Origin of the sequence: Mesorhizobium muleiense (assembly GCF_900099905.1) — a bacterium.
GTDB classification, from domain to species: domain Bacteria; phylum Pseudomonadota; class Alphaproteobacteria; order Rhizobiales; family Rhizobiaceae; genus Mesorhizobium; species Mesorhizobium muleiense.
The window spans coordinates 113,224-155,499 of record NZ_FNEE01000008.1; the positions used below are offsets into that span (position 1 = coordinate 113,224).

Below are 42,276 nucleotides of genomic sequence, written 5' to 3' on the forward strand. Positions count from 1 at the left end.
GGCAGCGACGAAGACCCGTTCACGGATGATCGTGTCCTCCGCCCAATTGAACATGAAGATCGGCACGCCTTCCGGAATGTTGGAGAAGCGCTTGTTGATGATGAGCGCACCCGGATATTCTGTCAGGCCGATCGTATCGAGATTCGTCGTCGAGACCTTCTGGAACTGCTTCATCAGATCAGCCCGCTCGTCATTGTCGTTGCTGGAGATGAACTTGTTGACGACGTCCACGAGTTCCTGTTCGAACGGCATCAGATCGACCGTGCCGTCCGTTCCTGCCCTGTGATGCCAACTCGTGCGCGGACCGGTCGGGGCAAGCTGGGTCGTGTTCTGCACAACTGAGGTCTGTTCCTGCTCGTTGCGGCGAACAAGCCAGTCGAAGCGCCCGGCATACTGGGTTGCGTCGCGCTTCGCGCCATCGATTGTGTTGAGCACGACCTTGAGGCCAAGCTGTTCCATCTGGCCGACCAGACCTTCCGCGAGATTGCGATCGGTGCTGTAGTCGGAATTCACCAGAAGCACGATCTGTACGTCCGAGCCGCCAGCTGTACCGGCCGGAAAGTTGACGGCGCCGTTGCCGTCCGTGTCCTTCAACCCGACCTTCTCCAGCAGCGCCTTGGCGCCTTCCAGATCGAACGGGTAGTACACCGTCGAGGCGCGGTCGTAAAAGCTCGTGCCAGAGGAAATGCCGCCGGGATAGATCGCGGTGAAGGGTCCTTTGACGAGGGATTCGCCGAGTTTCTTGCGATCGATGGCCATGGTCACGGCCTTACGGAAATCGACGTTGCGATTGAGCTCGCGTACGGCCTGCGCCCGCTCGTCCGGCTCGCCCCAGCCATTGGCTGAAAAGTTCATGCGTAGATTGTAGCCGATCAGCCGGGCGCCAAAGGCCAGCCGCGCGGGAGCCGTTTCCTGTGCGGCGCGCTTCAGCGATTCCACGAAATTTTCAGGTTGCTCCAGGTTCGAGATATCGCCAGACCCGGCGATCGCCTGCACGTCGCGATCGGCCCAAGTCGAAAGCTTGTAGTGCAGTTCGTTGAGATAGGGCAGCTGATTTCCCTCTTCGTCCACCTTCCAATAGTAAGGATTGCGGCGAAGCACGATGACGTCGTCAGAACGGTATTCGATAGGCACCCAGGCGCCCATGACGGGCATATTCAAGTATTCCGGCGGAAAGCCGTTCTTGTACTCGTCGTAGGTGGTGCCTGAATATTTCGGATGCTTGGTCTTCAAAATGTGCGAAGGGCCAGGGCAGAAGGTTCCATAGGCCATCGCATAGAGATGCTGGCGCGGGAACGCGTCCTTAAAAGTCCATTCGATCGTATATTTGTCTACTGCCTTCAGGGTGGTGCCTTCTCCGAACGTTTCCGGTGTTGCACCGTTCAGCGGCGAGACGTTCGGATCGACGACATTGTCGTCCCAATAGAACATCACGTCATCGGCGTCGAAGGGATCTCCGTCGGACCACTTTGCGCCTTCGATCAACTTCATCGTCAGTGTGTGGCCGTCTTCCGACCACTCCCAGCTCCGGGCAAGATTGGGCAGCGGCTCGACGTCTTTGGCATCGACCTGGAAGAGCGGCGCGGTGCGCGTCAGGCATTCGAACATCGCAATGTCAATGCCGCCCCAGCCTTGCGTCTGCCCGGCACTGTAGTTCCAGCCTTCCGGCCGGCCGCCGATGACGTGGCGCATCGTGTCGCCATAGACGCCTATCCCGTCGGGCATGTTGCCTGACTTGAAGACCATCGGCTCCTTCGGCAGCCGCTCGGCCAACGGAGGCAGTTTCCCGGTCTTGACGAATTTTTCGGTGACCCACTCCGGCTCGCGATATTCGGATAGCGCCTTGAATTCCAGAATTGAATCGCGCGGCACGTAATTGATCTCGCCTTGCGCCGGAAACGGCGGCTGTTCCGGCACGATCGTCGGCTCGGAGGCCACGGCCTGGATCACGAACGCCGACACACCAAACAGGAGCGCGGCGGCGGTTTTCATGCGGCCAAAAATGTTCATTGTCCTGATTTCTCCCTTATGCTTCGGGCCTGCCGCGATGGCATGGCTCTCCTCCTACAAGCATCGAACAAAGCGGTATTCCGCTTTCTCAGAAGCGGTATTCCACTTTCTCAGAAGCGGTATTCCGCTTCTGAGATGACAGGGCCGTGCTGCCCGAGCGCATTCGCCGAGGCACGATCCTGTCCGCCCGGTTTTCCGGAACTTTGGCTTATCGCAACCAATGTCTCAGCCGGCCGCGCGCAATTTCATGGCTTCCTTTTCGGCCCTGATCTCTTCTATCGAGCGAACCTCACGGCGGGCGACGCCCTTCCATTCCCGCGTTTTTACCGTCGCGCGGCTCAGCCGCTCCTTGGCGCTGTCGATCGCATGGGCGAATTGCGGCAGCCATTGCGCTTGCGCCACAACCATCTCGTCGACCATCTGCCAGACTTCTTCCGGCGTGCAGATGGCGCCAACCAGCGGATCGTGCAGCACGGCCAGTTTCAGGAGGTCGATGTCGCCGGAGATTGCCGCGTGGACGGACATGCGCTGGACATTAATCGACGAAATGCAGGTCGCGGCGCAGGCTTCCGGAAGCGTGATGCCGGCCACCATGTTGATGCCGAAGCGATCGACGAAACCAGGCGATTCGATGATTGCATCGGACGGAAGATTGGTGATGACGCCTTCGTTCTTGACGTTGAAGTGCCCGCGATAGACCCGGCCGGTCTCGAGCGCCTCCAGTATGTGGCTGGCGTGCTCGTTCGAGCGGCGCCCGGAATCGAAGGGCTTTCCCGCATCTTCGAGGAATTGCGGGAACTCGGTCTCGAACCAGTTCCGGGTTTCGGTCGAATAGCGCAGATAACCGCCGGTTTCGCCGTGGATCCAGTCCGACATGTCGATCCACTTGGCGGTCTCCTCAGGCCGTTTGCGGTACCAGGGCAGATATTCCGACAGGTGGCCGTTACTTTCGGTCGAATAGACGCCGAAGCGCTTCAACACGTCGATCCTGAGTTTCTCCTGCCGCGAGAAGACCGGATGCGCCTCGAAGGCGGCGACAAGCTCATCCTTGCCGATCTTGCGGCCCTTGACGCGAACGTCGACGAACCAGGTCTGGTGGTTGATGCCGGAGCAGACATAGTCGAGCTCGCCTTCCCCGGCGCCGAGGATCTCGGCAATCTGCTCGGCCCCATGCTGGACCCCATGGCAGAGACCGACCGTTTCGACCTTGCCGAATTCGATCGCCGCCCAGGTGTTCATCGCCATCGGGTTGGCATAGTTCAGGAATTTCGCGCCTGGCTCGGCCAGTTCGCGAATGTCCTTGCAGAAATCCAGAATGACCGGGATGTTGCGCTGGCCGTAGAGAATGCCACCGGCGCAGATCGTATCGCCGACGCACTGGTCGACGCCATATTTCAAGGGGATGCGGATATCGTCGGCATAGGCGGCGAGACCTCCGACGCGCACACAGCTAATGATGTAGCGCGCGCCCTCGATCGCCTTGCGGCGGTCCGTCGTCGCGGTCACCCGTGCAGGAAGCTGGCTCGACTTGACGATCCGCAGGAGAATTGACTCGATCATCTTGAGATTGTGCTCGCTGATGTCGGTCAGTGCGAACTCGATGTCGCGCAGCTCCGGCACACACAAAATGTCCGTGAACAGCTTCTTGGTGAAACCGACGCTGCCCGCGCCAATGATTGCGATCTTAAATCTGCTCATTCGAACCTTCTCCGCAAGCGGATTGGACCGATAGGTAAAATCGGTTCGTGGAAATCCAGTCCAGGCGTGTTATTCGGAAGACACGCAACCAGGCGGCGTGCAACCGGGGTTTCATCCTCATCTCTTTTGTTTTTTGGTCAATATGCGTAAGATCACGCCCCTCCGGTAGGGCGTAGATGTGCTTTGTAGGGTAATTTTGTGCTGCAAAAACTCATCGACCTTGGACCGGTGATGAAGATGATTTCCCTGCCGCGCGCTCGGCAGCGATTGCACACCATGCCGACGAGCACCGGCTACGACGTGAGAACGGATGCCGGCTACAGCTGGGATGGCCGCAGGCGCGGGCAGACGCCGTTCACAGTGATGCAGCACACCATCAGCGGCACCGGAAACCTGCGTTACGGAACCAGGTCCTACCGCATCGCTCCGGGCGAGACGATGCTGTTGGTTGTTCCGCATTCGCACCGCTACTGGGTCGAAAAAGGCGGGCGCTGGGAGTTTTTCTGGATATCGATGCATGGGGCGGAAGCGTTGCGCATCCATAGAGAAGTCCTGGCAACGAAAGGACCGGTGTTCAGGCTTCGGGCAGCGACCGTCGATAATCTGGCCGACTGCGCCTACCGGCTGGTCAAAGGCGACGGCTCAACGCCGGCACGCGCCTCGGCAATTTCCTATGAGGCGGCCATGGCACTCTATGACGACGTGTTCGAACTGCACGGAAATGACGTGGCGGAGAATTCGGTAGTGCGTCAGGTGACTGACTATATCGGTGCGCATCTGCATCTGCCGTTGCCGGTCGATGAACTGGCGCGGCTTTCCGGTCTCAGTCGCGCGCATTTCTCGCGTGTGTTCGCGGCGCATGAAGGTATTCCTCCGGCTGAGTTCGTCCTCAACCGACGCCTCGACCGCGCCGCAAAGCTACTGACCATGTCCGCCGACCTTCCGGTGAAGGATATTTCCGGCATGTGCGGCTTCGAAGATCCCAACTACTTCGCCAAGGTATTCCGACGTGGCTTCGGCGTCAGTCCGACAGAATTCAGAACCACTGGCATGTATGCAAGCGCCGGTTATCAGCAGGGGCAGATTTTGGACAGATGACAAATAGCGCTGACCTGTCATCCTTTGATGGCTGCTTTTAGCGCGAGAGAGACCGTCAACCTGGTCACTCGGACATCGGCTTTCAGGAGGCGGCAAAGCTGGCCTTGTAAGCAAAAGGCGTCCCGAAAGGCGCCTCTCAATAGCTTGATTCCCTTGAGAGAACTTGGAGCGGATGAAGCGATTCGAAAGCTCGACCCCAACCTTGGAAACGTCTATTTCTGCCAACGCCGCCTTATCCGAATCTTCGCTGCCAATCCGAGATGATCAAGACCAGAAAATGACGCAGGTTCTCTGGACCAGCGTGACAGCTGAGCAGACGCAGCTTCCTGGCTTCTGCATATGGACCCTCTTGGGTAATTGATAATTGCGCCGTCATGTTCCAAAACAGGTCGGCAGACCCGCGAGGATGTTTTCGTGCGGGGTCGTCCACGGTCCTCAGGCGAGAATTCCAAAAGACGTTCAACAATGACCCAGCACGTACAAAATGCTCGAATTCTCATGTACAGCCACGACACGTTCGGGCTCGGCCACTTGCAGCGCTGCCGGACGATCGCGCATTCGCTGGTCGAGGATTTCCGCGGACTTCAGGTGCTTATCATTTCGGGTGCGACTATCGCTGGCGCCTTCGACTACCGCGCCCGTGTCGACTTCGTGAAGATCCCCAGCGTCATCAAGTTGCGCAACGGCGAATACACCTCGCTGGAAAAGGATATCGATCTGCATGAGACGCTAAGGATGCGCCAGTCGATCATCCGCCACACAGCCGAGACCTTCCGGCCGGATATCTTCATCGTCGACAAGGAACCGCTCGGCCTGCGCGGTGAGATCGAGGACACGCTGTCCTACCTCAAGACGCGGGGCACCACGCTCGTGCTTGGCCTGCGCGAGGTGATGGACGCGCCGCATCTGCTCGAAGCAGAGTGGGCACACAGGGATGTGATGCGCAAGATAGGCCTGTTCTACGACAAGGTCTGGGTCTATGGTCCGCCGGATTTCTACGATCCGCTGATCGGTTTGGACGTGCCGCCGGCTGTCAGGGCAAAGATGAAGTTCGTCGGTTTCCTGCAACGGAGCCTGCAGAAGAACGAGTTGCCCGGCCACCGGCCCGAGGGCGATTATATCCTTGTTACCACCGGTGGCGGCGGTGACGGCGGCGACCTGATCCACAGTGTCATCGATGCATATCAGCAGGATCCGCAATTGCAGCATAGGGCGCTGATCGTGCTTGGGCCTTACATGCCGGCGCGCAAGCGCAACAAGCTGCTCAAGAAGGGGGCCAAGATCCCCTATATCAAGATCATCGAGTTCGACAACCGCATGGAAGATCTCATTGCCGGCGCCAAGGCGGTCGTGGCGATGGGCGGTTACAACACCTATTGCGAGATACTGTCTTTCGACAAGCCGGCGCTGATCGTGCCGCGCGTCAAGCCCCGCGAGGAACAACTGATCCGAGCACGGCGCGCAGCCGAACTCGGCCTCATTGAGATGCTTTTGCCGGAAGAGGCCGAGGATTCCCAGCGGTTTGCCAATGCGCTGGAGGTGCTGCCGGCCCGGCCCGGCCCATCGCAGAGCCATCCGCATCTGACGCTGGAAGGGCTGCCTCACATTTCTGAAATCGTCGCGGAACTGCTCGACCGGCGGGGCGGCCATCACCTTTCGGTCATTGAAGGCATGATCTGAGTTGCAACATCGCAAGATCGTCGTGGTTCTGAAGGGCTATCCGCGGCTGTCGGAAACCTTCATCGCGCAGGAACTGCTCGGTCTGGAGCGTGCGGGGTTCGACCTGATACTCTTCGCGCTCAGGCGGCCGACCGACGCAAAACGCCACCCCGTGCATGACGAGATCAAAGCGCCCGTCCATTATCTGCCGGAATATCTGCATGAAGAGCCGCTGCGCGTGGTTCGCTCGCTGTTTGCTTATCTGCTTCGGCCGGGCTTCTGGCGCGCGCTCGGATCGCTGGCTATCGACCTCGGCCGCGACTTTACGCGCAATCGCGCGCGCCGCTTCGGGCAAGCGCTCGTGCTGGCGGCCGAATGGCCGGAAGACGCGGGCTGGCTGCACGCACATTTCGCGCACACACCGGCATCGGTGACGCGCTATGCCAGCCAGCTTCGTGGCCTGCCCTGGAGTTGCTCGGCCCATGCCAAGGACATCTGGACTTCGGCGGACTGGGATCTGGCTGGCAAGCTTTCCTCGGCCCGCTGGACGGTCACTTGCACGAAAACCGGCTTCGACCGCCTGAAAAAACTCGCTAACGGCAACGCGTCTGTGCATCTGAGCTATCATGGGCTCGACCTTGATCGCTTCGGCAGTATCAGTGAGGCGCGAAAACAGCATGACGGCTCGGCGCCGGACCAACCGGTTATCATTCTGAGTGTCGGGCGCGCCGTTGAAAAGAAAGGTTACGATACGTTGCTGGAGGCCCTTGCCCTCTTGCCTGGTGATTTGGCGTGGCGTTTCGAGCATATCGGCGGCGGCGAGGAACTGGAACGGTTCAAGGCGCTGGCGCAAAAGCTCGGCCTGGATCGCCGCGTCTTTTGGAAAGGCGCGCTTGCGCAGGAGGAGGTGCTTGAGCACTACCGCTGCGCCGACATCTTCGCCCTGGCCTGCAGGATCACCGCAAATGGCGACCGGGACGGTCTGCCGAATGTTCTGGTGGAGGCGGCTAGCCAGCGGCTTGCCTGCGTGTCGACCGATATTTCCGGCGTGCCGGAGCTTCTATCGCCGGATGAAACCGGGCTGCTGGTCCCGACGGAAAACCCAATTGCCCTGGCGCAGGCGTTGGAGCGCCTGATCCGTGATCCCGTGCTGCGCGCCCGCCTCGGCGACGCCGCAGAGCGGCGCGTGCGCGGTAATTTCGATCATTTGGCAAGCATTGGACAGCTCAAGGAACTGTTCGAGCGGGAGTGGCGGGCCGCCGAATGAAGCGGCTGCGGGCTTTCTTCTATGTCCAGCACCTGCTCGGCATCGGCCATCTCGCGCGCGCCAGCCGCATTGCGGCGGCTCTGGTCGATGACGGGTTTGACGTAACCGTCGTGACCGGCGGAGCGCCGATCGCGGGGTTTCCGGGAGTGGGTGTGAAATCTGTAACCCTGCCACCTGTCACCTCCGGTGATGAAGGATTTTCCGGACTTGTCGACCTGCGGGGCAAACCCATCGACGATGATTTCAAGAGATGGCGTTCAGAGATGCTGCTGCAGGCCTTCCGAGATTGCAGGCCTGATATCGTCATTGTCGAGGCGTTTCCATTTGGACGCCGGCAGATGCGTTTCGAACTCCTGCCGCTGATCGAGGCCATCGACGCGACGTCGCCCAGACCGCTGCTGGCGACGTCCGTCCGTGATATCCTTCAGCAGCGCGTCAAGCCGGGCCGAAACGAGGAAACGGTCGATCTGATCAACAGGCATTTCGACCTTGTCATGGTCCACGGCGATCCGGCTTTCGCAACCATCGACAAGACATTTCCACTGGCTGGGGCGATCAAGGCCGAGGTCACCTACACCGGGCTCGTTGCCGCGCCGCCATCGCCCGCGGCCTCCGCGCGCTTCGACGTTCTGGTGTCGGTTGGCGGCGGGGCTGCCGGAAAGAGCCTTGTCAGCTCCACCATCGCAGCGGCGAGGAATGCCAACAACGCCTGGAAATGGTGTTTGATCACCGGCCCAAACCTGCCAAAAGACGAGTTTGACGCGATCGCACGCGATGCCTCGCCGGTCCTGTCCATCTTCCGGTTCCGCGAGGATTTCGCCAGCCTGCTGACTGGCGCCCGCCTGTCGGTCTCGCAGGCGGGTTACAACACGGTCTGCGATGTCCTGCGCGCGGGTTGTCGCTCTCTGCTCGTTCCATTTGCAGGCGGCGGGGAAACCGAACAGACGGTTCGCAGCCTATTGCTCGAAGAACTCGGTCTTGCAACGGTGCTGACGGAGAAGGACCTAACGCCTGAAGGTTTGGCGCAAGCGATCGAACAGGCGCTTGCGGGACCGACGCCAGCCGCGCATCGTCTCGATCTGGAGGGCGCGCATCGCTCGGCGCAAATTCTGCGCCAGCGGTATCGAACATGGTCCCTAAAAGTGGGGCCCGGTTTCGGAGAAGTTCATGATCAAAACAGACGATAGATGCTAACGCGCGTCGCGTCTGGCGAGGTTCGTGCGACGCGCGTCAACTCCTCGTTTATGCATGTCGTTGTCCCAAACCGGGCGAAATGCGTCACACAGTTCCAATCAGCATAAAGCGCGTATAATTTTTTGTCGGCAGTTCGCCGGAGAACCGCACCTCCTGTAACGCCGCCATTGCTTCGAAGGCTGCAAGCGAAGCCACGCAGTTGATGTGCGTCGGCTCGCTAAAATAATCGTTCGATTGCAGCAGTACAGTCGTGCCCCGCGGAAGCAGAGCAAGCCAGGCGCGCAGATCGGCTATGTGTTCGCAGCTCGTATTGACCATCAGGTCGGGCCGCCCGGCCGCATAGTCGAGTGCGTACATATCTGCCGTCAGTGCCCGGAAACGGTCGCCGGCTTCCCGGTTGAGGGTCCGGGCGACCGGCGCGACTTCGGGATCGATGTCGATGCTATCGATCGCCGCGACGTCGAAGCGAGCGTCGTTGAAAAGCATAGCCGGCAATACGCCGTACCATCCACCCAGAACCCATATGCGCCCGAACCGGCCGCCGCAGCTTTCGAACAGCCTGTCGAGCGCCCACATCTTGCAGGCGACCTGCTTGTGGTTGAAGGCGTTGGCGATATCGGCGTTCGGATGCCTGGTGATGACGCGCGCCAGCGCTGCCACCAGGGGGCACTTGACATAGGCAGCAATTCCCCGCGTCAGGTCAAAAGCTTGCTCGTGCCAGTCCATCCCGGCATTGCGTGGTTGCGTGACATCCATCATATTCGTCTTGTAGGTTGGGATTTCGGGCGACACAACGCAATCTTGCCTCCCGGAAGGCTGTTGATTCGCGGACGTGATTATGCTGCAAGCCGCTTCGCCATTGCCCGGTGCCGGAGAGAGCCTGTTGCATCTGTCCGGACCAGCGGCGTCCATTCGCCAGCACCAGCCGCGCAGCTGCTGCCTCGTGCTGCTCGGCTATTCGCCGAAACCCTACCGAAGCCGCGAACCGTTTGGCCAGCCGCATTCTTCGATGATCAGCAATGCCGATGTCGTTGTCATCGACCATGCGCCGGAACTGGATCGCGCCGCCTCGCAGGTTCCTTCCATCGTTGAGCGCAGGACAATCTCCGTGCGCTGCAGCTTCGAGCTTGTCTTTGGCGACGAAGAAATTGCCGACACGCCATTCGCCAGCAGGTGCATCCTGCATTCTTCCAACTGAAGGGTCCGCAGCCGCATATGGAACCCAGCCTAGCCCGCTATATCTGGACGCACACCAAGAAGCAGCAGCTCTGGATATTGATGATCGTCGTGCTTTCGATGATCCCGTATTTCATGTCCTTCGACCTGCCGAAGCTGATCATCAACGGCCCGATCCAAGGTAGCGGGTTCGAGCAACCGGGCGCGACCCAGCCATTCATGAGGCTGCACTATAACCTGCCGTTCATCGGAGAGGTCCAGTTCTTCTCCGGTTTTCAGCTCGACCGCGTGGCGACGCTGTTTGCGCTGAGCCTTGTGTTCCTCTTGCTGGTCGTCATCAACGGCCTGTTCAAATTCTATATCAACACCTACAAGGGCCGCCTCGGCGAACGCATGCTGCGGCGTATCCGCTTCGATCTGGTCGATCGTGTGCTGCGGTTTCCGCCGTTTTACTTCAAGCGGGTGAAATCCGCCGAAGTGGCGACCATGGTGAAGGACGAGGTGGAGCCGCTGGGCGGCTTCATCGGCGATGCCTTCGTGCAGCCGGTGCTGCTCGGCGGCCAGGCGCTGACGGCCATGCTGTTCATCGTGGTCCAGAATTTCTGGCTCGGAATGATCGCGGCCGGGATCGTGGCGGTCCAGATCGTGCTCATCCCGCGAATGCGGCGGCGGCTGATCGTGCTCGGGCGCGAACGGCAGTTGACGGCGCGCGCGCTTTCGGGCCGGGTTGGCGAAATCGTCGACGGCATCGGCGCGGTTCACGTCCACGACACATCAAACTACGAGCGCGCCGACATAGCTGCCCGGCTCGGGCTCATCTTCAAGATCCGCTTCGATCTTTACCAATGGAAATTCATGGTGAAGTTTCTGAACAATTTTCTCGCGCAGCTCACGCCCTTTCTGTTTTACATGATCGGCGGGTATCTGGTCATCCAGGGGCGGCTGGACGTCGGTCAGCTCGTGGCCGTGATCGGCGCCTACAAGGACCTGCCCGGACCGATGAAGGAACTGATCGACTGGGATCAGGCGCGGCAGGATGTCCAGGTCAAATATCAGCAGGTCGTTGAACAATTCACCGTCGATCGGCTCATTGCGCCGAGGATCGGGGCGTTGACGATCGACGATCCCGATCCGATGACCAAGCCCCTGTCGGCGATCGGTCTGTCGATAGCAGATGATGGCGGTGCAATGCTCATCGACCGTGTCTCCCTCAAGATCAAGCCGGGTGAGACGGTGGCGCTGCTCAGTACCGCAACAGGTGGAGCCGAGGCGCTTGCAGAAGCCTTCGCAAGGCTGAACTGGCCGGACAGCGGAAGGGTCGCTTCGGGCGCCGACGACTTGCTTGAACTCCCCGAAGCAGTGACCGGCCGGCGCATGTCCTATGCCTCGTCGGATGTTTTCCTGTTCCAAGCAAGCCTGCGCGATAACCTGCTCTACGGGCTGAAGCATGCGCCGCTGACATCGGTGCCTTATGACAGTGCTGCGGCAGACCAGCACCGCTGGAACATGCATGAGGCGCGCCTGTCGGGCAATCCGGATCTTGATATCCACAGCGACTGGATCAACTATGTTTCCGCCGGCGCTACCGGCCCGCACGACCTCTTTGAAGCCGTGCGCCGGGTGCTCGACGCGGTTGTTCTATCGCGCGATATTCTGGATCTTGGCTTGCGCTCTTCGGCCGATCTCACGCGTCACTCAGAGCTTGCCCGGCGGATCGTCGAACTGCGTGCGGCGCTGCGAACCCGGCTGGAACACGAAGGGCTGAGCGGACTGGTGGTTCCTTTCGAACCGGGCGCCTACAACAAGGAAGCAACGATCGGCCAAAACCTGCTCTTCGGCGCTGCCGCCGGCCCCGAACTGGCCGACAGGGCTCTGGCGGCCAATCCCTATTTTGCTTCTGTTCTGAGGCAAGCCGGCCTCGACCGCACGCTCTACGAAATGGGCATGGAGATCGCCGAACAGGCGATCGAGCTGTTTGCCGACCTGCCGCCCGATCACCCGTTCTTCCAGCAACTTGCCTTCATGAGCGCCGAGGAGATACCCACCTACGAAACCTTGCTGCAACGGCTCAAGAACCGTCCCCACGAGGCGGTTTCGGAGAGCGACCGCGCCATGATCGTCACCTTGAGCTTTGCCTATATCGAGCCCCGGCACCGCTTCGGCCTGCTGAGCGACGAACTGATGAGCAAGATCGTCGCTGCACGCAACCTGTTCCATGAGAACCTGCCGCCCGAGCTGCAAAATGCGATTGAACGGTATGATCCTGCCAAATACATTGCCGCGGCCACCGTCATGGATAATGTCCTGTTCGGGCGTGTGGGCAACAACCATCCCGACGCGCCGGATCGCATACGCTCCATCGTCTATGACATTCTTGACGAACTTGGGCTTTATGCCGAACTTCTGGATGTCGGCCTGGACTTCAACGTCGGCTCCAGCGGCAGGCGGCTGACCAGCGGGCAGCGACAGAAACTCGATGTTGCCCGGGCCCTGCTCAAGCGTCCTGATTTTCTCATTCTCAACCGGCCGCTGTCGGCGCTCGACCAGCGCATGCAGGACAAGGTGCTGCGGAACGTGCTCGAGGAAGCCAGGCGCGACGGCCATTCGCCGGCAATTGTGTGGGTCGTGACGAATCCGGCGATGGCGATGATGTTCGATCGCGTTATCGTCTTCGACTCGGGTAAATTGGTGGAAGACGGAACACCCGAGACACTTTTGGCAGGGAACGGTACATTCAAGGGACTGTTGTCATAGAGCAGCGGACATTCAGATGGGATCATTCTGCCGGTGGGAATTTACTGCAAGGTCAAGGGATTCGACGACGGGCGTAGCGAGGCCACATCCCGCCGAAACCCGAAGGGTTTGCCGCAGATTCATCCGGCTCTTCGAGTTTCCGGTTGGCGGACGCCATTGCCAGGTGGCATCGCCCGATCGCACGACATCGGGCTCGCCACCTTTTGCGCGGCTCGTCTCGCCATCCCGGAAACAGAATTCATTCCATCTGGGCGTCCATTGCTCTAGTCTGGCAAACGCGAATTTTGGGAAGGTTTGCGACAATGCTGCTCAAGGATGAAGTTGCAATGCTGCAACGGGTTCCCTTGTTCTCTGCCATCGACCCGACAAAGCTCAAGCTGCTTGCGTTCACATCCGATCGTGTGAGCTACAGCGCCGGCCAGATCCTTTTCCGGCAGGGCGACGAGGGAGACGCCGCCTACGTCATCCTTTCAGGCAGGGCGGATATTCTGGTCGATTCCGACAGCGGACCGATAAAAGTTGCCGAACTGGAGCCAAATTCGATTGTTGGCGAGATCGCCATATTGTGCAACAGCTCTCGCACCGCCACCGTCAGAGCGGCAAGTCCGCTGGAAGTCTTGAGGATCCGCAAGGATCATTTCCTGAGGCTTATGAGGGAGTTCCCGGAAATGACCATCGAGATATTGCGGGTTCTTGCCGATCGCCTAAGCCATACGACCGCGGATCTGATCGACGCACGAAGCACAAAATAACGGATGACGTGCGCTCGATCCTCGCCGTCGCGATGGCACTGGCCTCTTGCTGAGAAGGTCGCCCGGAGAAAACCTGTCTCGCCTAGCAGCAGTTGTTTGGCTACGATGGGCGACGGGGATTGGGAAGGGGTAGCATGGACTACGAAGTTTTCCTGGTCAGGTTTTGGGGCGTGCGCGGCAGCACTCCGGTATCAGGGCCAGAATTCTCTCGCTATGGCGGCAACACGAGCTGTATTGAGATGCGATGCGGCAAGCATACGCTTCTGTTCGACGCGGGCTCTGGCCTACGGCCTGCCGGCGCCGCGCTTCCGGCGTCAGGCGTGACCGATTTCGACCTGTTTTTCACCCATTGCCATTACGATCACATCATCGGGCTGCCGTTTTTTGCGCCGATCTATGACCGGAGCGTCAAGCTTACGCTTTGGTCCGGGCATCTTGCAGGACGCATGACGACCCGGCAGATGGTCGATGAGTTCATGCGGCCGCCGTGGTTTCCGGTGAAACTGGAGATCTGCAAGGCAAGCCTCGACTGCCGCGATTTCGTATCCGGAGACGTGCTTCGCCCGCGCGAAGGGGTGGTGGTCCGAACCGGCAGTCTTATCCATCCGGGCGGCTGCATAGGCTACCGGGTCGAATGGGGCGGCCGGGTCGTGGCGGTGATCACAGACACTGAGCACGAGCCGGACAAACTCGATCAGGCGGTGCTCGCCCTGATCGAAGATGCCGACCTCGTCATTTACGATTGCACCTACACCGACCAGGAAATGAAACGCCGCCGCGGTAACGGGCACTCGACGTGGCAACAGGGCGTCAAGCTCTGTGAGGCGGCCGGTGCGCGGCGGCTTGCGCTGTTTCACCACGATCCGACACGCACCGACGAGCAACTGGACGAGATCGAGCAACTGGCCAAAGACAGGTTTGCCGGCGCTTTTGCCGCTCGGGATGGCCAGACGCTCGAATTTCCGGGCTCGTTGCACAAAAAGCGCTGAGCTATTTTCCTCTACTGGCGCTGCGCCCGATCAATGTCCCGATCGGAAGCCATGCGCAGGCTTCAGTCTGTGAGGTGACTGTGAACAGCCGTTCGAGGAACAGCCAGGCCGATTCATCATGTACGAGATGGTGGGTAAGCAGGCCGACCGGTTCGCCGCCGTCGATTGCACGCTGCAATTGCGCGATGATAGCCTGAACCAATAGGCCGTGATCGCGGCAGCCGCGCGTGCCATGCCAATCCATGATGTCGACATTGCTGTTGATGACCGCCAGTGGAGCCGGCTTCGGCGGCCCATAGACCGACAATGCCGCAAATCCTATCGATCCAAGGTCGGATACCAAGCCGGCGTCGATCCTGTTCCAGGGTGGCACCAGCATCGGAACGGCACGTGCGCCGTGCAGGCCGGTTATATGCGACAGCCCGCGAGCCAGGTCATCGAGCACCGCCTCGCGTGGCCGATGCGCGCCGAGCTCCTGCTTTTTCTGGTCCTCGGGCGCATGATTTCGGTGCGCCCAGCCGTGGATGGCGACCGCGGCATGCGGCGCCTCGTCAAGCCGGGCGACAAGCTTCTCATCAGTCAGGGCCGGAATGACGGCCAGAGTGACCGGAACCGCGAATTCACCGGTGAGGTCGAGCAGCCGATCGAGCGCAGGCGTCGGATCCACGGCGTCATCGTCACGCAGCCAGAACTCTGCCTTACGGTCCGCCCGTTGCCGGCACGCCAGTTCTTCCACCAAGGGCTGCCAGATCCGATCGGATGTCATGAGACCGGGATCTTCGCAAGAAGTTCGGCCAGACGCCCCGCTGCAACACCGAGGGAGCGTTCTTCGAGGATGAAACGTCTGGCTTCCGCGGCCATGATGGTTCTTTCGTCGTTACGGGCCAGAAGCCTTTCAATGGCAGAAGCGAACGCCGCCACATCGCCCGGCGGGGTGAGAAACCCGGTCTGGCCATCCCGCACGACCTCCGGCACGCCGGCGATGTCCTGAGCCACCACCGGAAGGCCGGCGGCCTGTGCTTCAAGATAGGCAACGCCATAGGCCTCGCCGTAACCCGGCCAGACGTAAATTCCCCCACTGTAGAGGACATCCGGCACGGCGGCCGGCTCAATCGCGCCAAGCCATACGATACGGTCGGCGGGCAAGCCGGCGAATTGCGCTTTGACCTCGTCACGGGCAGGCCCATCCCCGACGACCGACATGGTCCAGGGCAGGTGGCCGATCGGACCGAGCGCCTGCGCCAGCATGCGATAGCTTTCGACTTTGTCGCCCGGGCGCATCATGGCGACGGTAACGAGGCGCGTCGGACAACCCCGTGCCGGCATTTCCCCGAATACCGATGTGTCGATGAAGGGCGAAAGCATACCGAGAGCGGCGTCGGGAATCGCATCTGCCAGTCCCTGACGATCCCTTTGCGTGAAGCAGATGTTCAGCGCTGCCTGTTCGACGGCTCGCGCCACCAACGCCTGCGTGTCGGCCCACAAACCGGCGTTGCGCCGCCTCGAATAGGAGGCTTCCGCTGTCACACAGGGGATAGCAAAGGCCGACGCGAGCTCGGGTCCGATCAGGTCGGGCGCCTTGTAATAGGGGTGATAGCAGAACCAGAGATCGGGCTTGCCGTCACGATCCCAAAGCATTTTTAACCGCGCGGCTTCCTCTCGGGCTTCGATCTTGAGCGCATCGAAACTTTTCGGAACCGGTTCGCGTAGATAGAAGCGCAATTCGGATGCCAGTTCGACGCTATGCCCTGCATGCTCCAGCGCCTTGACCAGCGTCCGTGCCATCTGGCGGTCGCCGGAGGCAACGGGATGATTGGGCGACTTCAGCGGCGCGTAGAAGGCAATTCGCATCGTCGGACCCTATCATCGGAAAGCCTGCGCAAGTCAATTTCGAAGCATGATCGACTCACTTTCAAGCAGTGGAATGTGGTATCTGATGCTCATGGAAACAGCTGCAGCGTCCAATCCGTTTGTCGCTTCTTTGCCGGTCTTCGCAAGGTTCGAAAGCGTTGCCGATATCGATAACTATCGGCCCCTCCCGGATGGCTGGGCGCTGGCCACCGCCGACATCGTCGGCTCGACCAAGGCGATCGACGCTGGGCGCTATAAAACCGTCAATATGGCCGGCGCCAGCGTTATCTCGGCGCTGCTCAATGCGCTGGGTCGGCGGGATCTTCCCTTTGTCTTCGGCGGCGACGGCGCGCTCGTGGCGTTTCCCGGCTCGGCGCTGGAGATCACCCGCAACGCGCTGGCCGCTGTCCAGAGATGGGTGGCGGACGAACTGGACCTGACCTTGCGTGCCGCAATCGTGCCGATAGAGGATATAAGAGCGCAAGGCCTCGACGTTCGCGTGGCGAGGTTCCGGGCCTCCGAAGCGGTCTTCTATGCCATGTTCGCCGGCGGTGGCGGCAGTTGGGCGGAAGCCGAGATGAAAGCGGGGCGCTACCGCATCGATCCTGCGCCAGCCGGCACACGGCCGGATCTTACCGGCCTCTCCTGCCGCTGGAACCCGATCGACGCCCGGCATGGCGAAATCGTCTCGATCATAGCCATCCCGGGGCCGTCGCGCGACTTGCGCGGTTTTCAGTCTTTGGCTTCGGACATCATCGCCCTTGCCGGGGGGCAAGAACGCGATGGCCACCCGTTGCCGGTGAACGGTCCGGCCTACAGTTTTTCGCCCGCCGGCCTCGATATCGAGGCGCGGGCCATGGCGCCGGCAGGATGGCGGTGGCTGTCGAAGCTGTGGATATTGTTCCAGCTGACGCTTACGGCTGTGTCAGATAGATATGGCTGGACGATCGGCAGCTTCGATCCCAAGATCTACAAACGCGACGTGGCCAGCAATTCGGATTTCCGGAAGTTCGACGACGGCTTGAAGATGACTATCGACGTCGACGCGGATGTGTTGCAACGGATCGAGAACCGGCTGAAACAGGCGGAAGAGGCGGGCATCTGCAACTATGGCCTGCACCGCCAGAAATCGGCCTTGATGACATGCCTCGTCGCCTCGCCGCTGCAGCGCGATCACGTTCATTTCATCGATGGCGCCGCCGGCGGCTATGCGATGGCCGCCGCAAGCCTGAAGGCGAAGGTGCCGGTCTGACGGCAGCTTGCGGAAATCGATTTTCCGCAATATGCCTCGGGGTTCTTGGGGAACCAGGTGAGCCTCGCCATGGGCGCGGACGGCCTGTCCGAATTGACGGAAAGCAGATTTTTGGACGCCTCACGATCGCCATATGACCGTCTTCTGAACCTGATTTCGACGCGCACCGCGCAAGTCGGTGTGATCGGGCTGGGCTATGTCGGGTTGCCGCTGGCAGTTGCGATCGCACGCGCCGGCTTCCCGGTTTCCGGCTTCGACATCGAAGCCCAGAAGGTCGAGAGCCTGAACAACGGCCAATCCTACATTGAGGCGGTGACGTCGACAGCCCTTGCCGGCCAGGTGGCGAGCGGACGGTTCCGCGGCACTGCGGATTTTGCCGAACTGGCCGTCTGCGATGTCATCATCATCTGCGTTCCGACACCGCTGACGAAAAACCGTGAGCCGGACCTCTCCTTTGTCAGGAACACGGCAGGCACCGTCGCGAAGCATCTGCGTCTCGGCCAGCTGATCGTGCTGGAATCGACCACCTATCCCGGCACCACCGACGACGTGATCAAGCCGATACTGGAAGAGACCGGCTTGCAGTCGAAGATAGACTTCTTCCTCGGTTTCTCGCCCGAACGCGAGGATCCCGGCAACCGCAGCTTTGAAGTCGCGACGATCCCCAAGGTCGTGGCAGGCGACGGCATTGAAGCGGCGATACTCGTGCAGGCTTTCTACCAGGGCGTGGTCAAGACCGTCGTTCCGGTTTCCACCACGGCGACCGCCGAGGCGGTCAAGCTGACGGAAAACATCTTCCGCTCGGTCAACATAGCCCTGGTCAACGAGTTGAAGGTCGTGCTCGGTGCGATGGGCATCGATATCTGGGAGGTGATCGAGGCGGCAAAGAGCAAGCCCTTCGGCTACATGCCCTTTTATCCTGGCCCCGGACTTGGCGGGCACTGCGTTCCGATCGATCCCTTCTACCTGACGTGGAAGGCGCGCGAATACGAAATGCCGACCCGCTTCATCGAGCTGGCGGCAGAGATCAACACGGCCATGCCGCGTCATGTGGTCGATGAACTGGCGAAGGCGCTGGACCAGCGCTGCGGCAAGGCGCTCAGCCGCTCGCGCATTCTCATCATCGGGCTCGCCTACAAGAAGAATGTGCCCGACATCCGCGAAAGCCCCTCGTTGCGGCTCATTGAACTCATCGAGGAATGGGGCGGCAAGGCGGAATTTCACGATCCGCATGTTACCGAGATCCCGACCACACGGGAGCATATGACGATCAAGGGGCGGCGCTCGGTCGAATTGACCGAGGCGGCATTGAAGGATTTCGATGCTGTCGTCATTGCAACCGACCACGACGCGATCGACTATCAGGCGATCGCTGATCACGCTCTTCTGATCGTCGACACACGCAATGTTTTTGGCCGCCTCGGGTTAGCCCGAGAGACTGTGGTGAAGGCCTGACGGCGTTTGGGCCGGCGAGTTTTTTTGCCTGATGTCAGGATCGTGATTGCACTCCGCCGGCAGCCTCGCCACATAATGCCCCTTCGCCGGCTTTTGCCCGAAGCCGGCTTCATTGACTTCGAGGGTCTTATCTCTGGGGTCGTTAGCGGACCGTGTTATGGCGGATCAAAGGAGAATGGCTCGTCTTCGACGGGTCTCAAGATAGCATGAGCACAGCGCAAGCAGAAATTTCCACCATTCTCATGGACAAGGTTGCCGATTGGCTGACCCAATCGGCGCTGGCGGGCGACGCCTTGGAAACATTGGTAAAGGGCTTTTGTGAACGGCTGGCTGCTGCCGGCCTGCCGCTGAAGCGGGTGCATTTGAGCTTTTCGATGCTTCATCCGCTTTATGACGCGCTTGGCTTCACCTGGCTTCGCGGCCAAGGCATGGAAGTGGAAGGCTTCCGCAAAGAGGACGGCGTTCATTCTGACAGATTCCTGACCAGCCCATACTACCATCTGCTCAGCAACAAGCTCGACCATCTGCGGCGCCGGCTCGACCCGTCGATGCCGTCGGAATTTCCTGTTTTCGATGATCTCAGGCTTATGGGCGTGACCGATTACATGGCTTTCGTCCATCCCTTCAACGGCAATACCAGTCAGGGCATGATGGGATCCTGGTCCACCGACAGCGCTGCAGGCTTCAGCGACAACATGATTTCAGCGCTGCTGCGCATCCAGAACCATCTCGCTATCGCAACGAAGATGGCGGTGCTCACCAAGCTGGCCGACAACATGATGACCACTTATCTCGGCGGCGACGCCGGCAGGCGTGTGCTGGACGGCCAGATCAAGCGCGGCGAGGGCGACACAATCCGGGCCGCACTGGTCATGGCCGATATGCGCGGGTCGACAAGGCTTGCCGAAACTTCCGGCCGCGAAATCTACATCGATACGCTGAACCAGTTTTTCGATGCCATTGCTGCACCTTTCAATCGCAGAGGCGGGCAGATCATGAGTTTCCTGGGGGATGGCTTCATTGCCGTCTACCCTTGCGAAAGGCACCGCTCGCAGTCCGAGATCGCCTGCCAGGCTGCTCTTGCGGCAGCGCACAAGGCCACGGCGCGCATGATGGAGCTCAATCTGCGCAGAAAGGAGCAGGGATTGGGCGACATAAAATTTGGCATTGGCCTGCATGTTGGCAATGTGATGTTCGGCAATGTCGGGCTTACCGACCGGCTCACATTCTCTGTCTTCGGCTCGGCTGTAAACGAGGTTCAGCGCCTACAGACCCTGACCAAGAAATATCCGCACAGCGTTCTCGCCAGCAAAGACTTCGCCAGCTATTGCGGCGCCAACAGCTGGCTGACGCTCGGCAACGAGGAACTGGCGGGCATCAAGCAGAAGCTGACGGTGCTTTCACCCGATCTGTCGGGTGCTCTCGCACTCGATGAAGACGGTGCGCTGGAGCCGATCCACGACCGAATTTCCGACGCCGAGCAGGTCATGCTGCTTCATCGCGATGCCGCGCGGCTGTCGGCGGCCGACCCGAGGAAGCTCCAGTAACCGCCACGATCTGATCCGAACGCCTTTGGTGCGCAGTCCGGTCGCCGGTTCCGCCAGGGAACTGGCGACCGATTTCGAATCCAAGTTGCTCTGCGCTGCCAATGCGTTAGTCTCGCTTTCGGGGCCTGCCGCCCGGCGGGCTGCCAGAGTGGGGCTGGTGTGAGAATGAATTCGGGTGTTGATCTGCTGCGGATCGAGGATGTTGGCATCTCTTTTGCCATTATCGGCGGACCGTTGCATGCCGTCAGGCGTGCAAATCTTCGCGTCTTGCCCGGCAAGGTCACTGCGCTTGTGGGCGAGTCCGGTTCCGGAAAATCGGTTCTCAGCCAGGCAGTGATGGGCATTTTGCCGAACACAGCCCATGTTCGCGGCCGTATCCTGTTTTCCGATCCTGAAAAGCCCGGCACGACGCAGGATATCCTGCAGATGCCGCGTGACGGACCCGAAATCCGGGCGTTGAGAGGCAGCCGCATCGGCAAGATCTTTCAGGAGCCGATGACATCACTGTCGCCGCTGCACACGGTCGGCAATCAGGTCAGCGAATCCCTCCAGATTCATACGCCCATGGCGCGGGCGGAGCGCAAGGCGCGGGCCGAGCAAATGCTCGACCTTGTCGGCTTTCCCAACCCCAAGCGCGCCTATGACATGTATCCGTTTGAACTTTCGGGAGGATTGCGTCAACGCGCCATGATCGCCATGGCGCTTATCTGCCGGCCCGCCCTGTTGATCGCCGACGAGCCGACAACGGCGTTGGACGTCACCATCCAGGCGCAAATCCTGCAATTGCTGCGCGGGCTTCAGGCCAAGCTGAACATGGCGATGCTGCTGATCACGCACGACCTTGGCGTGGTCGCCAATGTCGCCGACGAGGTGGTGGTCATGTACCATGGCGAGATCATGGAAGCGGGACCTGTCGGAGCGATATTCCGCCGGCCAGGCCACCCTTACCTGAAGGGCCTGATGGCAGCCGTTCCGCATTTCGACCTGAAGCCTGGCGAAAGGCTAAAGGCGCTCCGCGAGGTGCCGGTGAATGTCGGGAACCTGCTCGGCAAGCAGACAGCGCCGGCATCGAAGGGGCCGGACGACATCCTGCTGTCGGTCAGGGATATGACAAAGACCTTCACCATCCGCAAGTCCGGATGGTTCGGCGGAGATCATCAAACCTCTGTTCGCGCCGTGGACGGCGTGAGCTTCGATATCAGACGGGGTGAGTGCCTGGGTCTTGTCGGCGAAAGCGGCTCCGGCAAAACCACCGTCAGCAAGGTCCTCATGCGGGCTGTCACACCAAACGGCGGCTCAGTGATCTTCAACGGCCGCGATGGTCCAATCGACGTCCTGGAAGCCGAGGGAGACGCCCTGCGCATGCTGCGCGCGAAAATCCAGATGGTCTTCCAGGACCCGGTTTCGTCGCTTTCACCTCGCATGACGGTGGAGAACATCTTGAGCGAGCCGCTGGAGATCCATCAACGTGGCAATGCCGCGTCCCGACTCGTCACGGTCAAGAGCCTGATGCAGGCAATCGGGCTCGATCCGCGCTTCATAAAGCGTTATCCGCACAGTTTCTCCGGCGGGCAGCGTCAGCGTATCGGCATCGCGCGCGCGTTGGCGCTGGGGCCTGAACTCCTGATCTGCGACGAGCCGGTTTCGGCACTCGATGTCTCCGTCCAGGCGCAGATCCTGAACCTTCTGAAGGACCTGCAGAAGGAACTGGGCCTGACCTACCTGTTCATATCCCACAACCTGGCGGTGGTGGACTACATGGCAGACCGCATCGCGGTGATGTGCGGCGGCCGTATCGTCGAGCTCGCGCCGCGCGAAATTCTGCTTAGGAAACCGGTCCACCCCTACACGCGCTCACTGCTCGCCGCAGTACCTTTCCCCGATCTCGACAGGCCGATGGACTTCACAACGCTGAAGCTCGACGGCGCTTCCGACACCAGCGCATGGGGACCGCAATTCCGCGACGAGAGCGACAAGGATATGCTGTCGCCGCTCGACCTTGGCGGCGGCCACCTCGTGCTGGCCCGCCGTACGGCCGATGTCAGCGAGTTACGCCATTGATCAGCCGGCGCACCGTCCTTGGACTTATGGCTTCGGCATTTCTGCCGGGCACGTCGCGCGCCGGCGATCTGGAGCCGGAATTTCTTCAGCCGCAGCTGAAGGCCAAGGCGCTGCCGGCACTCGCCGAACGCTTGCCCAAGAGCCCGCGCGCGTTGAACCTCGCCGCGATGGGCCGGCAGCCCGGCCAGTATGGCGGCACGCTGCGCACGATCATCGGCAGCCAAAAAGATATCCGGATGATGACGATCTACGGGTATGCTCGCCTGGTCGGCTATGACGAAAAGCTCAACTTGCAAGCCGACATTCTCGAAAGTTTCGACGTAGCGGATGATCGCGTCTTCACTTTCAAGATTCGGGAAGGCCATAAATGGTCTGACGGTAGCCTGCTGACGCCGGAGGATTTTCGCTATTGCTGGGAAGATGTCTGGCTGAACGATGAGCTTTCGCAAGGCGGGCTTGCCCCTGCCCTGCTGGCGAACGCCAAGCCGCCACGCTTCGAGATCGTCGATCCGTCGACGGTCCGCTATAGTTGGGATGCGCCCAATCCCGACTTCCTGCCCAAGCTTGCTGCTGCTTCGCCGCTACCGCTGGTTCTGCCGGCCACCTATCTCAAGCAGTTCCACAAGAAATACCAGGATCCATTTCGGCTCGCCGGCCTGATGAAGGAGAACCGGGCCAAGAAATGGACGCTCCTGCATATCCGCATGTCGCGGCAGTATCGCCCGGAGAACCCGGAACTGCCGACGCTCGATCCATGGCGGAACCGGACCAAGCCCCCGGCCGAGCAATTCGTCTTCGAGCGCAACCCGTTCTTTCATCGAATAGACGAGAATGGCCGGCAAATGCCCTATGTTGACCGGATTGTCATGAATGTCAGCTCGCCGGCGATCATTTCCGCCAAGACCGGTGCGGGCGAGAGCGACCTGCAAAGCATAGGAATTGACTTCACCGACTACTCCTTCCTGAAGGATGCGGAGAAGCGCTACCCGGTGAAGATGCATCTCTGGAAACGCACACAGGGTTCGCGGCTGGCGCTGCTGCCCAATCTGAATTGTGCCGACCAGGTGTGGCGTGGCCTTCTTCGTGACGTTCGCGTGCGCCGCGCCCTTTCGCTCGCTGTGGATAGGCGCGAGATCAATTTGGCCGTGTTCTACGGACTGGGACAGGAAAGTGCCGATACGGTCCTGCCGGAGAGCCCGCTCTACCGGCCGGAATTCGCGAAAGCCTGGGTCGCCCATGATCCCGACCAGGCCAATGCCCTGCTCGACGAGGTCGGGCTTCAGACGCGTGACGATGAAGGCATGCGGATACTTCCCGATGGACGCCCTGCGCAGATCATAGTGGAAACGGCCGGCGAAAGCACGCTGGAAACCGACGCGCTCGAACTCATCACCGATCACTGGCGCAAGATCGGGATCGCCCTGTTCATCCGGACTTCGCAGCGCGATATCTTCCGCAGCCGCGCGCTTGGCGGCCAGATCATGATGTCGATGTGGTCGGGCATCGACAATGGCGTGCCGACCGCCGACATGAACCCGTACCAGTTGGCCCCAACTATGGACGACCAGCTGCAATGGCCGCTCTGGGGTGCTCACTACTTGTCTCATGGCAAGGTCGGTGAGGCGCCCGATCTTCCGCCTGTGGTCGAGCTGATGGCTTTGCTCAAGCGCTGGAACGCATCGACCGAAGCCACGGAGCGCGCCGAAATCTGGAATTCAATGCTGTCGATCTACACCGATCAGGTGTTTTCGATCGGCACCGTGAACGGAACGCATCAGCCGGTTCTGGTGTCCTCGCGGCTGCGCAATCTGCCTGACAAGGCGCTCTACGGCTACGACCCGACCGCCTATTTCGGCGTCTACATGCCGGATACATTCTGGCTTGGAGAGTCCTGAGCGTGCTTCGATATTTTGTCTGGCGCATTGCCGTGATGGTTCCAACGCTGCTGGTCATATCGGCACTGGTATTCACGATCATCGAACTTCCCCCTGGCGACTATTTCGACAGCTATGTTGCCGAGCTTCGGGCTCAGGGCGAAGCGGTGGATTCCGATCGCATCGAGATGATGCGCAAGGACTATGGTTTCGACCAGCCACCGGTCATTCGCTACTTCTACTGGGTCGGCGGGATGCTGCGCGGCGATTTTGGCTATTCCTTCGAATATGAGCTGCCGGTCCGCGACGTCGTCGGGGACCGAATGTGGCTGACCGTGCTGGTTTCCTTCGTCACGATCATCTTTACCTGGCTCATCGCCTTTCCGATCGGCATGTACTCCGCCACGCATCAATACAGCTGGGGCGACTACGGCCTGACTCTCTTCGGCCTTCTCGGCCTTGCCATTCCGAACTTCATGCTGGCGCTGATCCTGATGTATTTCGCCAACATCTGGTTCGGCACATCCATCGGCCATCTCATGGACCAGCAATATCTCGGCGAGCCGATGAGCTGGGCCAAGGCGAAGTCGATCCTCGCCCATCTCTGGATTCCGGTCTTGATCATCGGCACCGGGGGCACGGCAAGCATGATCCGGCGGCTGCGCGCCAATCTCCTCGACGAGCTACACAAGCAATATGTCGTGACCGCGCGCGCCAAGGGACTTCATCCGTTCAAGGCGCTGGTCAAATATCCGCTGCGCATGGCGCTCAATTTCTTCATTTCCGACATCGGCTCTATCCTGCCGGCCATCATCTCCGGCGCCGAAATCACGGCGATCGTGCTGTCTTTGGAAACGACCGGGCCGATGCTGATCAAGGCGCTGCAAAGCCAGGACATGTATCTGGCAGGGTCGTTCCTCATGTTCCTCGCTTTCCTGACGGTCATCGGTGTCCTGATTTCCGACCTGGCGCTGGCGCTGCTTGATCCAAGAATTCGTTTGCAGGGCGGTAGCACCAAATGAGCACGCATTCGCCGCTGCCCGCTCCGGGTGCTCCGCTGCAACACTACGTTTCCACCGCGCCCTTTGACCTGGAGTCGGTCGAGGCGATGACGCCGGAGCAGTCGAAGGTCTTTCAGGCGTCGCAGTTGCGGCTGATGTGGTGGAAATTCCGGGAGCACCGGCTTGCCGTTATTTCAGGCATATTCCTGGCAGCGCTTTATTTCGGAATACTGATCTGCGAGTTCCTGGCCCCCTACAATCTGCACACGCGCAACATGGACTACATCTATTCGCCGCCGCAGCGGGTGCACCTGTTCCACAACGGCCAGTTCGTCGGGCCGTTCGTTTATGGCCGCCAGATGACGCTGGATATGGACACGCTCAAGCGGAACTACATCGAGAATCAAGATGATGTTCAGCGGATCCGTTTCTTCTGCAAGGGCGACAGTTATCGGTTCTGGGGCCTGATCGAAGGTGACAGGCATTTTGTCTGCCCTGCCGAAAACGGCCAGCTCTTTCTGGCCGGCACTGACAGGCTGGGGCGCGACGTGCTCTCGCGCATCATCTATGGCGCACGCATTTCACTGACAATCGGCCTCGTCGGCATCAGTTTCAGCTTCCTGCTCGGCATCGTCATCGGCGGACTGGCCGGCTATCACGGCGGTATCTTCGACCTGATCGTTCAACGGATAATCGAAGTTCTGCAGTCAATCCCCAGCATTCCGCTATGGCTGGCTCTGGCGGCGATCATGCCGATAACCTGGAGTCCGATCCTGATCTATTTCGGCATCACCGTCATCCTCGGGCTACTCGACTGGACCGGATTGGCGCGGGCCGTGCGTTCCAAGCTTCTAGCCTTGCGCGAGGAGGATTACGTTCTGGCTGCGCAATTGATGGGCGCCAGAAGCAGCCGCATCATCGGGCGGCATCTCATTCCCGGCTTCATGTCGCATCTGATCGCGACGGCGACGATCTCCATACCCGGCATGATCCTGGGCGAGACGGCGCTGAGCTTCCTCGGGCTCGGCCTGAGGGCGCCGATAACCAGCTGGGGCATCCTGCTCACCGAGGCGCGCAGCGTCAGCGTCATCGCGTTCTATCCATGGCTGCTTTTGCCGATGCTCCCCGTCATTCTCGTCATCCTGGCGTTCAACTTCCTCGGCGACGGCCTGCGGGACGCCGCAGATCCCTACAAGTGAGATCGCTATTCCGCCGCGCGCCGGGCCACCCGCTCCACCCGGTATGATCCTGTCGGCAGCCTGTTCGGTTATTGCAGGGTTCATCGTTCGCCTCTATACGTGCCGGGACGCGATCGGCAGTTAACATGTCGCCCTCGGGTTTCACCCGTGAACCGCTCTGGTCGCGGGCATTGCTGATCTCTTGAGCTGGTTTCAGGACACACACGCATATGACTCGCCTTGAGAATTTCATCAGCAGGATGACCGCACAGCGCGACATTCTCGATCAGGTTTGCCCCGAGGTGGCGAAGATGGAAGGGCCGGTGCTCGAACTCGGCCTCGGCAACGGCCGGACGTACCACCATCTGCGCGAGCGCCTGCCCGGACGCCGGATCGTGGTGTTCGACCGTGAACTTAGCGCACACGCCAGCTCAATTCCCAACGCTGAAGACTTCGTGCTCGGCGAAATACGCGAGACGGCGAAGAGGTTCATTGGCATCGACGCGGCTCTCGTTCATGCTGACATCGGCACCGGCTATGACGATCGCGACGCAGTGACCTCTACCTGGCTTCCCGATCTGATCGCGCGCCTGCTTCGCGTCGGCGGCTTCGCGGTCAGCGGCACGCCCCTCGAGCACCCGCTGTTGCAACGCCTCCAGCCGCCGCCTTCGGTGCCCGCCGATCGTTATTTTGTCTGCAGGCACGTGTGAGGGGCCGAGACGACCCAAACATTTGGCGGCCAAATCTTCAGGGGATCATATATACTGCTATCTCCCGCTCAATGCCGCGCAGCGAGACGTCGTGGGGCACGGGCGTCAGCGCGTTCCTGTGCAACAGATCGGCGGTGAGATTGTCGCCGACCACGGCACGAGTGGCGAAGATCGCCTGTGCATTGGCAAGGTTCTGGACCCGCGAAGCAATGTTGACCGTCTGGCCGAAATAGTCCTGTCGCTCGTTCATGGACACGGCGATGCAGGGGCCGGCATGGACTCCGATCTTGAGCAGCAGATCCTCGCGCCCGCTCTTGTCGTTGAGCTCACGCATGGCATCGCGCATCCTGAGGGCCGCAGCAATCGCACGATCAGGCGTCGCGAAGGTCGCCATCACCGCATCACCGATCGTCTTGACCACCGCGCCTGCCTCCGCCGCAACGATCTCGTGCAGAACCTGGAAATGCACGCGCACGAGATCGAAGGCCGAAAGATCGCCCACCCGCTCGTAAAGCTCGGTCGATCCGCGCAGGTCGGTGAACAGGAAGGTCAGGCTGGTGATTTTCAGGCGCTGGTCGATGTCGAGCGTATCCGTGCGATAGAGATCGCGGAACGTCTGGTTGGTGAGCAGGCGCTTGGCGGTCAGGAAGGGCCGGCGTTTACCCAGGAGACCATGCAATTCCTGGCCGGCGATGAAGACCGTCGGCAGCACGCGTGTGTCGGTCCTGTTCTCCAGCGAAATGCGCAACGGGCCGGGTTGCATCTCCAGCGTCTGGTTCTGGACATGGTCGCGGTCGAAGACCAAAGAGAGGCTTCGGCGCTCTTTTGTTGGTTCGCCCTTCACGTCGATGAACTGTGCTGAATGGGTGACCGGCTCGAAGACGATGACGAACTCAGACGGAAGCTGGATGGGCAGAACCGCCTTTTCACCGGGGGCAAGCTCGATGTCTTCCAGCGAGAACGCTTCTATCTTTTTCGCGAAATCCTCTTCCGGCAGATCGACGCCGGACGCCCAGTAGATCTGGCGGAAATATTCCACCAACGGCAGTTCGTGTGGATTGTGGGCGGCAATCCTGCGCACGCGAGGACTGACGGTGAATGTCACCTCGACCATCTCGTCGAGGGTCGGCGAATAGCCCTCGGAGCACAGCGCGCAGGTGTATTCGTCCTTCTGCAGGGTTTTTAGCGTGGCGTTGGTGTCGAGCACGCCGCCACAGCCGGGGCATAGAACATTCCAGGAAATGTCGAAGATGCCTACCCGTGCCGCATGGAGAAAGGCGCTTATGGCGCGTTCCTCGTCGAGGCCATACTTGCTGGCGAAGGCTAGCGCATTGATGCGGCAAAGTTCGCGGTCCTTGCCCTCCGCGATGGTTCGCCGGATCGCGTCGATTGCCTGCGGATCGACACCGGTCGATTGCCGCAGAAGCGAGAACAGATCCTGAGCTTCGTTCATCGTGCAGGCTCCGGAAAATGCGCCCCGGAGGCGTCTTTGGTCCCAGTGCTCCATCTTACTTCGAAACGCATCCTACGGCCAACCGAATAGATGGGCATGGTGACAGTTCAATTTCCATTCGGCGGATTTTCACCGGCCGCAAGCGGCACTATGATGGTCCACAGAGCATTCATCTTTGGGACATTCTCCCATGCCGACACCCAACAACCCGCCATTTCCTGCGGCCCTGCGCCTTTTTTCCGTGGCGGTCATCATCGTCCTGATCGTCGGCGCCGGCCTGTTTTTCGCGCCTGTGCTGGTCAAGCCGCGCTGGCCTTGGGCCGTCACGCCGTTCAATGCCCGCTTCCTCGGCGGCTTCTACACCGCCGAAATGGTCGTGATGGCGGCGCTGCTGGTCTGGAATCGCTGGTCGCCCGGCAGGCTCGTGCTGGTCATGGCCTTCATCTTCACCGCCATCGTGTCGGTGGCTTCGTTCATCAATCTCGGCTATTTCAACTTCGAGCGCAAAGCGCCCTGGCTCTGGTTTTTGGTCTATCTCGCTTCGGTCGCGGTATCCGGACTATTCCTGTGGCGGGCCAAGGCCCGTCCTTCTGCAAAAGGCGTGATCTTAAACCCTATATGGCGCGGCTACATGCCGGTGGAATCGGCGGTCCTTGGGCTCTATGGCGTCGGCCTGTTGCTGTTTCCGCTGACATTCGGCAGCATCTGGCCATGGCCGATCGATGCCTTCCACGCTCAGGTCTACAGCGCCATCTTCCTGGCCGGTGCGGGCGGTATATATCTCGTCTGGAGAAGCGCGCCGCGCGAGGAACTGCTGGTGCTCGGCCTGGCGCAGTTTCTCACTGGCCTGCTTGCCATCCTTGGCCTCGTCATCACCGACGCTGCGGTGCACCGGATCGACTGGACGGCGACCGGGACATTGTGCTGGCTCGCCCTTTTCGGCTGGATCGGCATCAGCGGCGTCTTCAAACTTTACGCCGCCTCTCGGTATTTTAGCTCGCAATCGGCATCATAGCTTGCAGTGACGGCTGGATTTTCAGGTGACGTCCGGTGCATCGTGGCGGGCCGATTGCCTTCGCCGGGAAAGCCATGACCAGCATGACCTCGCCATCCCCAAAGAAAATCCAGCCGCAGCTCCGGTCCGTCCGGCTGAGCGATGCGGAGGCGCTTTGCGCTATCTTCAACATGCCGGGCTTCCGCTGGGGCACGCTCAGGATGCCCTTCGAGATGGTGGAGCAGGTGGAGCGGCGCATCGCCAAGTCCGGCCAGGAAACCACCTGGATCGTAGCCGAGTTGGACGGCAAGGTCGTCGGCCATGGCAGCCTGGTCGTGCAGGGTTCGCCGCGCCGTTCGCATATCGGCGAGATCAATATCGGGCTTGACGATGCCTTTGTCGGCAAGGGTATCGGCTCTGCCATACTCGGCGCGCTGCTTGACGTGGCCGACAACTGGCGCGCGCTGAAGCGGGTCGAATTGACCGTCTATGCCGACAACGAACCGGCCATCCGTCTCTACACAAGACACGGCTTCAAGGTCGAAGGCCGGCATGTGAAGGCCGGTTTTACCGACGGCCAGTACCATGACCTCCTGAGCATGGCCCGGCTGCGGTTCTGAGATCCGCTGTTTGGCTGTTTAGCCGATCCAACAATTCGTGCCCGTCCGCGAACAGGCGATTGCTTATGGAGAACTCCGTTGGATATGGTCATTTTCCCCTCACACCATTTTGATCAAAGTTGACAGTCTGGGCCGGTCGGATCCAGCAAGTCTGGTCTCCCTTGGCGTTTGCACCGCAAGCGGCTAGACGGGACCAATGACCGCCATCTTTGACCCCTCCCCTACGCCTCCGGCGGATATTCTGGCAGTGCTGTCGCTGCTCTGCCCGGAAGTCGTGCGCGACATCGAGCAGAACTGGAATGCGCCGGTTTCCGATTACGCCCGCCATCTGTGGCGGCCGGTGGCAAGGCCTGCATCGGGCCCGGCGATCGCTGCCCGCTCGATCCTGCGCGAAGTCCTGCATCAGCGCCTTGGTGTGATCATGCAGCCTGAAGAGATCGGCAAGGTCCTCGACGAGTTCGAGTCCAGACCGGTGATTCAGTCCGGCCTGCACTGCCTGCTTCTGATGGACCGGATCACCTTCGATGCCCTCCTGCTTGCCTGGCTCGGCGCGGTCGAAAACGGGCTGTCGGCCTTCTTCAGCTTCATGGGAACGACGATGACCATGGAGACAATTGGCCGGGAGGGGCCGGGATGGCTCGATGTCGGTGACGACAAGGTCAACCTGTTTGGCATGGGGCGCCACAAACTGTGCCGCAAAAGCGCCTGCGTGGCCGGTCCCGTCACCCTCAACAAGCGCGCGCTCGAAGCGGTGGGCGACGAAACGGATGCCAGCCGCTGGCTGGGCACACTGCTTGCCAGCCAGGACAAGGTGTTTGGAACCGCCGCCGATGCGCTGACAGCCCTCAACGAGGATCTGGTCGCCGATTGGGATCGTTCCGGCATGGCCCAGCCGGTTTTCATCGATGATCGGCTCGCCGCGGCTGCCATGGCGCGGCATCTGGAATATGACGGCAGCCTTCTTTCCAGGCTGCTCCTTGAGCCCGCAAGGCGCCAGCGTCTCGAACGTGCCTTGCAAGCAGCCGCATCGAGCCCATTTGGCAGGTTCCTGCCCAATGCCACGGCCTATTTCTGGGGTATCCGCGAGGAGCGCGTGCGCAAGCTCGTCCTCGAGAACGGGCACCTGATCGAGCCTGGCAGGCCGCATGGTCTTTCCATCCCGTTCGAGCGGCCGCATCTCAGGCAGGCGCTGCTGGACGGCGTGCTGCTGCCGAACTTGTTCCTGATGTTCCTCGTCCTGGCCATATTGCCGCGCGTGCGGGTTGTGGGCGGCCTGAGACAGATTGGTTATGTAGCGCTTTTCCACTCGATCCTGCTGGCTGCGCTAGATGAAAACGCGCCGGAAGAGCGCGATCTGGCTGCGGAGCTGCAGGTTCGGGAAAATGCCTGGGGCATGCGGGTCATCGATGAAAAGATCTCGGTCCGCGAGCAGCTTGCCGGTCTGCCGGAAGGGGCGCTCTTCCCGGACCTGCTCCGGCAATACCGTTTGCGGACGTTTGCCGAGGCGACCGACGACCTGAAGCTGGTTCGCGAAAACGCCCGATGGCGCAAGATCGGCTAGGCAGAGATCAAGGTGAACTGAGCCTACTTCAGGTTGATTTTCTGGTGCGCAACCGCAAGCGACGGCGATCTATCGGTGAGCCTCTGGCGTCTGATCCGGCCGCTTCCTTGACGCTGATGCATTTCGGGATTTCGACGACGGTTTCCGCCTCGATCGGCAGCGCTATGCCACCGGACCCACACGGATCGCTCGATGCCCATTTGCGCTGCCGCTTGCTGGTCGACGGCTATCGGTTCATTCTTGTGAACCTTGGCCGTGAAGTGCGTAGCGAGATCACGCCGTCACGGCCCCTAGTGAGGTCTTGTTCGATGGAGTGCTCGGGCTGCGGTTTCGAGGTTGAGGGCGGTTACGCTTTCTGTCCGAGGTGTGGCAGGCGCCAGCCCGTGCCATGCGCCAGTTGCGGCTACCGCTGCGCACCTGATTTCGAGTTCTGTCCGAAATGTGGGGCAAGCGTCGGGGCGCCCGCAAAAGCCGTCGAACGGCCTGCTCCGACGCCAAGCCGGACCATTGTGCAGCCTTCTCGAACTCCGTCGCTGCTTCCGAACATCGAAAGCGAAGATGGGCTGTATCCCGTCTCTGACGCCGATCGCCGGACGGTAACGGTCCTGTTCGCCGACCTTTGCGGCTTCACGACACTCAGCGAGCAGCTCGACCCCGAGGTCATGCAAGCGCTGCAGAACGAACTGTTCAAGGAATTGACGGCGGCCGTGCGAAACTTTGGTGGTTTCGTCGACAAATTCATCGGCGATGCACTGCTCGCTTTGTTCGGTGCGCCAGTCGCGCATGAGGACGATCCGGAACGTGCGCTTCGCGCCGCTCTCGACATGATCGCCCGGACGGCGCGGCTCGGCGAAAGCACCCGCCACTCCGGCCCGCCTCTGTCACTCCATATCGGCATAAACACTGGTCCGGTCGTCACTGGCGGATTTGGCGTCGGCTCGGCCAAATCCTATTCGGTGACCGGCGACACAGTGAATACGGCGCAACGCCTGCAATCGCTGGCCGCACCGGGTGAGGTGCTGGTAGGCGAGCTCACTCACAGGCTGACCCGGCATGCCTTCTCTTACGAGTCGCTGGGTGATGTCGTGCTTCGCGGCAAGGCTGGCAGTGTGCTCGTCCATCGGCTGGATGCACCGCTTGCGGCGCCGCGTGCAGCACGTGGGCTCGAGGTGCTCGGCCTCAGTGCGCCGATGATAGGTCGTGGTGCCGAGCTCAATAGAATGCTGGCCAGCCTTGACCAGGCGTGCGGCGGCTCGGCCCAACTTGTCCGCCTCGTCGGAGAAGCCGGTATCGGGAAATCGCGGCTGGTGAAGGAGTTCGTCGCCCGCGTCGGCGACGAGGATCGTTTTCGCAACGTCGCCGTGCGGCTGGCCACGTGCTCACCGCTGGGCGAACAATCATTTGGCGCCTTGGGCGCAGTGGTGCGCAGCGCTGCCGGGATGATGCAGAACGACAATGGGGACGAAATGCGGGGGAAGCTCGCAGGCTTGCTTGCGAATCTCGGCCTGGAGGGCGAGGAGGCGAAGCGGCTGATGCCTTTGCTCTACCATGTGCTCGGCCTTGGCGACCCCGATGCCACCTTGCAGCATGTCGAGCCCGAGCAGCTGCGGCGGCAAATTCTCTACGCAGTCCGCACAATCATCGAACGGCGGCTTGCGTTGTCGCCGCTGTTGATTGTCGTCGAAGACCTGCACTGGGCCGACGCCGTGTCGCTCGAGGCACTACGTTTCGTGATGGACAGGTTGGAACGGACGCGCTTGATGTTGCTGGTCACGCATCGTCCGGCGCCGGACAACGACCAGCTCGGCTCAAGCCGGGTCAGTCACACAGCGCTCCGGCTTTCGCCGCTCAACAATGATGAAGGTCGCAGCCTGCTGGCGGCGCTTTTCGGCGAAAGCTGGGTAAACTCCGCAGGAGGGCTTCTCGACCAGATCCTCGAGCGCGCGGGTGGCAACCCCCTCTTTGTAGAGGAGATCGTCCGCGGCCTTATCGATCGCGGCGTACTGATGCGCGAGGGCCAGCGATGGCGGACTGCGGCAGGCGAAGTCGCAACCGGCATTCCCGCCACTATCCAGGCGATGTTGCTTGCTCGCGTCGACCGGCTGCCCCAAGAGGTGCGCCGGTTGGCCCAGGAAGCCGCGGTCATCGGCCCGCGCTTCGATGCCACAGTTCTGAAAGCCGTGACGTCCGATCCCGGCCGGCTGGAAGCCGGCTGCGAACTGCTTTGCGATGCGGAAATCATCGAGGAAGTTGCCGGATCAGGCTCGGTCTCGTCGCAAAGCTACCGCTTTACGCAAACATTGCTGCAGGATGTGATCTACCAGAACATGCTCCTGCAACGCCGGACCGACATCCACGGGCGGGTCGGTGCTGCCTTGGAGCAATTGTGCGGCGACAAGCCGGAACGGCTCGAGGATTTGACCGTGCTCGGTCATCATTTCGCACAGAGCGCCGAGCGGGAGAGAGGCGCGCATTACCTGCAGGCGGCGGGCGATCGCGCTCGCATGATATACGCCAACGACGACGCACTTCGTTTCTACGAGCGAGCACTGACTGCGTTGAGCGCGATCGGGCAAACACCGCTCAAACTGGAAATTGCAGAGCGCATTGCCGATTTGAGCGGCCCGATGGGCCGCCGCGAGATCGCGCACCGGCACTACGAAACGGTGTTGCAGGCATACCGCGAGTCAGCCAATCGTGTCGCGTCGGCGCGCGTTTTGCGAAAGATGGGTCGGCTGCTCTGGGACGTCGGCAAGCGGGACAACGCAGAATCCCGCTATGCTGAAGCGGCAGCGCTCCTCGATGGAGCGGATGCCCCGATCGAGCAGGCGCATCTCTGGCAAGAACGTGGCCGACAGGCGTTCCGTAGCGGAGATCACGCTCTCGCGGCAAAATGGGCAGACGCGGCGCTGGATTGCGTACGCTCTCTGACGACGGAGCATGTCTCCGAGGTAGGGTGTGATGCCACACTTGTGACCGCCGAGGCACTTAATACCAAGGCTGTCGCGCTGGCTCGCCTTGGGCGAAACCGTGAAGCCGTGCGTCAGGTTGAGCGTAGCATTGAATTGGCCGAAGCCGCCGGTCTGCTGGGCGCGGCCTGCCGCGGCTACACCAATCTGGGCGTGCTTTACACGACCATCGATCCGGCACAGGCGATGGAGGTCTGTCGGCGCGGTCTTGAAGTGGCGCGCCATATTGGTGATTTGGGTTTCCAGGCGCGCCTCCTCGCCAATCTGGCGGTCGCTTGTTGTACTTTCACGGATCGCTGTCCAACGGAGGGCGTGCCTGCTGCCGAGAAGGCCATCGAGATCGACCGGGCGCTCGACCAGCGCGAGCACCTGCCGGTGCCGTTGATCGTGCTTGGGCAGATCCACCAGTGCAACGGCCATCCGGAACTAGCGGTTGGCTTGTTCCACGAAGCACTGGACGTAGCCCGCGAAACGGGCGAACCCCAACTGCTGTTTCCGTGCTATGATGGTCTCGCAACGCTCAATCTCGACCTCGACAATCTGGCCGAGGCCGAACGCTACTTTTCCCTGGCGCAGGGTATATGCGCCCAGCACGGGCTCGACCCGGAAGCGCTTGTGGTGCTGCCTTTTCTCGATTAACCGGGGTCGGAGGTTGGAAATGTCCGCGCGTAGCGACTTGGTACCGCTTCAACCGGGCGACCGTGCGCCGAACGTGGTACTCGACGCCATTACCCAGGAAGGCAAGATCGCGCTTGACGACTTTCGCGGACAAAAGCCGGTGCTGGTCGGCCTGTTTCGAGGTCTGCATTGTGCGTTTTGCCGGCGCCATATCGCCGCCCAGGCGCGGCTTGATCCGGAGCTGCGCGAAAAGGGCGTGGAGAGCCTGACGGTGGTCAACACGCCGATCGAACGGGCGCGTCTCTATTTCCGCTACCACCCGATGCCGAATCTGCTTGCGGCCTCCGACCCTGAACGCGCATCACATCGTGCTTTTGGACTGCCCAATCTCGAATTCACCGAAAACGAGACGAACTGGCCGTACAAGGTCTCGATGGCAGCGGCAAAGGATATGCGGGTCGACATACCAGGCGAGTTGCCTGGTCCTATGGATCCTATTGCTGCCAGCGAACTCCTCAACAAGAGGGACCATTACGAACTGACCGAAGCCGACGAGCAGATGATCGCAACCGGACACGGACAACTGGTCGGTCAGTTCCTGCTGGACCGGCAGGGGATCGTCCGCTGGAGCTTCACCGAGATTCCAGAGGGTGGGCGATACATGTTTGGGGCGCCAAACCCGCAGGAGCTGATGTCAGCCGTTTCCCAAGTCGCCCAATAGACTAGCGAACGAGGTAAACGGGCGGGACACTGACAAGTTCACCGCTCTTCGAGCACCGCCTCGATCCTGGCAACAAAGTCATCGAGTGAGCGATCCCCGCGAATTTCGATGCGCGGAAGGTCGATGGGATCGCAATCGAGGTCCGCCGGCCCGTGTCTGCCGCCGAAGCCGATCCGATAGCCGCACTCCTTGGCCAGCCGGCCAAGCCGTCGGTCGGTGACAGAGAAGGGTGCCGCGAACGCCGTGGTTGGCCGACCGGTCCACCATTCGATGAACATGCGAGAGCGCAGGAGGTCGGCGGCCAAGTCAGAACTCGACAGACCATCGATCGCGCGATGCGTCGCCAGATGGCTTCCGAAGAACGCACCTTCGGCGGCGAGACGTCGCACCGTGCCGGCGTCCATAAGCGGCGTCGGCGGGCCGCTGTCGGCGTCCCACAGTGCACTTTCCCCCACCAGGTCCGTCACCAGGAACACTTCCGCGGTCAGGTCGTTGGCCCGCAAGATCGGCCAGGCATGGTCGGCAAAGTTCTGGAAGCCGTCGTCGAAGGTGATGAGCACTGGGCGGCCGGCGACAGGTTGACGGTTGGCGATGAACCGTTCCAGCTGCTCGGACATGATGGCGTGAAAGCCATTAGCGCGCAGCCATGCCATCTGGCCATGGAATGCGGCGGGCGCGAGCCGAAAACGGGCGAGCGCGGCCGGACCTTCGTCGGCGACGCTGTGATACATGAGGACAGGGATACGCTGCCGCCGCTCGCTACGCGCAACGTCGCGGCGCAGGGCCCGCGCCCCGCCCCAGACGATATTTCGCGCGACCCCGATTTCGAGGCGCGCGCGGATTGGCGCATGATCAATCATCGGTTCCGTCGCCGCCTCGTCCGGTGACTGGCGGCGGAAGCGGTCTATGCGATAGAGCTCGGTCTGGATCGATTGATCGAGGACGAGGCCTTCGGTCCCTGCCAGCGTCTCTGAGATCGCTTGTGCACCGAATGTGTTCCAGTCGAAGCCGGTCCTTTCAACATTGTCGCGTAATACGAATGCGTGTGCGTTGATGAAACTGCCGCCAGGCGCCAATGCCTCGACGATTTTTTTGGCGATGCGCCGCAACTCGGCGAGATCATCCAGATAGTAGAGCACTTCCGAACAGACGATCAGGTCCATCTCACCAGGCAGCGTGTCCGCGCTAAAGTCCAATACGCCAAACTCGACATTCGGCTGATCGCTGCATCGCGCGCGCGCTCGCCCGATAGCTACGGCGGAGATGTCGGTTGCGGTCAAATGGCTCACTCGCGGCGCCAGCTGCCGCGTGAAGTGCCCCTCCGCGCAGGCCAGCTCAAGCGCTCGTCCGATCGGGCCGGCAGGCAGAATTTCGAGCTGCCGCTCATATTTTTCCTGCTCATAGGAGGAACCGTAGTTCCAGGGATCCTCGGTCGCGAAATAGCCATTCCAGAACGACGTGCGATCCATGTCGTGCCTGGGCCGTGCGCGGCGCGGCGCCGCAGGAGGCGCCGCAGCTTCGGCGCTCGACCGAACCAGCCTCCGCGCTTCCGCGGCCAACCGCGCCAGTTTGCCAAAGTGGCTGTCCGGATCGGGTCCGCGTTCAGCTGTGGCTGACAATGCCTCGGCTGCGAGCGTGTTTGACGTGTCGGCGCCGGCGGCCTGTTGCGGTACAGGTGATCGTCTCGCAAACCTTGCCGCACTGTCTACAAGCCGCTCAGCGGCCACGACATTCTGGATCAATTCAATCCAATGGCGCCTTGTCACTTTCCCGAGTACACCGAACTGCACGACAGCCTCGATCTGGCTATCCATCATCAGATAGGCATAAATTTGATCGATTCCTTCCGGAACTTCGATCGAGGTCGGATTTCGAATATCGACGCGAATTCCAAGCGTCCGCGCCAGCCGGCGCGGCGCGGCAAGATCGTCGAAGTCGAGAAGCATTTCCTCAAGGTGATACTGGACGCGGCGACCCGCGACGGGATCGCCCCAGACCTTGCCGAGTTCGGTGATCAACTCGGTGAGGGAGCCGCCGAACCTGTCCCATCTGGCGGCCAATTGCGCTGGCACCGATAGGCTTCCTACCATAAGGCCATCGAAGGCCACCTTGGCGATCTCACGCGCCCACTTACGTCCTGCCGGGAGCGCGCGCAGGGTCTGCGGGCTGATCGAGCGGCGGCCGCTGCCGCAATCCGACGCGGCGTTCCACAACGCGAACCACGCGAGTGCTTCGGAAGCGGTGCGGCCGTTCGTTTCGATCGCACCATTGGCGTGAGCCGATGCCGGCTTTTTGACCCTGGGATCAGGAGAAAAGCCGCGGGCGATCACGATTTCCGCATCGGCCAGCATCTGTGTCGAATTGCGGGTGAGCGAGTTGAGACTGGTCCGATAGAAAGCGAGCGGTTCGTCGACCATCACCCAACGTTTGCCTAGACGTGCCAGGCGCTGCCACAGATCCCAGTCCTCGCAGGTGCGCAACGAAACATCGAAGCCGCCCAACTCGACAATTGTCTTCCGGTCGACGAGCAACGCGTGAGTGCGGATGGGGCAACGGCGCGAGAATGTTTCGAAGGGCTGGATCGCAACCTCCGTCGGGATGCTCGACGGGGTGAGTTCGCCATCGGGCATCACGCGCCGAGAACCGCAATAGGCGGTGACCGCATCGGGCGCGGCTTCAAGTGCGGCCAGCATTTTCGCAAGGAAGCCGGCGTCCACCCAATCGTCCGCATCCAGGAACATGAGCCAGCGTCCGCGCGCTGTCGAAATCCCGCTATTGCGCGCGCCAGCGGCGCTATACGCAGAAGCGCTCAACGTCCGAAACCGGGCATCGTGCTCCACATAGCCGGCGATGATCGCGGCGGTAGCGTCCGTGGAGACGTCGTCGACGACGATCGCCTCCCAATCCACTATTTCCTGATCGACAAGGCAATCGAGTGCGCGCGGCAGCGTTACCTCCGCGTTGTGCGCAGGAACCACGATTGAAACCAAGGGATTATGCGCCACGCAGCCTTACCCGCGCCTGGTTCGAAGGTAGAACAACAGTCCCGAAACATAGCCGGCGATTTCCTGCCAAAGGAAACGGTCCTCAGCGACACTGCGTCCAAACAGTCTCCTGCGAACGCTTCCGAGCCGCCGCGACGCCGCCATTTGGCTGCAGAGCGAGCTTGCTCCTGTCGTGCTACCGATGTTGGAAGCCGGGCGCAGCATTCGCATCCGTGCCGCCGAGCTTGGGCGCCAGCTGTCGCAGAGGGAGGTCAAGGCCAAGCATGCCGCATACTCATGTCGTCGATCCCCGGAGTCGGCGCCATGACCACAAGCTGCGATCCCTGGCATCGTGCAATAGCTATGGCAACCTGACGTCTTTTGCAATCGGGGCGCAATAGATGCAAGCCCACTGAAGCGTTGGTGTGAATGACTGCAGTGATTGGGACTATTGCTCCCCTCCTATCGACCGAAACGCCTCGATTCCGAGGTGCATTCTCGAACAGCCATTCTCCGTGCGAAACAAGACCTTCCTTCTACCGTTGGGCCCGCATCGGAAGCTGATCGTCGCAGTATACAGCCGGGTGCGAGACAGTATGTGCACCGCCAGACCCGCTATTTTAGATACTTCTAATGAATATGCGCTACTTAATTGAGTTCCCAGTAGCTATAGATTGACATTGTATTACTCATTTCTATAGTAGATTGCGTCAAATGGTCGATTAGATTAGCCGGTTATGCCTGCTATCACGAAGAGATGTGCGAGCGACGTAACTCGGAACCCGTTCATTTGCCGCTAGTCAAGAGATGTAAAAGGGACCCACGAATTGGCTTAAGGCAAGAAGATTCCGGCTTGCGAGTCGGCTATTTTGCTGACATGTTTGGGCGTTTTTGAGTTTTGCACTGTGGCAGGTGTTCAAATGAAGGGGCATAAGGATGGCTAAGGAATCTTCGAGTACCGCTTCAGCAAGTAAAGCGGACGAAAATCTGATAGGTAATGCAGATGGAAACGGGCTGGCCTTCATGGGGGTCCAGGCCCGCGAGGCCGGCGTCTCCGGCGACGCTGTAGGTGTCGACAAGATACGTGATCTGCTGTTCGGCAACCAGATGCAGGACTACGACCGCCGTTTTTCCAAGCTTGAAGAACGGTTCTTGCAGCGCTTCAAGGATGTCGAATCCGAGGCCAAGCGCAATCTTGAAATGTACGAGTCAAATGCAAAAAAGCAGGTCGAATCGCTCGCGGCGCAATTGCGGAACGAAAAAGATGCACGAGCCGAGGCCGACAAGGAGATTGACCGGAATCTTCGCGAGCAAAATCAGGCGCTTGAAAAGCAGGTGCGCGCGTTGTCGGATCAATTGAGCGAGCTTGAGCGCGAAGTGGCCGACCGGATAAATCGAAGCGATCAATTGCTGCGTGAGGAAATCAAGCAAAAGAATGAAAGCATTCAGATGCTGATTGAGAAAATGTTTTCCGATCTCAGCAACGTCAAGACCGACCGAAATCTTTTGGCCGGCCTGTTTGTCGAGGTTGCAAAATGTCTAAATCAGGATCCCGTCGGCAGCAAGCACAACTCGGAACGCAGCTGGAAAGTGAGTTGATCGGAACTTGACGTCGACCGTCGACCCAATCAGCCTTCCTCAAAGAGCAGCTTCGAACGATCCAGAGATTGATCGCGAGGCTCTGGCTAATCTTTTGGTCGAAATTGCCCGGAACGTCGATCCGGACTATCGTGCGCGTCTCTACGGAGTTCCAACCGCCGATCCTCGCATGGAAACGCTGCGCCAGTTGCTGGTCGGCCGCGAAATTTCGGAGCTTTCACGAGTTGCGCACCTGCTCGACGAACCTGAGCAGCTTGCGGCTGCAGTGGGGGGTGTTCTCCCCAGTGCAGCCGCACGTGCGCCTCATGCGCAACTCGGCGAGGCCCTTGCGCCAGCTGTCGAGAGGGCCGTGCAGCGGTCCATCCAGAAGAGCCCGCGCACGCTTACGGATATATTATACCCGGTGTTTCTGCCGGCAATTCGCAAGTCGATCGGGGAAAAGATCGATCAGACCTTTCAGTCGCTGAATGAAACTTTAAGACATATATTTACCTGGCACGGGCTGAAGTGGAGATTTGAAGCTTGGAGAACGGGTGCAAGCTTCTCAGAAGTTGTTCTTAAGCATTCTCTTGTCTACCGTGTAGAGCATGTCTTTCTTATCAACCGCAATTCCGGGATTTTGATAGCGCATGTAACTGCCGATAACGCAACGAGCGAAGATCCTCAACTCATTTCTTCGATGCTTAGTGCAATTCAAGATTTTGTGAAAGACTCATTTAACGAGAAAGAACAGAGCGGCCTGGACACTATCCGTTTCGGGGAGCTTCGTCTCTGGTCGGAAGTTGGACCGTTTGCGACCTTGGTCGCGGTGATCCGGGGAAATCCGCCAGAGGAATTACATGAAATCGTTCGCGATGTGTTGTTTCGCATCCATGATGAATACTCCCAGGCTTTAGAGCAGTTTGACGGCGACAGTTCGCAGTTGGTCGGCATAGAGACGCAGTTGCAATCCTGCGTTGAACTGAAGCAGGAGGACTCAAACCAGGGATTTCCGTGGCTGGTGGTGGCTGCAGTCCTGCTGGTTTTGATTCCAGCAGGCGGTTGGTTCTTTCTTTCCTGGCAATCCGGGCAACGCTGGCAGGCCTATGTGTCGCGACTGGGAACCCAGCCGGGCATCATCGTTGCCGAACAAAAGATGCGCGATGGCCAATTCTATATTGCCGGCCTGAGAGACCCGCTTGCCGCCGACCCGCAGGCTTTGCTGTCCGGAACGCAGGTCGATCCCGCCCGC

29 protein-coding genes and 1 pseudogene (1 of these 30 only partly in view) are annotated in these 42,276 nt (G+C 60.4%); 22 read left to right on the plus strand and 8 right to left on the minus strand.

Features of this window, described 5'->3' with window-relative positions:
- A protein-coding gene (locus tag BLT09_RS16370) for an ABC transporter substrate-binding protein (RefSeq protein ID WP_091594702.1) crosses the window boundary here: on the minus strand, positions 1-2,010 show its 5' portion. It extends 75 nt beyond the left edge of the window; only the first 2,010 of its 2,085 coding nucleotides appear in the window; it begins with the start codon at positions 2,008-2,010; the stop codon falls past the left edge of the window.
- Positions 2,011-2,235: 225 nt separating this feature from the next.
- Positions 2,236-3,708 (minus strand): alpha-glucosidase/alpha-galactosidase, encoded by a 1,473-nt coding sequence (gene melA / locus BLT09_RS16375; protein ID WP_091594704.1) that lies wholly within the window; start codon positions 3,706-3,708, stop codon positions 2,236-2,238.
- 231 nt (positions 3,709-3,939) lie between these two features.
- On the opposite strand from melA, the gene BLT09_RS16380 reads away from it, so the two are divergent.
- The 4 genes from BLT09_RS16380 (at position 3,940) to BLT09_RS16400 (ending at position 8,919) form a co-directional block, all read left to right on the plus strand.
- A complete protein-coding gene (locus BLT09_RS16380; protein ID WP_091594706.1) occupies positions 3,940-4,806 on the plus strand; it encodes an AraC family transcriptional regulator in 867 nt (288 codons plus the stop codon).
- Positions 4,807-5,271: 465 nt separating this feature from the next.
- Entirely contained in the window at positions 5,272-6,486 is a 1,215-nt protein-coding gene (locus BLT09_RS16390; protein ID WP_091594710.1) for a glycosyltransferase family protein, read from the plus strand.
- A gap of 1 nt (position 6,487) precedes the next feature.
- Positions 6,488-7,732 (plus strand): glycosyltransferase family 4 protein, encoded by a 1,245-nt coding sequence (locus tag BLT09_RS16395; protein ID WP_091594712.1) that lies wholly within the window; start codon positions 6,488-6,490, stop codon positions 7,730-7,732.
- Entirely contained in the window at positions 7,729-8,919 is a 1,191-nt protein-coding gene (locus BLT09_RS16400) for a glycosyltransferase family protein (protein ID WP_091594924.1), read from the plus strand. Before BLT09_RS16395 ends, BLT09_RS16400 begins: the two co-directional genes overlap by 4 nt.
- 91 nt (positions 8,920-9,010) lie before the next feature.
- Here BLT09_RS16400 and BLT09_RS16405 read toward each other — a convergent pair whose 3' ends face one another.
- On the minus strand, positions 9,011-9,685 hold the full coding sequence (locus BLT09_RS16405) for a class I SAM-dependent methyltransferase (protein ID WP_413468388.1): 675 nt from the start codon (positions 9,683-9,685) through the stop codon (positions 9,011-9,013).
- Positions 9,627-10,112: a hypothetical protein gene (locus BLT09_RS34315; RefSeq protein WP_167366452.1), complete on the minus strand. Its 486-nt coding sequence runs from the start codon at positions 10,110-10,112 to the stop codon at positions 9,627-9,629. Before BLT09_RS34315 ends, BLT09_RS16405 begins: the two co-directional genes overlap by 59 nt.
- 29 nt (positions 10,113-10,141) lie before the next feature.
- Here BLT09_RS34315 and BLT09_RS16415 point away from each other — a divergent pair, with 29 nt between their 5' ends.
- The 3 genes from BLT09_RS16415 to BLT09_RS16425 all read left to right on the plus strand — a co-directional run bounded on the left by BLT09_RS16415 (position 10,142) and on the right by BLT09_RS16425 (position 14,597).
- A complete protein-coding gene (locus BLT09_RS16415) occupies positions 10,142-12,856 on the plus strand; it encodes an ABC transporter transmembrane domain-containing protein (protein WP_091594716.1) in 2,715 nt (904 codons plus the stop codon).
- Positions 12,857-13,158: 302 nt separating this feature from the next.
- Entirely contained in the window at positions 13,159-13,608 is a 450-nt protein-coding gene (locus BLT09_RS16420; protein ID WP_091594718.1) for a cyclic nucleotide-binding domain-containing protein, read from the plus strand.
- A gap of 134 nt (positions 13,609-13,742) precedes the next feature.
- Positions 13,743-14,597 (plus strand): MBL fold metallo-hydrolase, encoded by an 855-nt coding sequence (locus BLT09_RS16425; RefSeq protein WP_091594720.1) that lies wholly within the window; start codon positions 13,743-13,745, stop codon positions 14,595-14,597.
- A gap of 1 nt (position 14,598) precedes the next feature.
- Here the strand turns inward: BLT09_RS16425 and BLT09_RS16430 are convergent, their stop codons facing one another.
- Both BLT09_RS16430 and BLT09_RS16435 read right to left on the minus strand, forming a co-directional pair.
- The gene (locus tag BLT09_RS16430) at positions 14,599-15,363 is read right to left on the minus strand and encodes a polysaccharide deacetylase family protein (protein WP_091594722.1); all 765 of its coding nucleotides are present in this window, start codon (positions 15,361-15,363) and stop codon (positions 14,599-14,601) included.
- On the minus strand, positions 15,360-16,448 hold the full coding sequence (locus BLT09_RS16435) for a glycosyltransferase family 4 protein (protein ID WP_091594724.1): 1,089 nt from the start codon (positions 16,446-16,448) through the stop codon (positions 15,360-15,362). The genes BLT09_RS16430 and BLT09_RS16435 overlap by 4 nt, the downstream gene beginning before the upstream one ends.
- Before the next feature lie 73 nt (positions 16,449-16,521).
- Here BLT09_RS16435 and BLT09_RS16440 point away from each other — a divergent pair, with 73 nt between their 5' ends.
- The 8 genes from BLT09_RS16440 to BLT09_RS16475 all read left to right on the plus strand — a co-directional run bounded on the left by BLT09_RS16440 (position 16,522) and on the right by BLT09_RS16475 (position 27,526).
- A complete protein-coding gene (locus tag BLT09_RS16440; RefSeq protein WP_091594726.1) occupies positions 16,522-17,700 on the plus strand; it encodes a DUF3095 domain-containing protein in 1,179 nt (392 codons plus the stop codon).
- A gap of 111 nt (positions 17,701-17,811) precedes the next feature.
- Positions 17,812-19,155, plus strand: a complete 1,344-nt coding sequence (locus tag BLT09_RS16445; protein ID WP_091594928.1) for a nucleotide sugar dehydrogenase — start codon at positions 17,812-17,814, stop codon at positions 19,153-19,155.
- 206 nt (positions 19,156-19,361) lie between these two features.
- The gene (locus BLT09_RS16450) at positions 19,362-20,702 is read left to right on the plus strand and encodes an adenylate/guanylate cyclase domain-containing protein (RefSeq protein WP_091594728.1); all 1,341 of its coding nucleotides are present in this window, start codon (positions 19,362-19,364) and stop codon (positions 20,700-20,702) included.
- A gap of 165 nt (positions 20,703-20,867) precedes the next feature.
- A complete protein-coding gene (locus tag BLT09_RS16455; protein ID WP_091594730.1) occupies positions 20,868-22,763 on the plus strand; it encodes an ABC transporter ATP-binding protein in 1,896 nt (631 codons plus the stop codon).
- Positions 22,760-24,658 (plus strand): ABC transporter substrate-binding protein, encoded by a 1,899-nt coding sequence (locus BLT09_RS16460; RefSeq protein WP_091594732.1) that lies wholly within the window; start codon positions 22,760-22,762, stop codon positions 24,656-24,658. Before BLT09_RS16455 ends, BLT09_RS16460 begins: the two co-directional genes overlap by 4 nt.
- A gap of 2 nt (positions 24,659-24,660) precedes the next feature.
- Positions 24,661-25,659 (plus strand): ABC transporter permease, encoded by a 999-nt coding sequence (locus BLT09_RS16465; protein ID WP_023797971.1) that lies wholly within the window; start codon positions 24,661-24,663, stop codon positions 25,657-25,659.
- Positions 25,656-26,837, plus strand: a complete 1,182-nt coding sequence (locus tag BLT09_RS16470; RefSeq protein ID WP_091594734.1) for an ABC transporter permease — start codon at positions 25,656-25,658, stop codon at positions 26,835-26,837. The genes BLT09_RS16465 and BLT09_RS16470 overlap by 4 nt, the downstream gene beginning before the upstream one ends.
- A gap of 209 nt (positions 26,838-27,046) precedes the next feature.
- Positions 27,047-27,526, plus strand: coding sequence for a class I SAM-dependent methyltransferase (locus BLT09_RS16475; protein WP_091594736.1), 480 nt, complete (start codon positions 27,047-27,049; stop codon positions 27,524-27,526).
- Between the two features lie 37 nt (positions 27,527-27,563).
- Here the strand turns inward: BLT09_RS16475 and BLT09_RS16480 are convergent, their stop codons facing one another.
- Positions 27,564-28,979, minus strand: coding sequence for an adenylate/guanylate cyclase domain-containing protein (locus BLT09_RS16480; protein WP_091594738.1), 1,416 nt, complete (start codon positions 28,977-28,979; stop codon positions 27,564-27,566).
- Between the two features lie 190 nt (positions 28,980-29,169).
- On the opposite strand from BLT09_RS16480, the gene BLT09_RS16485 reads away from it, so the two are divergent.
- The 5 genes from BLT09_RS16485 to BLT09_RS16505 all read left to right on the plus strand — a co-directional run bounded on the left by BLT09_RS16485 (position 29,170) and on the right by BLT09_RS16505 (position 36,462).
- Positions 29,170-29,994 carry a hypothetical protein gene (locus BLT09_RS16485; RefSeq protein ID WP_091594741.1) on the plus strand — a complete coding sequence of 275 codons (825 nt, stop codon included), beginning with the start codon at positions 29,170-29,172 and terminating at the stop codon, positions 29,992-29,994.
- A gap of 74 nt (positions 29,995-30,068) precedes the next feature.
- Positions 30,069-30,593 (plus strand): GNAT family N-acetyltransferase, encoded by a 525-nt coding sequence (locus BLT09_RS16490; protein ID WP_091594930.1) that lies wholly within the window; start codon positions 30,069-30,071, stop codon positions 30,591-30,593.
- 196 nt (positions 30,594-30,789) lie between these two features.
- Positions 30,790-32,154, plus strand: coding sequence for a hypothetical protein (locus BLT09_RS16495; RefSeq protein WP_091594743.1), 1,365 nt, complete (start codon positions 30,790-30,792; stop codon positions 32,152-32,154).
- 308 nt (positions 32,155-32,462) lie between these two features.
- Positions 32,463-35,762, plus strand: coding sequence for an ATP-binding protein (locus BLT09_RS16500; protein WP_167366460.1), 3,300 nt, complete (start codon positions 32,463-32,465; stop codon positions 35,760-35,762).
- A gap of 19 nt (positions 35,763-35,781) precedes the next feature.
- On the plus strand, positions 35,782-36,462 hold the full coding sequence (locus tag BLT09_RS16505; protein ID WP_091594747.1) for a peroxiredoxin-like family protein: 681 nt from the start codon (positions 35,782-35,784) through the stop codon (positions 36,460-36,462).
- A 38-nt stretch (positions 36,463-36,500) separates the two neighbouring features.
- Here BLT09_RS16505 and BLT09_RS16510 read toward each other — a convergent pair whose 3' ends face one another.
- The gene (locus BLT09_RS16510; RefSeq protein ID WP_091594749.1) at positions 36,501-39,467 is read right to left on the minus strand and encodes a trifunctional glycosyltransferase/class I SAM-dependent methyltransferase/polysaccharide deacetylase; all 2,967 of its coding nucleotides are present in this window, start codon (positions 39,465-39,467) and stop codon (positions 36,501-36,503) included.
- A gap of 915 nt (positions 39,468-40,382) precedes the next feature.
- Between BLT09_RS16510 and BLT09_RS16515 the strand changes: the two genes are divergently transcribed.
- Entirely contained in the window at positions 40,383-41,045 is a 663-nt protein-coding gene (locus BLT09_RS16515; RefSeq protein WP_091594751.1) for a coiled-coil domain-containing protein, read from the plus strand.
- 7 nt (positions 41,046-41,052) lie between these two features.
- Positions 41,053-42,276, plus strand: a pseudogene (locus tag BLT09_RS16520) (OmpA family protein); the annotation flags it as partial.

Coding starts and splice junctions, on each gene's coding strand:
- melA (WP_091594704.1), bottom strand. CDS start 3,708: ATGAGCAGATTTAAGATCGCAATCATTGGCGCGGGCAGCGTCGGTTTC.
- BLT09_RS16380 (WP_091594706.1), top strand. CDS start 3,940: ATGAAGATGATTTCCCTGCCGCGCGCTCGGCAGCGATTGCACACCATG.
- BLT09_RS16390 (WP_091594710.1), top strand. CDS start 5,272: ATGACCCAGCACGTACAAAATGCTCGAATTCTCATGTACAGCCACGAC.
- BLT09_RS16400 (WP_091594924.1), top strand. CDS start 7,729: ATGAAGCGGCTGCGGGCTTTCTTCTATGTCCAGCACCTGCTCGGCATC.
- BLT09_RS16405 (WP_413468388.1), bottom strand. CDS start 9,685: ATGATGGATGTCACGCAACCACGCAATGCCGGGATGGACTGGCACGAG.
- BLT09_RS34315 (WP_167366452.1), bottom strand. CDS start 10,112: ATGCAGGATGCACCTGCTGGCGAATGGCGTGTCGGCAATTTCTTCGTC.
- BLT09_RS16415 (WP_091594716.1), top strand. CDS start 10,142: ATGGAACCCAGCCTAGCCCGCTATATCTGGACGCACACCAAGAAGCAG.
- BLT09_RS16420 (WP_091594718.1), top strand. CDS start 13,159: ATGCTGCTCAAGGATGAAGTTGCAATGCTGCAACGGGTTCCCTTGTTC.
- BLT09_RS16425 (WP_091594720.1), top strand. CDS start 13,743: ATGGACTACGAAGTTTTCCTGGTCAGGTTTTGGGGCGTGCGCGGCAGC.
- BLT09_RS16430 (WP_091594722.1), bottom strand. CDS start 15,363: ATGACATCCGATCGGATCTGGCAGCCCTTGGTGGAAGAACTGGCGTGC.
- BLT09_RS16435 (WP_091594724.1), bottom strand. CDS start 16,448: ATGCGAATTGCCTTCTACGCGCCGCTGAAGTCGCCCAATCATCCCGTT.
- BLT09_RS16440 (WP_091594726.1), top strand. CDS start 16,522: ATGTGGTATCTGATGCTCATGGAAACAGCTGCAGCGTCCAATCCGTTT.
- BLT09_RS16450 (WP_091594728.1), top strand. CDS start 19,362: ATGAGCACAGCGCAAGCAGAAATTTCCACCATTCTCATGGACAAGGTT.
- BLT09_RS16455 (WP_091594730.1), top strand. CDS start 20,868: ATGAATTCGGGTGTTGATCTGCTGCGGATCGAGGATGTTGGCATCTCT.
- BLT09_RS16470 (WP_091594734.1), top strand. CDS start 25,656: ATGAGCACGCATTCGCCGCTGCCCGCTCCGGGTGCTCCGCTGCAACAC.
- BLT09_RS16475 (WP_091594736.1), top strand. CDS start 27,047: ATGACTCGCCTTGAGAATTTCATCAGCAGGATGACCGCACAGCGCGAC.
- BLT09_RS16480 (WP_091594738.1), bottom strand. CDS start 28,979: ATGAACGAAGCTCAGGATCTGTTCTCGCTTCTGCGGCAATCGACCGGT.
- BLT09_RS16485 (WP_091594741.1), top strand. CDS start 29,170: ATGCCGACACCCAACAACCCGCCATTTCCTGCGGCCCTGCGCCTTTTT.
- BLT09_RS16490 (WP_091594930.1), top strand. CDS start 30,069: ATGACCAGCATGACCTCGCCATCCCCAAAGAAAATCCAGCCGCAGCTC.
- BLT09_RS16495 (WP_091594743.1), top strand. CDS start 30,790: ATGACCGCCATCTTTGACCCCTCCCCTACGCCTCCGGCGGATATTCTG.
- BLT09_RS16500 (WP_167366460.1), top strand. CDS start 32,463: ATGGAGTGCTCGGGCTGCGGTTTCGAGGTTGAGGGCGGTTACGCTTTC.
- BLT09_RS16505 (WP_091594747.1), top strand. CDS start 35,782: ATGTCCGCGCGTAGCGACTTGGTACCGCTTCAACCGGGCGACCGTGCG.
- BLT09_RS16515 (WP_091594751.1), top strand. CDS start 40,383: ATGGCTAAGGAATCTTCGAGTACCGCTTCAGCAAGTAAAGCGGACGAA.